Annotated in this window: 56 protein-coding genes, 3 tRNA genes and 1 pseudogene (1 of these 60 only partly in view); 8 read left to right on the forward strand and 52 right to left on the reverse strand. The window is 38.4% G+C overall.

The annotated features are described in order from the left end of the window. Positions 1-174: 174 nt before the first annotated feature. From PHY73_01675 to PHY73_01755, 17 genes are all read right to left on the reverse strand, one after another. On the reverse strand, positions 175-372 hold the full coding sequence (locus PHY73_01675; GenBank protein ID MDD3374418.1) for a lipopolysaccharide assembly protein LapA domain-containing protein: 198 nt from the start codon (positions 370-372) through the stop codon (positions 175-177). 33 nt (positions 373-405) lie between these two features. Beyond that, positions 406-1,425, reverse strand: coding sequence for a DUF21 domain-containing protein (locus tag PHY73_01680; protein MDD3374419.1), 1,020 nt, complete (start codon positions 1,423-1,425; stop codon positions 406-408). Positions 1,426-1,439: 14 nt separating this feature from the next. Continuing rightward, positions 1,440-2,456 (reverse strand): DUF21 domain-containing protein, encoded by a 1,017-nt coding sequence (locus PHY73_01685; GenBank protein ID MDD3374420.1) that lies wholly within the window; start codon positions 2,454-2,456, stop codon positions 1,440-1,442. A gap of 118 nt (positions 2,457-2,574) precedes the next feature. Beyond that, positions 2,575-2,931: a DUF3416 domain-containing protein gene (locus tag PHY73_01690; protein MDD3374421.1), complete on the reverse strand. Its 357-nt coding sequence runs from the start codon at positions 2,929-2,931 to the stop codon at positions 2,575-2,577. A gap of 84 nt (positions 2,932-3,015) precedes the next feature. After that, the gene (locus tag PHY73_01695) at positions 3,016-3,624 is read right to left on the reverse strand and encodes a TetR/AcrR family transcriptional regulator (GenBank protein MDD3374422.1); all 609 of its coding nucleotides are present in this window, start codon (positions 3,622-3,624) and stop codon (positions 3,016-3,018) included. A gap of 601 nt (positions 3,625-4,225) precedes the next feature. Further along, the gene (locus PHY73_01700; protein ID MDD3374423.1) at positions 4,226-4,693 is read right to left on the reverse strand and encodes an SPOR domain-containing protein; all 468 of its coding nucleotides are present in this window, start codon (positions 4,691-4,693) and stop codon (positions 4,226-4,228) included. Between the two features lie 32 nt (positions 4,694-4,725). Beyond that, positions 4,726-4,887, reverse strand: coding sequence for a hypothetical protein (locus PHY73_01705; protein ID MDD3374424.1), 162 nt, complete (start codon positions 4,885-4,887; stop codon positions 4,726-4,728). A 273-nt stretch (positions 4,888-5,160) separates the two neighbouring features. Next, entirely contained in the window at positions 5,161-5,922 is a 762-nt protein-coding gene (locus tag PHY73_01710; protein ID MDD3374425.1) for a class I SAM-dependent methyltransferase, read from the reverse strand. A gap of 136 nt (positions 5,923-6,058) precedes the next feature. After that, the gene (locus PHY73_01715; GenBank protein ID MDD3374426.1) at positions 6,059-6,631 is read right to left on the reverse strand and encodes a helix-turn-helix transcriptional regulator; all 573 of its coding nucleotides are present in this window, start codon (positions 6,629-6,631) and stop codon (positions 6,059-6,061) included. Then, positions 6,624-6,992, reverse strand: coding sequence for a hypothetical protein (locus PHY73_01720; GenBank protein MDD3374427.1), 369 nt, complete (start codon positions 6,990-6,992; stop codon positions 6,624-6,626). The genes PHY73_01715 and PHY73_01720 overlap by 8 nt, the downstream gene beginning before the upstream one ends. 74 nt (positions 6,993-7,066) lie before the next feature. Beyond that, positions 7,067-9,397: a penicillin-binding protein 1C gene (gene pbpC, locus PHY73_01725; protein ID MDD3374428.1), complete on the reverse strand. Its 2,331-nt coding sequence runs from the start codon at positions 9,395-9,397 to the stop codon at positions 7,067-7,069. A gap of 1 nt (position 9,398) precedes the next feature. Next, the gene (locus PHY73_01730; GenBank protein MDD3374429.1) at positions 9,399-14,267 is read right to left on the reverse strand and encodes an alpha-2-macroglobulin; all 4,869 of its coding nucleotides are present in this window, start codon (positions 14,265-14,267) and stop codon (positions 9,399-9,401) included. Positions 14,268-14,453: 186 nt separating this feature from the next. Then, positions 14,454-14,927, reverse strand: coding sequence for a hypothetical protein (locus tag PHY73_01735; GenBank protein MDD3374430.1), 474 nt, complete (start codon positions 14,925-14,927; stop codon positions 14,454-14,456). 20 nt (positions 14,928-14,947) lie between these two features. Next, positions 14,948-15,373, reverse strand: a complete 426-nt coding sequence (locus PHY73_01740; GenBank protein MDD3374431.1) for a hypothetical protein — start codon at positions 15,371-15,373, stop codon at positions 14,948-14,950. A 4-nt stretch (positions 15,374-15,377) separates the two neighbouring features. After that, positions 15,378-15,827, reverse strand: coding sequence for a hypothetical protein (locus tag PHY73_01745; GenBank protein MDD3374432.1), 450 nt, complete (start codon positions 15,825-15,827; stop codon positions 15,378-15,380). A gap of 246 nt (positions 15,828-16,073) precedes the next feature. Next, a complete protein-coding gene (locus tag PHY73_01750) occupies positions 16,074-17,987 on the reverse strand; it encodes an N-6 DNA methylase (protein MDD3374433.1) in 1,914 nt (637 codons plus the stop codon). Positions 17,988-17,995: 8 nt separating this feature from the next. Continuing rightward, positions 17,996-20,524: a DEAD/DEAH box helicase family protein gene (locus PHY73_01755; protein MDD3374434.1), complete on the reverse strand. Its 2,529-nt coding sequence runs from the start codon at positions 20,522-20,524 to the stop codon at positions 17,996-17,998. 116 nt (positions 20,525-20,640) lie between these two features. Between PHY73_01755 and PHY73_01760 the strand changes: the two genes are divergently transcribed. The 7 genes from PHY73_01760 to PHY73_01790 all read left to right on the forward strand — a co-directional run bounded on the left by PHY73_01760 (position 20,641) and on the right by PHY73_01790 (position 26,118). Beyond that, positions 20,641-21,777 (forward strand): hypothetical protein, encoded by a 1,137-nt coding sequence (locus PHY73_01760; protein ID MDD3374435.1) that lies wholly within the window; start codon positions 20,641-20,643, stop codon positions 21,775-21,777. Positions 21,778-21,938: 161 nt separating this feature from the next. Further along, positions 21,939-22,130, forward strand: a complete 192-nt coding sequence (locus PHY73_01765) for a hypothetical protein (GenBank protein MDD3374436.1) — start codon at positions 21,939-21,941, stop codon at positions 22,128-22,130. Continuing rightward, positions 22,093-24,033 carry a bifunctional DNA primase/polymerase gene (locus PHY73_01770; GenBank protein MDD3374437.1) on the forward strand — a complete coding sequence of 647 codons (1,941 nt, stop codon included), beginning with the start codon at positions 22,093-22,095 and terminating at the stop codon, positions 24,031-24,033. Before PHY73_01765 ends, PHY73_01770 begins: the two co-directional genes overlap by 38 nt. Beyond that, the gene (locus tag PHY73_01775) at positions 24,024-24,557 is read left to right on the forward strand and encodes a hypothetical protein (protein ID MDD3374438.1); all 534 of its coding nucleotides are present in this window, start codon (positions 24,024-24,026) and stop codon (positions 24,555-24,557) included. The genes PHY73_01770 and PHY73_01775 overlap by 10 nt, the downstream gene beginning before the upstream one ends. A gap of 33 nt (positions 24,558-24,590) precedes the next feature. Further along, positions 24,591-25,094 carry a hypothetical protein gene (locus PHY73_01780; GenBank protein ID MDD3374439.1) on the forward strand — a complete coding sequence of 168 codons (504 nt, stop codon included), beginning with the start codon at positions 24,591-24,593 and terminating at the stop codon, positions 25,092-25,094. 1 nt (position 25,095) lies between these two features. Continuing rightward, positions 25,096-25,713 carry a hypothetical protein gene (locus PHY73_01785; GenBank protein ID MDD3374440.1) on the forward strand — a complete coding sequence of 206 codons (618 nt, stop codon included), beginning with the start codon at positions 25,096-25,098 and terminating at the stop codon, positions 25,711-25,713. A gap of 228 nt (positions 25,714-25,941) precedes the next feature. Beyond that, positions 25,942-26,118, forward strand: coding sequence for a MerR family transcriptional regulator (locus PHY73_01790; protein MDD3374441.1), 177 nt, complete (start codon positions 25,942-25,944; stop codon positions 26,116-26,118). Between the two features lie 1,556 nt (positions 26,119-27,674). Here PHY73_01790 and PHY73_01795 read toward each other — a convergent pair. From PHY73_01795 to PHY73_01825, 7 genes are all read right to left on the reverse strand, one after another. Next, a tRNA-His gene (locus tag PHY73_01795) sits at positions 27,675-27,751 on the reverse strand. A 116-nt stretch (positions 27,752-27,867) separates the two neighbouring features. Next, complete coding sequence (locus PHY73_01800; protein ID MDD3374442.1) at positions 27,868-28,809, reverse strand: AsmA family protein; 942 nt, start codon at positions 28,807-28,809, stop codon at positions 27,868-27,870. 14 nt (positions 28,810-28,823) lie between these two features. Next, positions 28,824-28,897 (reverse strand) — tRNA-Arg (locus PHY73_01805). 126 nt (positions 28,898-29,023) lie between these two features. Beyond that, positions 29,024-29,488 carry a tetratricopeptide repeat protein gene (locus PHY73_01810; GenBank protein ID MDD3374443.1) on the reverse strand — a complete coding sequence of 155 codons (465 nt, stop codon included), beginning with the start codon at positions 29,486-29,488 and terminating at the stop codon, positions 29,024-29,026. Between the two features lie 92 nt (positions 29,489-29,580). Then, positions 29,581-30,654, reverse strand: a complete 1,074-nt coding sequence (locus PHY73_01815; protein MDD3374444.1) for a tetratricopeptide repeat protein — start codon at positions 30,652-30,654, stop codon at positions 29,581-29,583. Positions 30,655-30,677: 23 nt separating this feature from the next. Continuing rightward, complete coding sequence (locus PHY73_01820) at positions 30,678-31,250, reverse strand: hypothetical protein (protein ID MDD3374445.1); 573 nt, start codon at positions 31,248-31,250, stop codon at positions 30,678-30,680. A gap of 12 nt (positions 31,251-31,262) precedes the next feature. Continuing rightward, positions 31,263-31,340: transfer RNA gene (locus PHY73_01825), tRNA-Pro, on the reverse strand. 79 nt (positions 31,341-31,419) lie between these two features. On the opposite strand from PHY73_01825, the gene PHY73_01830 reads away from it, so the two are divergent. Further along, on the forward strand, positions 31,420-34,305 hold the full coding sequence (locus PHY73_01830) for an AsmA-like C-terminal region-containing protein (GenBank protein ID MDD3374446.1): 2,886 nt from the start codon (positions 31,420-31,422) through the stop codon (positions 34,303-34,305). Here PHY73_01830 and rdgB read toward each other — a convergent pair. The 28 genes and pseudogenes from rdgB to PHY73_01970 all read right to left on the reverse strand — a co-directional run. Further along, a complete protein-coding gene (rdgB, locus tag PHY73_01835; protein ID MDD3374447.1) occupies positions 34,274-34,882 on the reverse strand; it encodes an RdgB/HAM1 family non-canonical purine NTP pyrophosphatase in 609 nt (202 codons plus the stop codon). The two genes, PHY73_01830 and rdgB, sit on opposite strands and share 32 nt — an antisense overlap. Positions 34,883-34,886: 4 nt before the next feature. Beyond that, positions 34,887-35,594, reverse strand: a complete 708-nt coding sequence (rph, locus tag PHY73_01840) for a ribonuclease PH (GenBank protein ID MDD3374448.1) — start codon at positions 35,592-35,594, stop codon at positions 34,887-34,889. A 16-nt stretch (positions 35,595-35,610) separates the two neighbouring features. Further along, a complete protein-coding gene (gene queF / locus PHY73_01845; GenBank protein MDD3374449.1) occupies positions 35,611-36,003 on the reverse strand; it encodes a preQ(1) synthase in 393 nt (130 codons plus the stop codon). Positions 36,004-36,006: 3 nt separating this feature from the next. Continuing rightward, positions 36,007-36,699, reverse strand: coding sequence for a 7-carboxy-7-deazaguanine synthase QueE (locus PHY73_01850; protein MDD3374450.1), 693 nt, complete (start codon positions 36,697-36,699; stop codon positions 36,007-36,009). Beyond that, entirely contained in the window at positions 36,696-37,376 is a 681-nt protein-coding gene (queC, locus tag PHY73_01855) for a 7-cyano-7-deazaguanine synthase QueC (protein MDD3374451.1), read from the reverse strand. Before queC ends, PHY73_01850 begins: the two co-directional genes overlap by 4 nt. After that, positions 37,369-37,731, reverse strand: coding sequence for a 6-carboxytetrahydropterin synthase QueD (queD, locus tag PHY73_01860; protein MDD3374452.1), 363 nt, complete (start codon positions 37,729-37,731; stop codon positions 37,369-37,371). The genes queC and queD overlap by 8 nt, the downstream gene beginning before the upstream one ends. Before the next feature lie 5 nt (positions 37,732-37,736). Next, positions 37,737-38,543 (reverse strand): glutamate racemase, encoded by an 807-nt coding sequence (murI, locus tag PHY73_01865; GenBank protein ID MDD3374453.1) that lies wholly within the window; start codon positions 38,541-38,543, stop codon positions 37,737-37,739. Beyond that, positions 38,540-39,547: an N-acetylmuramoyl-L-alanine amidase gene (locus tag PHY73_01870; protein ID MDD3374454.1), complete on the reverse strand. Its 1,008-nt coding sequence runs from the start codon at positions 39,545-39,547 to the stop codon at positions 38,540-38,542. Before PHY73_01870 ends, murI begins: the two co-directional genes overlap by 4 nt. Before the next feature lie 3 nt (positions 39,548-39,550). Further along, entirely contained in the window at positions 39,551-41,176 is a 1,626-nt protein-coding gene (locus PHY73_01875; protein MDD3374455.1) for a secretin N-terminal domain-containing protein, read from the reverse strand. Between the two features lie 29 nt (positions 41,177-41,205). Then, the gene (locus tag PHY73_01880; GenBank protein ID MDD3374456.1) at positions 41,206-41,790 is read right to left on the reverse strand and encodes a hypothetical protein; all 585 of its coding nucleotides are present in this window, start codon (positions 41,788-41,790) and stop codon (positions 41,206-41,208) included. Then, positions 41,783-42,616, reverse strand: coding sequence for an AAA family ATPase (locus PHY73_01885; GenBank protein MDD3374457.1), 834 nt, complete (start codon positions 42,614-42,616; stop codon positions 41,783-41,785). Before PHY73_01885 ends, PHY73_01880 begins: the two co-directional genes overlap by 8 nt. Then, positions 42,613-42,843: a MerR family transcriptional regulator gene (locus tag PHY73_01890; protein ID MDD3374458.1), complete on the reverse strand. Its 231-nt coding sequence runs from the start codon at positions 42,841-42,843 to the stop codon at positions 42,613-42,615. Before PHY73_01890 ends, PHY73_01885 begins: the two co-directional genes overlap by 4 nt. A 99-nt stretch (positions 42,844-42,942) precedes the next feature. Beyond that, positions 42,943-43,485: a type 4a pilus biogenesis protein PilO gene (pilO, locus tag PHY73_01895; GenBank protein MDD3374459.1), complete on the reverse strand. Its 543-nt coding sequence runs from the start codon at positions 43,483-43,485 to the stop codon at positions 42,943-42,945. Then, the gene (locus PHY73_01900) at positions 43,482-44,930 is read right to left on the reverse strand and encodes a PilN domain-containing protein (GenBank protein ID MDD3374460.1); all 1,449 of its coding nucleotides are present in this window, start codon (positions 44,928-44,930) and stop codon (positions 43,482-43,484) included. The genes pilO and PHY73_01900 overlap by 4 nt, the downstream gene beginning before the upstream one ends. Positions 44,931-44,932: 2 nt before the next feature. Next, positions 44,933-46,042, reverse strand: a complete 1,110-nt coding sequence (locus PHY73_01905; GenBank protein ID MDD3374461.1) for a type II secretion system protein GspK — start codon at positions 46,040-46,042, stop codon at positions 44,933-44,935. Further along, positions 46,039-46,821, reverse strand: coding sequence for a prepilin-type N-terminal cleavage/methylation domain-containing protein (locus PHY73_01910; GenBank protein ID MDD3374462.1), 783 nt, complete (start codon positions 46,819-46,821; stop codon positions 46,039-46,041). Before PHY73_01910 ends, PHY73_01905 begins: the two co-directional genes overlap by 4 nt. Next, positions 46,766-47,155 carry a hypothetical protein gene (locus PHY73_01915; GenBank protein ID MDD3374463.1) on the reverse strand — a complete coding sequence of 130 codons (390 nt, stop codon included), beginning with the start codon at positions 47,153-47,155 and terminating at the stop codon, positions 46,766-46,768. The genes PHY73_01910 and PHY73_01915 overlap by 56 nt, the downstream gene beginning before the upstream one ends. Next, complete coding sequence (locus tag PHY73_01920; GenBank protein ID MDD3374464.1) at positions 47,139-47,624, reverse strand: prepilin-type N-terminal cleavage/methylation domain-containing protein; 486 nt, start codon at positions 47,622-47,624, stop codon at positions 47,139-47,141. Before PHY73_01920 ends, PHY73_01915 begins: the two co-directional genes overlap by 17 nt. A gap of 16 nt (positions 47,625-47,640) precedes the next feature. Then, positions 47,641-48,078, reverse strand: coding sequence for a type II secretion system major pseudopilin GspG (gene gspG, locus PHY73_01925; GenBank protein MDD3374465.1), 438 nt, complete (start codon positions 48,076-48,078; stop codon positions 47,641-47,643). Positions 48,079-48,095: 17 nt separating this feature from the next. Then, positions 48,096-49,316: a type II secretion system F family protein gene (locus PHY73_01930; GenBank protein ID MDD3374466.1), complete on the reverse strand. Its 1,221-nt coding sequence runs from the start codon at positions 49,314-49,316 to the stop codon at positions 48,096-48,098. A gap of 189 nt (positions 49,317-49,505) precedes the next feature. After that, a complete protein-coding gene (locus PHY73_01935; GenBank protein ID MDD3374467.1) occupies positions 49,506-51,197 on the reverse strand; it encodes an ATPase, T2SS/T4P/T4SS family in 1,692 nt (563 codons plus the stop codon). 130 nt (positions 51,198-51,327) lie between these two features. Beyond that, positions 51,328-51,861, reverse strand: a complete 534-nt coding sequence (locus tag PHY73_01940; protein MDD3374468.1) for a hypothetical protein — start codon at positions 51,859-51,861, stop codon at positions 51,328-51,330. A 235-nt stretch (positions 51,862-52,096) separates the two neighbouring features. After that, positions 52,097-53,371, reverse strand: a complete 1,275-nt coding sequence (locus tag PHY73_01945; GenBank protein ID MDD3374469.1) for a glucose-6-phosphate isomerase — start codon at positions 53,369-53,371, stop codon at positions 52,097-52,099. Between the two features lie 13 nt (positions 53,372-53,384). Beyond that, positions 53,385-54,482 carry a tRNA 2-thiouridine(34) synthase MnmA gene (gene mnmA / locus PHY73_01950; protein ID MDD3374470.1) on the reverse strand — a complete coding sequence of 366 codons (1,098 nt, stop codon included), beginning with the start codon at positions 54,480-54,482 and terminating at the stop codon, positions 53,385-53,387. Continuing rightward, entirely contained in the window at positions 54,469-55,857 is a 1,389-nt protein-coding gene (gene bioA, locus PHY73_01955) for an adenosylmethionine--8-amino-7-oxononanoate transaminase (protein ID MDD3374471.1), read from the reverse strand. Before bioA ends, mnmA begins: the two co-directional genes overlap by 14 nt. A 51-nt stretch (positions 55,858-55,908) precedes the next feature. Continuing rightward, positions 55,909-56,514 (reverse strand): annotated as a pseudogene (gene bioD, locus PHY73_01960) (dethiobiotin synthase). Next, on the reverse strand, positions 56,511-57,290 hold the full coding sequence (locus PHY73_01965; GenBank protein MDD3374472.1) for a methyltransferase domain-containing protein: 780 nt from the start codon (positions 57,288-57,290) through the stop codon (positions 56,511-56,513). The pseudogene bioD and the gene PHY73_01965 overlap by 4 nt, the downstream one beginning before the upstream one ends. A gap of 2 nt (positions 57,291-57,292) precedes the next feature. Beyond that, a protein-coding gene (locus tag PHY73_01970) for an alpha/beta hydrolase (GenBank protein MDD3374473.1) crosses the window boundary here: on the reverse strand, positions 57,293-57,671 show its end. Its footprint extends 422 nt past the window's final position; the window shows 379 of its 801 coding nt (coding positions 423-801); its start codon lies beyond the right edge, outside the window — the gene reads right to left on this strand; it ends in the stop codon at positions 57,293-57,295.

A 57,671-nucleotide genomic window follows, 5' to 3' on the forward strand; every position in this document is an offset into this window, starting at 1 on the left:
CTTGTTGTGAATCCAGTACCTGTAAAACAAGGCTTGAAATTTTGCAAAAGACCATTCTAACCCTATTAATTCAAAAGCAATGGCACCAATTCTTACCACAATAAAAGAAATGACCAATATAAATACAAACAACAATAAATTTATATTTTCTCCTTTAATTCAATTTTATATTTTTTATTGCCAATCCCGTGATTTTCTTCCAACAAAAAAACCAATAACAAAACCAAAAAACATAACAAGTGGTAAAAGGATGATCCTTGACATACTTATTTGCCAAAACAAAAATCGCATAGAAACAACTTGGGTATTTTGCAATAAAACAACAAGTAAGATTATTCCAAAAATTAATAACAAAATATTTTTAAATTTCACCAGCCCTCCCTAAGCAAAACTTCTCACTTTTCCCTAATTAGCGATTCGTTGAACAATGCCCCTCAAAAGCCTCCCTAAAATATCTGCTCCAGTAATAATCCGCTTCTCATTATTCCAATACAAAACAATGTCGTTATCCACAACATCATCATCTTTATGTTTCGAAGATACCTTAAATTTAAGAATAACTTCCTCTAATTTTGTCCCCGATTCGGTAACCACAATAGGCCTGTGGCAATAAGTATAAATGCTTCTAACTTGTTTGGAATATATCGCATCACGCAAGAATTGGTCTGCGTTGAGAACAAAAACCGGATCATTCTCTTCGTTCGTTATGATAACCCATTTTTCCCTCGAAGCATTAATCTTTTTCAAGAAAGGATCATCAAAACTCTGCTCGTAAGGAGGAAAGCGTGGCAACCCCTTTGGGGAAAGAGGCAATTGCAAAATACTATTCGAATTAATAATTTCTCCCTCTTTTTCAACATCAATATCATCAAGAGATAAAAAATTAGAGGCTCCTAAACTTTCCAAAAATCCAACATCCGTGCTTCCCGATTGAGCATGCCGATGAAGAAAAACCTTAACTTCATCTTCTTTAAAGAAAATCGTTTCTTCTTTTCCTAATAAAACATCCATAAATAGACCCGATGGTTTAGCAATAGGAAACAAAAGAAACTGATAAAATCTAATAATCGGAACAAGGAACCTGCTTGATTTCAATGCGTGACGAGCAAAATATGCCTGAGGAATAATTTCGCCAAAGAAAGTAATCCAAAAAGTCGAAAAAATAAATGCATAAAAAACAGGAAAGAAAGAATCTATCAAAAGTGTTAACAAAACATTCACTCCGACATTTCCCCATAATATCGTGGCTAATAACCAATGAGCATCTTTTCTTAAATTCAGGATTCTTGCCGCATCAACATTGTTTGTCTTAGCCTGCACCTCAAGCCTTAGTCGACTTAGACCAAATAATCCTAGATTAAGGCCAGAAAACATCGCCGAATGCAAAATACAAATCAAAATTCCAATTGATTTAAATATGATCATAAATTCGAAAATTATTACTTCCGAGGAACTATCCCTCTCAAAAGCCTCCCCAAAAAATCCGCCCCTGTTATAATTCTTTTTTCTTCCTGACGCCAATAAAGAATAATATCATTATCAATAACATCATCTTCAGGGCTTTTTGCTCTAACTTTAAGTCTCAATAAAACTTCACCCAATTTCATCTTGCTTTCTTTAATAACAATCGGTCGATGACAATATGTATATATGCTTTTGGCACATTCTTGATCCAGCGCATCCCTTAAAAATTGATCCGCATTCAGAACATACAAAGGGTCTCCATTTTTATTCGTAAAAACTATCCACTTTTCTCCTGAAGCATGAACTTTTTGAAGAAATTTATCATTAGCATTTCTTTTATATTTTGGAAAAATTGGAACTCCCTCTATGTTCAAAGATAAAGCAATAATGCTTTTCGGATCTAAGATTTCTCCTTCATCTTTGGCGAGAATGTCATCAAGAGCTAGAAAATTGGAAGCCCCCATCCCCTCGAAATGACTAACATCTGTATTGCCCGACTGAACATGATGACGCAATAAAACAGATATTTCATTCTCATCAAAATAGCTTGTTTCTTCTTTGCCAAGCCATTTATCCAAAAAAAGAGCCGTTGGCTTAGCAAAAGGATACAAAAGAGTTTGATAAAAATGAATAATGGGAACAAGAATACCGCTTGCCTTCAACGCATGCTTAGCCAAATATGCTTGTGGAATAATCTCCCCGAAAAACGTAACAGCAATTGTTGCAAAGAAAAACGCCCCTATTCCGTTCATGACTGAATCAGTAAATAACGTCAAAAGAACAACGCTGCCCACATTTCCCCACAGCAAAGTTGCCAACAGAAAATGTAGATCTTTCCTTAACGAAAGAACCCTCTTCGCATCAGGATCATTCATCTCTGCCAACACTTCCAGCCGTAAACGGCTAGACCCAAAAAAACCCAAGTTTAATCCAGAAAACAAACCACAGTGAATTAAACTAATAACAACGCCTATCCAGGTAAATACTTTCATTAGCATTTTTCTTTAAATTAAATATTTCTTAAATATAAAAATAATCCAAAACAAAAAAAGTCACTTATTAACATAATCTCTATTTTTTCCTTCTTTTTTACAAAAATGTGAAGCCGAATCAACTTTTTAAATCGATAGAGATATCCTGCTGAGCGTCAATTCTTTTCTGAAGACTCTTACGCCATGTATCAAACTCATCAATAAAGCCGCGAATACTATAAAAATAATCTTCTTGTTTTTTTATAGAAAAAGACCCAATCCACCGGTCATTGGCTAAAGATTTCATAGGAATTTCGTTCCACTTGTCTTCTTTCGCTGTCCGATAAAGGAGCACAGCAGCAATCTCATCATAACCCTTAACAAAAATATTGGCCTCCGCAACAACATTTTCTCCAATAACCCTTTTAACAGGAAAAGCTCCTGCATCGATCTCAGGAAAAACTTTTTCAATCATAATACGCGAAGCATGATTCATTTTTTCTTAACTGGAAGGAGCGTTGCTTTTCTCGAACATCCTAATCCTTCTTATTCTTTAATAAACAAATACAATTGTTTAATATTATTTATTAAAACTTTTTGTTTTTTCAATACCGTGGAAATAAATATTCCATAATGTATAAAACTTACTAATTGGTGGATTCTTATAATTGGTTAAAGCAAAATGTGCACTAGCTGATCGAATAAGCCCAAAAAAAGCAAAACTAGCCGTATCAATATCAATATCATCACGTAAAAAATCTTCTTCTTTTGCTTTTATAAGTATCTTTTTTATTCGTAATCGATACTTATCCGTTATGCCTAATATTTTCTTTCTTAAAAAATCATCCTTAAGATGAATCGCAGTTGAAGTAACGGCAAACAGCAAACTTTTCTTTTTTTGCGCGAACACAATATGCGCTCTCATAATTTCTTTTAATTGCTCAATAGGATTTTGGTGATTCTTTATAGGTTGATCGATAACAAAAAGAAGGTCATTCTCAAACTGGTCAATCAACCCAATAAGAATCGACTGCTTGTCTTTAAAATGACGATAAATAGCGCTTTCCGAAATCTTGTTTCGTTGTGCTAAATTTTTTATGGTTAAATCTTGTAAGCCTTTTAAAATAAGTATTTCGGCAGCTGAGCTAATAATCTCGATTTTCCTTTGCGACGACGCTTTTCTTTTCATTACAATTTCCATTCTAGCATAATAAAAATAGTCAAATATACTTTAACACTCATATGTTAATGAATAATCACTAACATAATATCACTACGAATTATTTTAGTCAAGATAAATACTCACTTAACTCCTCAGTTTTCCCCATGATCGGTTTCCCCTCGTTTATGTGCCACACTACGAAAGAGCTCAAAAATATCTTCTAAAACTTATGTTCCAGTAAAAATAAAAAAACGCAAAATAAATTAACTCAAAATTATTTTATCTTGCATTAAAAATAACTTTTATAACCAATAAAGATTTTAATAGAATAAAAAACTTTAATTTCTGCTATTCAAAACATATAAAACATCCTCAACGCAATTACTTTTTAAAATGCCATCATTGATCAACCAGTGCCCTCTCGCTAATAAAGATAAGATCGATAACTCACGCAAATTAGAATCTGTCTTATGAAAAACCTTAATTAAAATACAATAAATACACAATAAATTAAAATTTTAAAAATTTAAAATGCTATACCTTAAAACAACATAAAAAATACTAAAAACAAAAAACCCTTAAAGGCACTGCCTCTAAGGGTTTTAAAAAGAACGTTAAGCTTGCAAGGCTACATCTTCCGAATGAAAGACCCTGGATAATCTTTTTTAACCATATCCAAAAAGCTCTGGGCTTGGTCTTTGGTTTCAAATCCATCAGCATAAACGCGATACCAAATCCCTTTTTCGTTTAAATCTTTTGTCTCAACAAAAGGCGCATAACCTTTCTTTTTTAACTCTTCAATAGCTGTATCAGATCTTTTTTTATCCTGAAATGACGCAACCTGAACAAGAAATTTCTTTTCTATCAAAGGTTGCAAAAAAACTTCATCCTCTTGCTGCACCTCAACGATTTTTTGATCTATCTCCTCGGGAAAAAAATCTTCTTGTTCGCTGATCTCCTCAGGAACCGAAGGCTCCTCTGGCTTCCATGATTCAAGCAATTGGGCTACAAAAAAGATTAAAATCATAAAAAGAACAACAAACCCAATATTGGTCCATGAAAAAATTTTTTTTAAAAGACTTTCTTTATATTCCATTTCTTCTCCTATTGTTTAGCTAGCTTTAACCGCTAGAATATCTGAGGGTCCCAAACTTGACGCCAGGCGAGTTTCAGAATCCCAATCAATTCAGGTGCTTGTGAAATTTCATAAAAGCTTGAAAGTCGCAAATCAGTAAAAATTGAACGATCCATTGCCAAAAGAACGCAAACCCGACCCTCAATTAATATCATTCAACAAACATTATATGTCAAAGCCTACCTGAAAATCAACCCTAACGAATACGCTATCGTAACCGCTGAAAAGCTGGGGATCCACCGAAAACATATACCGAAGCTCATAACCATCCCTGAAAACCTCCCGGCTGAATTTCAACAAAAAAACTACACAACTGCCAAGAAAACCGAATCCACCGCATCTTCAGCCTCAACAAACTTCACTCCATCGCACAACTAAACTCAAAAGAACAAATGGTCAAACGGCTCAATTCTCTTATTCCTGAATAATTATTTCTCAGCAACAACAAGCATCTCAAAATCTTCTGTGGTTAATTTATGCTCCCTCGAAAATTCCCCCAGCTTTGCTCCAAATATATCAATTTTCTTATACCCCAACGATTTCAAAAGCCACGTAATCTCACTCGGCACATAATAGCGCTCGTTGCATTTGAGTTCTTTCTTATTTCCGCAATCGTCTTCAAAAACAGCGGTATTGTGATCGCGAAACGTCATCAGATCAAAAGTGCAGTCCTTACATTGAGCGTTTCCTTCTTTAGCTTGCGATTCATAAAATTCTTTAACCGAATGGAACAGCGGGAATAAACCGTTTAGCGTAGTAAAGATCAACTTGCCGTTATCTTTTAATGCCTTCGTAGCATTCTTAAGAATCTCAAAATTCATCTCGTCCGTTTCCATAAGAGAAAAACCTGCTTCACACAGCATAATCGCAAGATCAAAATCACCTTCAAAAAGAAGCTTCCTTGCATCTTGCTGTTGAAAATTAATCTCCAAGGATTGTTCTTGTGCTTTTTCCCTCGCCCTTTGAAGTAGCGAATCAGACAGATCTACCCCTGTCACATTATACCCTCTTTTTGTGAGCTCAATCGTATGACGACCAGTACCGCAACCAATATCAATAATCTTTAATGATTTATTCCCATTAATCTCTTTCTCAATAAAGTCGCACTCGCCAAACGTTCCCTTCACAAAACACTCGCTGTCGTATTTATTTCCATAATTTACATATAATTCTTCATACCATTGCTTCATAAAAAATTTCTCCTATTAAATCACAACCTCACCCGAATGAGTGAGGTTGCGGCTCCAGACAGCTTTATTTCGCCTGGGCGTCAAGTAAGGGTGGCTGGGTGAAGAAGGTTCGCACCACTCTTATGACCAGCACCTGTTATTTATGAGCAAGCTCTTTCTGATCCTGCTCCTCAAAATCGCCGCTAATCTCGGAAACCGTGAACATTTCCTTCTTAAACTTGTTTGATTTTGCCTGCGCCGCGATCAAATCCTTCAAATTAGATAATAAATTGTCCGCGAAAGTGTCTGTCGTGTTTCTCATGGCCTTGAGAACCCCCAGACCCATCTGATCATCGTCACCTGAAAGCTTCACCAGCCGTTTGATCAACTGATGAATGGCGTGCAAATGAAAACGAATCAAATCAACGATCTTCAGATTCCGTGGCGCAAAGTTAAAATTGATGTTCATATCCAAAACCCTGCCGTAATCCAACAAATCTTTAACCGTCAAATCCATATCCTCAGCATGCTCGATCTTGGAAATCCGGCTTTGTGTGCATCCGAGCTTTTGAGCCATTTGTTTTTGTGTCATCCCCTTTTGATTACGCAAAACGAACAAAAACCGGGACAACCGGCGCTTGTTGACTTGTTCATCAAACTGCTGGTCAAATTCTTTATCCTCAGACAAAGATTTCACCATGTCCTGAACACTTTTAAATTTTTTAGCCATCTTCGCTCTCCCTTATTGCTTTGACAAATTCTTTTGCCAACTGAATATCTGTTTTCTGCGTGTTTTTATCGCCAATCGTAATAAGCCAAATCTCACGCTTTTCTTTATCCGGATACAAATACAACCGCGTCTGCTTCAATTTCTTCCTAACTCCGCCTCGCTTCTGATCGATCGCCACAACGCCCATGGGTTCCGGATGAATGAATCCCGCCTGAACACGCAACGGATCAATGCCTGAATCCACCGCAGTCTTATAATCAAGCAAATTCGCCAAAACCGCCTGCAGTTCATCCTTATGTTTCTTTTGATACTGTTTAAAAGAACGATCGTACTTATCCGTGTTGCATAAATTCCAAGACATAAACATTCTCCATAAGAATATATACCATATTAAAAGATAAAAAACAACCTAAAATATTCCTGACAGGAATTTCTCTATCTCACCACAATTTTAACAAATGCGCTTCTGCCGTTGGCATCAACAACCGCGATCTTATGATCACCATCCATCATATTCCAAAACACCTTCTGCCCCGCACTGCTTTTCTGATAAAACTTGTCATCCACAAACCAAAAAAGCGCGCCGCTATCAAACCCCGCGTCCGCAAGCAAAGCCAACTGATCATTCATCTGATTATTCAATTTAAAATATTCCGTCCCATGAGACGGAGAAATAATTTTCGGACGATTCTTATCTAAATTCACCAATCTGCTGTCTTGCTCTAAATACCGTGGAGGCTCGTGATAATTAGCTCGATTCTGCTTAGCCCATGTCTGCAACTTCTGCGGCCAAATCTCAAAAACTTCTTCTGTATACTCTCGCTCCTGCTTCAACTGATCATCAAGCGCCAAACCTGTTTCTTTATCAATGGCGATCTTTTTATGCATATCCGACGGCAGGCTCACACTCACGCCCTTAATAAAATAATCCTTCACAACAACCGGCGATAATGCCGTCGCAGGCTTTCCGCTTAAAGCGCAAACGTCTCGTTCTCCAATAGAATCAGGCTTGTCATACCATGGCGCCTGCTTCTTCGCGTATACATGATCAAACACCCTCGCCACAACTGGAGCCGCGGTTGGCAGACCAACAAGAGCCTTGGAGGACTTGCCTGAAAAATTTCCAAGCCAAACACCGACGGTATATTCCGGATTAAAGCCTATTGTCCAAGCGTCTCGATGCCCGTATGATGTGCCTGTCTTAAAGGCAAATTTCGGATGCGTTTTATCGTGATGATATTGCGTATCCTTAAACCGATTTGAATCTGACAAAATATCCGCGACCAAGAATGAAGCGCCTTGCGAGAAAACCCGCTTTCCCTCAACAGCATCTCCACCCTCAAGAAAACTATACGGCTTAAAGACGCCAAGACGCGCGAATGACGTATACGCATTGGTCAGTTCAAGCAGATTCACGTCCCCCGACCCCAATGTCAACGCCAACCCATAATGTGAAGGCGGTTTAGATAGCGTAGTCACCCCGGTTTTCTTAAGCGTAGAATAAAGATTCTGATACCCCACCTTATCAAGCACCTCGACAGCTGGAATATTTAGCGAATCCACCAGCGCCTCACGGACAGATACCGGCCCGCGGTATTTCTTGTCATAATCAAGCGGACGATAGCCGTTATATTGAACAGGTACATCCGCCAAAATCATTCGAGGCGTATACAATCCCTTGTCAAAACCGATCGCGTATGTAAACGGCTTGAGTGCCGAGCCGGGACAGCGCAGACTTAATGCCCCATTGATTTGCCCGGAATTCTCATCAGAGAAAAAATCAACAGAACCTGCCATCGCACGTATTTTCCCCGTTTTATTTTCAATGATCACCACCGCGCCATTGGACACACCGCTTGATTCCAAACGGACAACCATGTCTTTAATCGCGGTCTCGGCAAAATGCTGAAGATCGGAATCAAGGCTTGTCACAACCGTTTGTTCTTTAGAATTGACTCTGACAAAACGCGTAAAATGCGGAGCCTTAAATGGAAACGCGTAATTACCCGCGACAACAGGATCAGATTTGGCGATCCTGTATTCCTCGTCTGTAATAAACTTATTCTCCAACATGCTCGAAAGAACACGATCACGTCGCTGTTTAGCCCGATCAGGATAACGATCCGGTCTTAGATAAGTGGGGGATTGCGGAAGCCCTGCCAAAAGCGCGCATTCAGACAAACTCAAATCTTGAGGCAATTTCTGAAAATACCGCAAGGACGCGGCTTTGACCCCGTGGATATTCCCGCCATAAGGCGCAAGCTCAAAATAAAACCTTAAGATCTCATCCTTCGTATACAGTCTCTCAAGATGTATCGCGTGAACCGTCTCAATGATCTTATTGAGGAAACTCCGTTTCCTTCCTTCCAAAATTCTGATCACCTGCATGCTTAACGTCGATGCCCCGGAAATCACCCGCTGATTCGCCACATTCAGCTTAACCGCCCGCAAGACCGCCTGAACATCCACACCAAAATGCTCGTAAAACCGCTTATCCTCAATGGCGATCGTGGCATTGACAAAATTCGGGTTTACCTCATCAAGATCTACCGGCAAAAGCCATCTATCTCCTTCACCGAGAAAAGCCCTTAACAAATTCCCTTCCCTGTCGAGAATCGTGCGCGAATAGCCAATCTTCTCGATTGCGGTATACGGAAACGGCACAAACTTTAAAATAGCAACATATCCCGCCACAGACAGCACACACGCCGTCACTGTCAAGACACACAAACCATTGAATAATTTTTTAAGGTTGATTCTTTTCATCTTAATGAATAATCACACGCCCTTGCCCGCTGACGCTTTTAATACTCGGGTCATACATACACTCAGCGCTGACAGGCGGTAAAATAAAATTGCCTTGTGTCACGGCGCGGGCAACATACCTATAAGTAAACTTATTCTCTGAAGGCATGTCCGTAAAAATAAGGAACCTGTCATCCCGGATATCAATGTGATCCGGCAAGAAGTCTTTCTCCGACGATAAACCTGAACCGTCTCGTGTTTCAATCCTCGGATTTTCAATCTCAAAACCCGCCGGAAGCATATCAGTAATCACAACATTTTCATAATTCAAATCAGTCTCAACGGACAATTCAACAACAACTGTCTCGCCCTGCGTAATGTCATTCTTGTTGATTTGATTCCCGTTTCTGTCTAAAAACTTTCTTCTTACGCGCAATCCTGAATCAGCTTCTTCAACTTTCTGTTCAAGTGAAACACCAGACGAATTCCAGTAATAATAAACATTCCCTCGACCCTGGACGGATAAAAAGACATCCTGACCGCCCAAATCCTTATCCTTGATCAACGCCGGGCTGGAATTGTCAAAGCCCGCGATCATTTGATCCCCCAACATCACACTGCCTGAATATTCTTTATCCTGTGACTCGATATATCGGGCATATTTGCCCAACGCCAAAAGAGCAACCGCGTTATCCTGCGTTGTACCCCAGCGCCCTTCGTCCATCGATGATTCCACCCGTTTGACCAATATCGGCACCATTTCATTATCAGGATCAACATCCATATACGCTGATAAGGCAATCGCGTTTTGTTTTGTGTAGGAATTAAGCGAACCGCCCGTTTCTCTTTGAACTTTTTCCTCCGGATAACTCTTGCCCAGCATTTGAGAAACGCTCTTGTCATCTCCCAAATAAGCCAAGGCTATCGCCAGATGATACCGCGCGTAAACCGGCAGGCTTTCTTCTTTCTCCTGCAAACGTCTGATCCATGACGATTTCACCCGACCGGCTTTCGCCAAAACAGCCGCGGCATAGGCTTTTAAATCCAGCGAATAATCTTCTTCTTTGCCTGAAAGAACCTTTTCCAAATAATCTAACGCCACATCTTTCTCAAACTTCGGCACAACATAGCCCGCCTTGTCCGCCTCAACAAGAAAATCGGTCGCGTAAACACTGCCGTATGGATACGCGTCTTTATACCCAGGCCAGTAAGAGAACCCACCGGAATACGTCTGCATGGACAATATTCTCTTAATCCCTGCCTGAATATAATTGTCCGCGCCGCGCCCGCTCCATGACTTGGATTCCACAAACTTGGCAACATCTTTTAAATACAATAACGGAAATACGGTTGATGTCGTCTGCTCGATACAGCCATAAGGATATTCCATCAAAAATGTCAATCCCCCTGCAAGCTTGATGCCCGGCAAAGGCACAACTGATAACGCGTAACCCGCAGTACCTTTAAGCCACCCATCAGGCATCCTTAGCGTCTCATCAGCCGGAGCCTTGATCATGCCCGCCCCGCTTATGCTGGTAAACGGCGCCATGGGCCTAACCGGAATTTCAACCTCTTGAAAAGTATCATGCCCGTTTAATGAGGCACTGATTTTGATGTGTGCTTTTCCGGGGAGCAAAGGCGCCTTTAACTCAAATCGCGCAAATCCTTCCGTCTTATCTTTAACATCAATATCAAACGCCTTTTGGCTTATAACCTCAAACCCATCAGATACTTCGATCGTAATACTCGCCTTTCCGTCACTTCCTGACGTGTTAAAGACCGGCACAGGAATCATGAACGTGTCCCCTGAAGAAAGAAACCTCGGCAAAGTCGGCTTGATCATCACCGGCTCAGCAACTTTAATATCCGCATCAGCGCTTCCAAAATCATTATCACCCGCTGAAACCACCATCACTTTCAAATTCCCTGAAAATTGAGGGACATCAAACGTTACCGTTGCCTTACCCTGCGCGTCTGTCACAATGCCACTTTTCCATAACGCAACCGGCTTAACTCTTTTCGCGCTCACAGGATTCATATGTTTTCTGGGATCAAAATCAACGCCCTTACCAGCCGACGGGCTGGAATCCGCGCCGATCTTCTTTTGATCGATCTCAGGCATCAAAAGCGAATAAAGATCCATGGTCTGAATATCCTGCCTTCTCTTACCAAAGAAAAATTCATACGGATCCGGCGTTTTAAAACCGGTCAAACGCAATACCCCTTCATCCACAAGCGCGACAGACACCTCGGACGATTGCGGCATTCCGTCTTTATTCTTAACCTCAAGGGCGATATCCACACTCTTTCTTGGCAACATGCTTTGGGGAGCCTTAACCTGAACATCTAATTGATGCGCTGAATTATCCATCATCAAAGGAATAATTCCATACGCCCTGTGCGCCGACCATTTCTCTCCCGGAATAACAGGTTTGATCACGGTCACAGAAACGTACGCGTTTGGCGCAAGCTCATCTGTAACAGCAATCGGAATTTCCTGCGTTTCATTTTCAAGCGCAACAACTTGTGTTGAAAGCACTTCATCCTTTGAAATCGTAATCAACGCCTTTCCTTTAAACGGCGACTTGATCATCAACCGTGCTTCCTCACCAGACGTGTACGATTTCTTATCCAGCTCCAAATCAATCCGATCCGGCCGCTCCATCGCCCATGGCTGATACCCCCATCCCGAGACATGAAATTTTAAGCTCGCCGTATGCGCGTTATCACCTTTTCCTTTGAGCCTGACGATATAACTGCCGTAAGAATCCGCTTTATAACTGAATGTTCCTTGCGAGGTCTCGGTCTTAATCACCTCATCGTAAACACATTCCTCTTTTTCATCAGAAACATAACGATACCGCCCGTCCTGATCTTTCTTCAAAACCGTATTCCAAATGATCTTGCAAACCTCAACCTCAAGCTCATCAACAACCATTGCCGCGCCATCCGAAGAAAGCACAACATAATCAAACCCGACATCCTCACCTTCTTGAGCATATCCTTCGTTGGTCTTGCGGATACCGACATAATAGGGATACGCGTCAACATCAACCTTGGAATAAGATGTGACAGCCCGCCCGCCAAGCTCTTTGACGGTGGTGACAAAAACCGCGTTCAATGCCGATGGCGGACGAATATCTTCAGCGATCTTGACATCAAATTCAGCCTCACCCGCTTCATTGGTATCTTTAAACCCGTGCGAAACCGTCTTTTTCATAAACTCAACTGTCTCATCAGAGAATCTAAAGTCAGAAAACTTCTTCACCTCAAAATCAACAGGCTTTAAGACATATTTAAGCTCAACTAACCGTCCAGCGGCCGGTGCCCCGAAAAGATGTTCAGCCTTTACTTTGACAGGAATCATCTCGCCCGTTTTGACCCGCGCTTGTGGCACAACAGCCTCAACCTTCATCCGGTCAGGAACAAATTCCTCCACATTAAACGAATAATTACCTATTGCCTTTTCAGACCCGGGCAGTTTAACGCTCACCTGATACCCACCTGTAAGCGCGTAATCAGGAAGCGAAATATCCACATCAGCCGCGCCGAACGATGACAGCATGGCGGTTACCTTGTCAAAGCGCATACCGTCAGGCTTTTTAATATCAAACACAACCGGAAAAGACCCCGGCACCTCAACGCCAATACCTCTTATGATCGCGCGCAGACGCGCAACCTCACCGGGCCTGTAAACGCCCCTGTCCGAATAAACAAACCCTTCGTAACCCGCGCTTAAATATGGACGTCCTTCAATATCAAAGACCGTTTCAGACAGCGCGCATTTCTCCGCCTCAATAAAGGAGAGATCAAAATCTGTTGAGGCAGTGATAACAAACGGCTTCCTGTCTCCTGCCCAATCCACATCTTTGAAATAAACAAACCCCTGTTCGTCACTCGTCCCTTCCAAAATCTGCTGATTCGTTTGAGAAAAAACTTTCACGATCGCGCCAGCAACAGGCTCTGTGGAAGAAAGCGTATTAAGCCAGACAACAAGCCCGGATTCAGACTTCTTGGCCAATATCCCGATATCTGTTGTTAAAAGCAGTTTGGTGTCGCTTTTGTAAGATGATTCATCGGCATCGGATACCTTCATAAAAAACAAACCGTGGGAATCATTGGAGAGAATTTCTTTCAGATCAACAAGAACCTGCTTTTGTGTGTTTAACTCAGTCCCTGTTTTAATCTCTTTTTTAAAAACATCAACACCCAAATCGTCGGGAATGGAATAAGAGCTCATATTATTGAGAAGATAGACAATATTGTTGTCATACACCCTGTGTATTTTCACGTCGAGCGCGTCAACATTCATGACATTAACAGGAACAAGCTGATTTCCCTCAAGAGATAAATACATCCCCGCGGATTCAAAATCCACATCCGCGCTGTAATCCGGCATAACAACCTCAGCCTTAAAAGTTTCTTCAAGCGCCTTGCCTTCTGCTGAAGGCATTCCCTTTAATACTTCAACCTGATAAACCTCGCCCGGCTTAAAATCACCCTTCACCTCAACGCCATAATATGTTGTTTCAATATAAGAATTCACTTCAGGTGTGATCGCGATATAGCCTTTGATATCATCTAAATTGACATCATCGGAAAGCCTGATGCCGATTTCTCCGTTAGATCCACTCATGTATGGCTTAACAGATTTGACTTCAAAGCCTCTTTCCTCATATACCCTTCGGGGGCCGGTCACCGAGGGCTTGGAATCCTTGGCCTGCCAGAGAAAGCCTCTGACCGTTTTGTTGATGGTGTGCCAAATGCCGGGCTTTTCTTGAAGCCCCTGCTTCCCGTCTATTAGCGATATGATCTTCAGCAATCCCGCAATGTTGATGATTAAAAAGACTGCCGTAATCCAAAACCATTTTTTCTTGAATATCGCTAACATTTATTCCCCCTTATGTTCTGTAAAAAATTCTCCATAAAATAAAAAATCCCTCGCAGGCTACGCCCACGAAGGTTTTACTTTTTTAACGTCCGGGTTCCCCCTTCAACTCGGGACAAAATTATGATGTGTATTTATTATACACCCGTTGTCAAGTATGCCTTAATGTGAGAAGTTTTCCTGCCATTCCTATTTTAAAATTTCCCATTGATCACGATATTGATCCATCCAGTCCGATGGTATTGACGGCGAATCTGAATAAACCGGCTTAATACGCCGCATCTTCGTATCATTGCGCTTTTGCCCTCTCCGCCCGGGACTGGTTTTCCAATCCTTATGTGATTGCTTCAGAATATTAGCCACCTTTTTTGAAGGAAGAATATATGTTGTCGGCTGATTCTCATCATTCCACACTTCCGGCAAGGTCACAAAAATATAATACAAATTATCATTTATCAGAGACTCATGCTTTTCATTCATCATCCAGCCTTTATCGGCAGAACGACCTTCCGTACGGGTCTTAACCTGTATCTGAAGGTTTCTTTTGCCATCCTCACTCATCGCAATAATATCAACGGCCCTGGTATTCTCTGGCGCCAGACCGACAATAAACCCTAAAGCTGTAAGCCGTGCGACAACATAATGCTCACCGACTGATCTCACTTGTGCTTGAAGTAATTTACTCATTTCAACAAATCCCAATTATCCTTGAAACCAATCCCTTTGGTGAGTATCCCCCATTCTCCGCCACGATTAATCATCTTTCTATTGCCCTTTGGATTCTTATACAACAACTCTGTAACTTCAGTCGATGGAACAATCCAACACTCCGGTAAAATATCATGAGCAGTGATATTATTTAAAAATGAAACTAAGACAACAAAATGCGATTCTTTCACTTTAGAAAAGTTATCCATGGGCCAAGCTATTTTTCCAGCAAGCCCCTTCACATCTATTGTCAGAAGCGTTCCATCTTCTTTTTCAAGAACAATATCAACCGACTTCTTATTGCCCAATGTTAAATGCGCGTCAAAACCCTTGCGATAAAGCATAGACAAAACATAATATTCAGCTGCTAAATTGGTATTATATGGTTTATGTTTCATCATTATACTAACTGTAGCTCCAGACGATTGAACACACAAGAATAGCTGTCCCCAAACAATACATTGTCCGATAAATCCACTGATTTACCCGCTCTGTCAGCGTTACGCCTTTGTATGTTTGTATTTCCCAGCCACGAACAAATAATGTTCCCCAAAGCAATAGACAAGCCCCTATAATTTGTTGTGTAATAATCGTGATACTTCCCGCTTGTCCATATTTACAAAATAATAATTTTCCTGTCAGGGCACCCGATAATCCAAAAACTAAAATTAAACCAAATGAATTCCAAAAAGCGCGATTAACGATATACGCATTCGACTCTCGATCTTCATCGGTTGACACGTCATTACGTCTTGCATTATCTTCCTTTTCTTTCTCAACCAGTTTTTTAGGCCAAAAGATCGCTAATAAACATAAATACATAGCAAAAAAGAAATTTACTTTGGTCGGCTTCATTTCCTCCGCTCCTATTTGCAGCACCCCAAAACACGCTTTAAATCCCAGCGATCTTGACTGTCTTTAGTCAAAATCCGTTTAATCCCCTGCCCCTCATATACTTCTTTATCTTATTGATTCTAGTCAATATCGTACAATCATCCTTGGCAATATTACGGAGATGTCACAATCAATCACTCAGGCAATTTCGCATTGATCTCTCTCAAAAATATTTTTAAAGAAAGTTTTCATGTCTTAGTAATTTACTTATCCCTCTAACATTAATTTTCTTATATTATTTTCCATATTGAATATAGACGCTTCATGTTTGCGTATTAACTCTTTTTCTTTGGCGATTTCCGAAGCAAGAGATTCAATGCTAGAAACAATCTCCTTTTGTTTTTCATATGGTAAATAAGGAATTTTGTACGCCTGGAAATTTCGTTTGTTTATTGCTTTCTTCGCTGCTCCTCGTGCCAAATCTGCAACTATTCGATCTCTTTCTAACACAAAAAAATGATAATAAAATCGCAAATCTATTTTCTCTAAACTATTCTTTTTAGGGATAAGAATAAAACAAAGATCGCTGGTTATAAATTTACCCTTCACATAATGAGTTCTACCCAAAGAGCCCGAGGCGCCCATCGCAAATATTAAAGCCTCACAATCGTGAGTATACGTCTCGTGCGTTTTCCAATCTTCTGACGCAGTAATAAAATTATATTTGCCAGCCTTATTTTTTGAACTTTGCAACTTACCCTTTTCAATATCAAATAATTGCCCAATGATTTTCAAATCCTTCAAAAACTTTGACTCTGACAAGTTGTATGTTTTTAAATTAAGTGAAAATGTCTTATTCTTTAATACCTCAATCTTATTAAAAAATGTTACATTTGACGAACAAGTCGTCAAAGGTTCTCCACTAAATAATGTCGCATGAAAAGCCTTTATAATGCGACCTGCTTCAGGAAAATCATTTAGATCAATGGAACTCCTATTCTTACCTAAATCAAAACCATCATGATTAACCTGAAAATGTAAAATCTGATCATTCTTTTCTGCGATATTTTTATCAATGAAAAGTATGCTTGTTTTTATAGTGCCGCTATATGGGTTAAAAGTACCTATCGGCAAAGACACAACGGCATAAAGGCCACTATCGATTAACAATTTTCTTAACCTTGAAAAATCTCTCCCATCATTCTCTAAAATTCCTTCAGGGACAACAATTCCCGCTTTGCCCCTAGGATTGAGGTGTTGCAAAATATAATCCACAAACAGAGCTTCAGCTTTCTTTGATTGAATACTAAACCGCTTATGCGTACTCACTCCGCCCTTAGGGGTCATAAATGGCGGATTGGCAAGAATAACATTAAATTTGTCTCCCCAGCGTTCTTCCTGAGCAAGTGTATTGTAATTATATATTCTAGGATTTTTGAAGTTGTGAAGATATGTGTTTACCTGGGAAATTCTCACCATTCCTGGGTCAACATCGTATCCTTCAAAGTTATTCATAAGTGCCCGTCGTTCATCAGGCGTTAATGGCTTTTCATTATTTTTGTTACCCTTTTCATCGACACCATCATGCTGCTCTAAAATATGTTTATACGCACTTACTAAAAATCCAGCCGTGCCGCAAGCCGGATCAAGGACTTTGTCGTCTTTAGTAGGATTAACGACTCTAACAATAAAATCAATAATATGGCGAGGCGTTCTAAACTGCCCGGCATCGCCCTGACTACTCATAATTGAAAGAAGATATTCATACGCATTACCCAATTCTTCGGAGTGAGAATAGTCGAAATAGTCGATTTCTTTTAAAAATAGGCCCAATACTTCAGGTGATCGATAAGGCAAAAGCGCAGATTTGAAAATTCCTCGGAAAAGAGCTGGCAATTGTTTAGCTTCGGAAAATTTAACCAACGCTTCAGAGTAAAGGTTCATTCTTTCCTGATTCCCTAAACGTGAATTCATCAGCTTTGTCCACGAATATTGTTCAAGATCACCAACAAAAAATGACGGATCTCCACCTGCCCGAATCGCCAACTGATCCATGTCATCCATAAATTTATAAATTAAAGCATTCGTTATCTGGTCAATTTGTGATGTAGGGTTTGGTACAACTCCAACCAGCACTTGGCGAGCCGCGTCAATATGTCGCTTAGTTTCTTGTGTGAGCATTTTTCTCCTTATCGCATAAATGTGTTTAAAGATACGTAATCTTTTATATAAGATGGAACAATAATTTTAAAGCCATTGAGCTTTTCATACTCGTCAAAACGGAATGATGAGCGATAGAAGAATTCTGCCACCTTATTTGTCTCAACGATCTCGCGGACTTCTTCATCAACAATATACGCTTTGAAAAAACTTTTTACTGCATCGAAGTGTTGCATATCCACATTGTTAACAACTTGAAACTTAATCCATTCGGATTCCAACAAATCATCTTTCATTTCAAATCCGTCTTTTTGCCCAAAAACAACCATTAAAAATTCTTTGACTGATATCCTGCGATCAACATTAAAGGCTTTGCGAATCTTATCCAAATTCAAAAAGTGCTTGGGCTTTTCAAAAATGTGTGTTTTTGTGTATTCCACAGCTTCAGATGTATCGCCATTTTCCCAAAGATTTTTAAGAATCTCATCCTCCAGGACATCTTCTTCAACGGCTCTTTTAAATCCTTCGCGGTCAATCCGCATACCTTTGGAGCCAACTTCTGTATGGTCAATGGTTGCAACTTCATCATCCTGTTTAATATCAATCGTACCTTTTTCAGGACCCGGACCAGGACCAGTCCCACCGACACTACCTTCACGAGGTAATTTTAATTTTTCATGATACGGATACTCATTTTCAAAATATTCACAGACCGCAAAGAAATCAAAAAACTTAAACCGCTCTTTTTGATTTTCATATTTTTCATTCTGATCATAATCTTTATACTCAAATCTATATTTACGAGTTCCGCGCCCTTTGATTTGCACAAAATCTGACGGACTGAATACAGGTCGCATTAAGGCAAGATTCAAAATGTCCTGACAATCATATCCGGTGGTCATCATTCCAACAGTAACGCAAACGCGCGTCTTGCTGGAGTCATAACCGTCTGGCTGCCTTACTTTACCACCTAACAGATTATTAGCGAAATTGATGGTCATTTGCTGTGCGCCCTGCACCCAAGAAGTGACCTGTACCGCGAAATCAGATTGTCCATAGACGCTTGGCCAGCGCTCCAAAGCCATCTTATTTAAAATATTGGTTATTCTTGCGGCATGAGCTTGTGAAACACAAAAAACAATGGTTTTTCCGAACAGATCAATTCCGAATTGTTTGGCAATTGGATCATGAAATCCGTTTTCCAACAAAGCCTTACACATTGCAATATTTGTTTCTTCATTGAAAAACTTTCTTTCAAAGTCTTTATGCGTATAAACTTGATCGCTCTCCTCCCCCTCGTCATCCACAACATGCACCGCATATCCTTGATCAGATAAAAGCTGATTCGTAATCTCTGTGCGTACATCAACAAGAGTTGGATTAATAAGATATCCATCGTTAACGCCAGCAAGAAGATCATAGCTAAACGTTGGCTCGCCAGGTTCGCATCCAAAAGTTTTATATGTATCGTGCAACTGACGGCGCTCAAAATCTCTTTGGGTACTAGGACCGGTATGTTCATATCCTCTTAAATAATTTTTAGGCGTGGCTGTTAAGCCTAATTTATAACCAACAAAATATTCAAACACCGCCCTGCTGTTTCCATTGATAGAACGGTGGGCTTCATCTGAAAGAATAAACTCAAAATCTGTGGGGGAAAACTCTTTCTTATACCGATCGCCAGCCAGAAATGATTGAATCGTTGAGACAACAATATTTGCCTTCCGCCAGTCATCGCGATTTTTTTTATAAATTACAGCTGTGTAATCTTTGCCAAGGTAATTCTGAAACGCCTTATGCGCCTGATCTTCCAATTCCAGACGATCAACTAAAAACAAAATACGCTTGGCATTGCCAGACCTGAGAAACAATTTGATAACTGCCGCTGAGACAAGAGTCTTTCCCGTTCCTGTGGCCATTTCAAACAAAAACCTCATATTCCCCTTTTGAGCGGACTGTTGTAGGCTTTTTATCGCTTTGACTTGATATGGGCGTAATTGTTTCAAGTTGTGGCGATGCAGGAAATCAGGACGCTTGGTCTCATCCTGAAAATCAGGATCATTGGCAAAAGCAGGCATCTGAGTCGCAATCACATAATTTTCATCAACCGGCGTTTCTGCTAGCACATCGGGTTGAGGAACATATGTTTCATATTGCGTAATGGAATCCTGTGAGGGGAACCGAACAATAGGGCTAGGCGTACCGTGTTTGGTATCCCAAAGATAATGAATGTTTCCGTTTGAAAGAATAATAAATCGGGCACCAACATTGCGAGCGTAATTACGAGCCTGCTCTTTGGCAGACAATGGCTCAATAGATTCTTTTTTAGCCTCCACAACAACTAATGGACGACCATCCTTATCAAGTAATAGAAAATCGATTGCTCCGCGTCTCTTGTCGTGAGTTTGAGCGTTCTCAAAGTCATCTCCCAAATCCTCAAACCTAACGCCAGCTTCAAGCTGAATGTTTGCCGAACCTTTTTCACTGGAGTCGAACCGCCAACCGGATTCTTCCAACAGTTTATTAATTTTAATTCTTGCTTTAGCTTCTTTAGACATATCCTATCTTCCTGATTCCCATTAGCTTCAGAGCTCTATTAATGGCACCACCCGCAAGGTCATTCTTGTTTACAAAAAGATTATAAAACATTATAATACAAAAATCGCCAATATCCATGAAAATTCTGGATGGCTTAACCAAACAAATAACTATCGATATGGCCGAAACAAAAAAAACTGACAATTTTATCTACATTCACGACGATTATGAGGAGTGCAATTTCTGTTCCCAGAAATATAAGGACTACGGGATCTTCGAGTATTCGGGAGGTCAAAGCATTGATATTGAGTTCTTTCCCAAGAAGATGGACGCATTAGGCATCGTAGTTGATGCAAAATATTGGCTAACATATTTTGAAGCCAAGCACCCCAAACTACTCAAAGACCAAGGCATTCCTTACGACACCTCATCCTACGCTGATTATCTTAAAGCAGAAAATTCAATGTATAAAAAAAACAAAAGAGATGTCCTCGCGATTATCAACAAAAAAGTTGCCAGCAAGAAGCGCGGGATCTTCAAGCTCGATACAATCCCTTTCGATAAAGAGTATTTGGATAATTGTATTGCCAATAAACAAGAGCGGATTTTCTTGGGGCTAAGAATACACCTCAATGAAATAAGCGTAGCCAAAATAAATAAAGACGCTCCTTATGGCACCGGAATTGACTCGTATAAAAATATTTCAGAAGTTGCCCCTGAAATAAGAGATATCATATCCGGCCTCAAGCCGGAACGCATCCACCACATTCTTACCGCTTATCATACGCAAGAAAGTTTCGACGAAGGCGACGTCGAGAACTTCCTCACAGGAGCAAAAGATTTCATTGAGGAAATTGACGAGGTTATCCACTATAAAGACTCTGATTTTATAAAGCTATTAAAAAACATAGCACGCCTTTGTTTTCTGTGGCGAGACAAACAAAAAATATCTTCAAAATTTATAAAAGAGGCGAATAATTTTATTCTGCTTAGACGCGAAATAAGATACAATCCGGTAATCGAGTTTATTGGTCTTTTCTTTGATGATTTGATCAATGATGCCAAAGAAAATAATCAGCTCATCGAATGCGCCCACTGCCACTTGCTTGCCAAATATTACCGCAATAAAAAGTTTTGCAGTAAAACTACCGACGGAAAGAATTGCTTTGCTCAATACCATAGCAAAAAAGATTACGCACGCCACAAAGCCAAAAGACTCAACACCAAAAAAGCATGGATCAATAAAACGCGCAAAGAAATCCCCGGATATTAAGCCTTACCATACAGAAACACCCTGCCTTTTCTGATTTTTCTTTATATATAGAAAACCTTAAAAATCCTTCCGTTTATCAATCTACAACAATTCTGAGATTCGCCTAAACTTAACTCTGTGAGCAAAAGCCACAGAGTTTTTTTATTAACCCAAAACGAATCATGCTAAACGAACAGGCGATCAAAGAATTTCAGGACATTTATTTCAGCGAATATGGCGAGGTGATCTCTTTTGATGAGGCAAGCGCCAAAGCTGAGAGTCTGCTTCGTTTATACCGGGCTGTATTTAAACCATCAAATAATAAAGGCGATCATAATGGATCAAAAGCAAATACCTCATCAACTGCACAATAAACAATTCGGCTTTGTGAAACTGCTACCGAAAACAAAGAAGCCGTTTGAAAAAGACTGGCCCAACCGTCCCTATTCGCTGACAGACATTCAACCGTGGTTTGATCAGGGCAACAATTACGGCGTTTTAGGCGGTCAGGGTGATCTGGTTATTCTTGACGCGGATTCTGCGGAAATGGTCGCTTTGGCACGCAAACACCTTCCTCAGACCTTCACAGTCAAAACACCGAAAAAAGGCGTTCACTATTATCTTCTCTGTCCGGGCATCCCTCAAAAGATCAAGCTCAAGAAAAACGGCAAAGATCATGGCGAAATTATCTCTTACGGTTCTCAGGTAGTGGGCCCGGGCTCCATTCACCCAGACACTGGCACGGCCTACATTGTGGAACATAATGAGCCCATCGCCCCCATCACAACCGGCGAGCTTCTTTATATTCTAAAAGACTACATCCCGATGAATAATAACGAATCTGAAACCATTCATGATCCATCATTCAGCGCGTTGGTCGATCAATACGGCGATCCGTATTATTTCAACAACAAGGACAGGCTGGCCTCGATCAATCAAAGTTTCTGGGCGGGACTGCACAACACCGAACACATTCAAATCTATGAGCCGGATGAGCGGGCGTTCTACCGGTATGATGAGAAAACAGGCGTTTACAGTGACATTACCGAGAACCTCATCAAGAATGAAATCTCTGAGCGAATGCTGGATGTCTCGCGCGAAAATACCGTCCCTGCCTTGGAAGCCAAACGCACCGCGACCACATTGAATCACGTTGTGGCACATTTGAAAGGTGTCTGCGAAAAGCGCCACGCCTTTGTTAAGGCGTCCAACTTCGTACATTTGGCAAACGGCATTATCACGTTTAAGGATAACAACGAGGCTGACCTTCTGCCTTTTTCACCGGAGATGTTCTCACGCAATTTCTGCCCTATTGCCTTTGATGAAAACGCCGAGTGTGATCAATTCTTAAATAATCTTCTTCTGCCTGCGGTTACACCTGAGAACGCGCTTATCATTCAGAAATACGTCGGCTTGTGTTTGCTGGGGAACAACCTCATTCAGCGGTTTCTTATTTTAGAGGGACTCCCGGGACGGGGAAAATCCACTCTCGCCTTGATCATTCAAAAACTTATCGGGCAGATGAATGTGACTGAGCTTCGCACCAAACATTTAAGTGAACGCTTTGAGCTTTACCGCTATTTGAAAAAGACTTTGCTCATTGGGGTTGATGTGCCGGGCAAATTCCTCTCTGAAAAAGGCGCTTATGTGATTAAAGGTTTGGTCGGCGGGGACTGGTTTGATGCTGAGCAAAAAGGCGGAACCGGATGCTTTCAGATACAGGGCAATTTCTGCATTGTGATCACTGCCAATTCACGATTGCAGGTCAAGCTGGACGGCGACATCGGGGCATGGAAACGCCGTTTATTGATCTGCCGTTTTGAGGGCCCGCCCCCGGTCAAAAAGATCCCTAACTTTGCGGATGTTTTGATCGAGCAAGAAGGCTCTGGCATTCTTAACTGGGCGCTTCAGGGATTGGCACTCCTTCTTGAAGATATTCAACACCACGGTGACATCGGCATGCCCGCGTCCCAAGATGGTGTGATTGATGCTCTGCTCGCTGAAAGCGACAGTCTGCGGCATTTTCTTGAGGATACCATTGACCGTGATGATCACATGGATTTATCAGTCTCAGAAATCGTCGAGGCTTACGCTGAATATTGTCCTTCCAAGGGCTGGAATCCCAAGCCCATCACCGTGGTGCATCGTGAGCTGGAAGGTTTAATGTTGGAGCTGTTTGGGACGTCAAAAGCGCACTCGATCAAGCGGGACGGAAAGTCTGTCAAAGGATTTCGCCGCGTCAAATTTCAAGGTCAGGAGTCTCAAGAATGGGATTAGACTTGGCACAACTGGAATGCGTAAAGCATCAGGGTAAAAAGATCATTGCCCGATGCCCTGCCTGCGCTGAAACCGGTAATGACCGCAAGGGCGAGCATTTGTTTATTGAACCGGGCGGACGGTTTGGATGCGTTGTTTATCCGGGTGCCGAGGGGCATCAGCACCGCCAGCGCATTTTTGAACTGATCGGGATTAAGTCATCCGGAGATAAAGGATTTACGATCAGAAAGCCTTCCGATTGTAATTCAAAGGATAAAATAATTCAAAAAAATATTTTGGGACGTTTGGGACGCATGCCGATGACTCACGCCCGAAAAGAAAAACAAACTAATGAACAAGAAATCATTATTCCTAAAGAGACGAAAACAAGTGTCCCAGCCGTCCCAGAGGAAAGCCTGCATCTCTACTCCCCCGCTGAGCTTGAAATGCTGGACGGGATTGATATGGAGTCGCTTAAACAGATTGATGAGGTCAAGCGCATGTTTAACGGAACCGTGGTCAGTGTTACAGACACACAACCCTAATGATTTAGGAAAAATTTAAGGAGGAAAACAATCATGGGACGATGGTCATATTCAAGTAGATGGACGGTTGAAGAAAGCAAATCCCTCTCCGTACATTTTCTCAACAAACACCGGTATTTTAACGGCGGTATCCGATCAGGCGGATGCAACTGGAGCCGTAACGGTGAACCGAACGGAAGCATTGGCTTTACGGTTTCAACGCTTGAGGGTGATAAATATATCCGCTTTCAATACACACAAACCGACAAGCACACGAATGAAAAAACTGAACTGGATTATAAAGCGCGCCTCACATGGACACCGTGTCATTTTGGAGGACGTCGATGGTGGTTCATCTGTCCTTTGGTCGTCAATGGTGTTGCGTGCAATCGTCGTGTGGGCGTTTTGTATCTGGCAGGCGGGAAATACTTCGGATGCCGTCACTGCTACAACCTGACGTATGAAAGCTGTAAAGAAAGCCATAAATTTGATGCGATGTTTAAAAGCATGGGCGTTGATCCAAAGGTCGGCAAACAACTATTTAAGGAGGAATTTTAACATGACAACAGATAAACAAATCGAAGCGAACAAACAAAACGCGCTGGTGTCCACCGGGCCCAAGAGCATCGAAGGCAAAAACCTTGTTTCTCAAAACGCCATCAAGCACGGCATCTTTGCCAAAGATTTGATCATTTCAGACGGTGACGGGCAGGAAAACAAGCAGGAATACCGGGAGCTTTTAGACGGCCTTATTGCCAGTCTGAATCCCGCAGGACAAATGGAATGCCTGTTGGTTGAGAAGATCGCTGTGGATTTCTGGCGCCTGCGCCGTGTCCTGCGATTTGAAACAGGAAGCATCCGTAAGTTTCTGGATATGGCCGTTCATGACTATTACAATAAAAAGGACTGCTTCGGAGGAAAGATCAACAAAACCAATGAGGATATTGACGAGGAACTTGCTGAATATCGAGAATCGAACGACAAGCGCTCACAGAAAAAGATCGATGAACTGGAGAAGGCAAAGCTCAAGAACCAATACGCTGAAGATGTGATGGTCAAGACCAACAGCCTCCCCGCCGGGGATACTTATGAAAAGGTCATCAAATACGAAAAGGCGGTGCAACGATCTATCCTTCAAAACATTGCTTTACTCAAACGCATTCAGTCGATGAGATAAGATGGCTTTGTTTTGGAAAAATAAACGCGGGTCCTTCCGGGGCGGGGTTGGTCGAGGGTCGGGCGAGGCGCAGTCTGTCAGTGATTTAAAATTTCAAATGTCGTGTCATACGAATTTTCAAAAAAGGATTCTTTTTGGGACAAATGATTTAGGAACACATGCGACAAATAACTTGAACTCCATCAAAGAAAGATTATAATGTTTTATAAGGTTAAGGAGAAAAACACCATGAGCGAATATATGACGATCAAAGAAGCCGCGGAGTATCTCAAGGTCACCGGGCAGACACTCCGCAACTGGGACAAGCTGGGTAAGCTCAAACCTTACCGTCATCCGATGAACAATTACCGTCTTTATAAAAAAGCTGATTTGGACAAAATCCTTAAATCGATCAAAAAAAAATGAACACTTCCACTATCCGATATTTTCTTTACGCGCGCAAATCTTCCGAGAGTGAAGATAAGCAAGTGGCCTCTATCCCCTCGCAGATCGACGAACTTAAACGTCTGGCTGAGGACAGAAATTTAACGGTTGTTGATATTTTCACGGAAGAAAAATCTGCCAAGGCACCGGGACGTCCGGTATTCAGTCAAATGATTGAGGCAATTCATAAAGGTGACGCAAACGGCATCATCTGCTGGAAGCTCGATCGATTGGCGCGCAATCCTATTGACGGCGGGACGATCAACTGGCTTCTGCAACAGGGCATCATTCAACACATTCAAACCTTTCAGCGGGGATATTTCCCGACCGATAATGTCTTGATGATGAATCTTGAGTTCGGCATGGCCAATCAGTTTGTGCTGGATTTATCCGTCAACACCAAGCGAGGCATGAGAAAAAAAGTTGAGGACGGCTGGTTTCCTCACAAACCGCCGATCGGTTATTTATCTAATAAACATAAACTTCCTGACCTTCCCCCTATTTTCAAAGACAAAGACAGGTTCGCTATCGTCAAACAACTTTGGGAAACGATCCTTGCCAAACGATGCACGGTCAAATCCATTCACGAGCTTGCTAATGATTTAGGATTAAAAACACATTCCGGGCGCAGGATCACCGAAGGGCAATGCCATTTGATGTTTCGCAATCCGTTTTATTATGGATTTTTCAACTGGAAGGGAAATATTTACAAAGGCAATCACGAGCCGATGGTGAGCAAACAGCAATTTGATGAGGTGCAAGCGATTCTTGATGGACGGTCATTTACTTGCGCTCAAAAGCATGTGTTCGCCTTTACCGGGCTGATCCGTTGCGGGGAATGCGGAGCCGCGATCACGGCTGAGAATAAAACCAAGCATCAGAAAAACGGAAACGTCCATCATTACACATATTACCGTTGCACCAAGCGCATCAAAAAGTGTTCGCAGAAACCGCTTCGGGTTGAGGAGCTGGAAGAACAAATCGCTAATGTTTTAGGAAAAATCGAGATCCCCTCCACCTTCCATCAATGGGCGATCAGTCAATTACGCGTGGAACAGGAAGTTGAAAAAGATGATCAAAAAGAGATCACGGCCGGTTATCGTAAATCATTGGACACGTGTGTGCGGAAATTAAACGCCTTGTTTGACCTTCGCTTAACAGGTGAGGTCAACCCGGAGGAATTTAAGACGCACAAGGCTAACCTGCTTAAAGAAAAGCACAAATATGAGGAACTCATCAATGACACAAACAGTCGGGTTGAGACATGGCTGGATCGGGCGGAGAAAATGCTGGAATTTGCTGAAACCGCTAATGGTCGGTTCGAACTCGGAGATTTAAATGAAAAGCGCGAAATATTGGCGGGATTAGGCTCAAACCTCTCGCTATTCGATAAGAAACTGTCAATTCAGCTCGCCACACCGCTTGAACTGGTCTTGGAGGTCGCACCCGAAGTTCAGGCGCTTCACAAACGGTTAGAACCTCATTATCCCATTGAAAACAAAAGGGCATACGAAGAATCGTATGCCCAAATTGAAAAATGGGGTGGGCAACCGGATTTGAACCGGCGACCTTCTGAACCACAATCAGATGCTCTAACCAACTGAGCTATGCCCACCATAAATAAAAATTTAAATTATTTGGCCTTCAAGCGACATAACTTAGATATTTGAAATTTTAAGAAAATCTATCAAAATTAAGTAAACGTTATTTTACAAGATTATTACAAATTGTCTATTTTTCTTTTTTAAACATTCCGGACAAAGACACTTCTCCAATCTGAAAATCATCCATCTTTGTCTTAAAATCAAACTTCATATCAATATGAGCTCCACTTGATTGCAATGTCTCAACAAAGAAATCCTCAAATGTTTTAGAATCTTTTTTTATTTCTTTTGAAGTAAAAGCCAAATTCATCTTTCCCTTTACAGTCAAATCATTCTTTTCAGAAAGAAGATCCGCTAAAAGCCCTACCTGTCCACCCATTCCACTAATTTGAAGCTTGGCTTTCATATCTTTTTCAAGAAAATCTACCCATCCATAGCATTTAAGATCATCTTCATTAAAACGACCATCAAACCCAGTTAATTTTGCAGTAATATCAAAATTTGTTTCTAACGACTTTTTTTGCGAAAAAATAACCTGGTGAATCATTGCATCAATTTTACCGAGCGAGAACAATTCTTTTTCTTCATCCTCAGATTCGTTAAAAAATAAAAAACTTCCATTTCTTACAACAAAGCGGTCCATAACTATAATAAAATCGTTATTCTTAGAATCTTGCTCTTGAGAAGCTCCTTTTTCGCCCAAAACTTTTTTGTTTTCACCAAAAGAAGGCAAAGAAAAAGAATTCTTTGCCTTTGAATGAATTTCAATATTTGGATTAACAATTTCAACAAAAGGAAAATAAACTTGCTTTAACAAAAAATATACTGGATTAAGAGAACACGTGATCTTCTCAAACGATCCGATATCTTCAACTTTAAGATTTTTAATCTCCAATGTCAAAGGAAAAGAAACTTTGATTTCATCAAAAACAATTTTTTTATTTAATTGTTGCTCGACCTTCTGAATAACAATATCTTTGCCATTCGCACTTAAATAAAAATACCCTCCTAAAAGAAGGCCAAAAAGAATAATAAATAAAATAAAGAATATTAGTATAAGACGTTTCATAAATAATAAGAATGCGTCCCTGGCACGACTCGAACGTGCTACCCTTTGCTTAGAAGGCAAATGCTCTATCCAGATGAGCTACAGGGACATATCGTTAGATTTTATATCAAGCAAGCTAATAGATTACCTTGTGCCAAAATAGGCAATGCTAAAAATAAATAAAACTTTATAAGAACTTTATGTAAGAATAAAGAAATACCACAAATACAGTCAACTATTCTTCTTCAAGAAGTTTTTTCAAAATTCCGGCAGCATCCTGAAAGCCTTGAACATTATTCTGCTCTTGAAATAAAGCCATGCTTACCTTTACAAGCTCAACAGCTTTTTCAGGCTCTCCCTTAAGATCATAGCACCCAGCCATCAACAAATAAACATGCGGGTTTTTCTGCTCTTTTTGGAGAATTTTCTGACAAGTAATAATGGCATTATCATATGATTCTAATCTCATGTAAAGCTGAGCTAAAGCAAAATAAGCATTAACTGATTCCGGGGAAGCTTCAGCCGATTGTTCTAAAGATTGAATAGCCTCTGGAATCTTGTTTTGGGCTAAAAACGTCATCGCTTCTTGAAAAAGCTGCTCTGAAGTCTTCGGAACAACAGGTGCAGATGCCTGCTTCTCAGCTGTACATCCAAACAAAAACATTACACTCAAAATTAAAGCACATACTTTTGTCCTCATTCCAAACCCCTTTCATGTTAAATATTTACACCATTCTAGTATAATACCGAAAAACCTGCAAGCAAAAAGCAAAATTACATGATTTCTTAAATTTAAGGAGTTATTGTAAGAGAAAAATCAATATCTTTACCTCTTTTCCGCACTTCTTTTAAATATTGATTTGACTTTTCAAAATCTCCTTGGCTATGCGCAGAGATACTTAACATTCGATACGCGTCAACATAATCAGGATTATATTTAATTGACTCTAAAAAAGCACCTTCTGCTTCTTTTTGAAACCCTTGATTATAATAAAGTATTCCTAAGTTATAAAATGCTAAGCTACTGTTTGGACGAATAGATAATTCTTGCAAAAACTCCTTCTCAGCTTCTACAGGCTTTCCTTGATTCATATAAATAAGACCTAAATTATTATGTACACCCACTTCATGAGGATTTAAAAAAAGAGCTCTTTTATGTTCTTTTTCTGACAAATCCAACATTCCTGCCAAATAATATATTCCTCCTAAATTTCTGCGAGCAAGAGGCGAACTGGGTGAATCCTTAGAAGCGCTAACCCAAAAACTCAAACGATCTTTATACTTCTCACCATGATTAAACTGTATGCCAACAAATAAAAGAAAAAAAACAACTGCTGAAAACATACCCATAGCATTGCGATGTCTCCACTGCTGAGGTGGTTTTAGCGCAGCCAAAGCAATAACAAATCCGACCATAGGCAAATATATTCTATGCTCTTGAAAATCATGCGCCATAGACCAATATGACTTTAAAAATGCCATCATTAAAAAAACAAAAAACCAAAAAAGACCAAAAATAACGTATTTCCAATTCTCCTTTGAACAAAAAAACAAAAAAACACTAAAGCCAATCATACAAAAAAAACCATACAATAAGTTTGAATCAGGCAATATTGGTAAAATGGAAAGATTAAAAGGCAAGAAGATCTTACCAAAATAAAGAAATGTCATCGGAAGATTGGCAATTGATGTGTTCATCAAGGCTATCGTTGAAAACGACATCACGCTTCCGATCGCTAACTTTCTTGCAACAAACCAAGAAACGACCACAATGCTCCATCCTAAAACTTGCCACCCTATAATATTTCTCTTTATTTCTTTATTGACTAAAAAAAGATACGATAAACAAACCACCGGAAATACCACAGCAGATTCTTTGACAAAAAGCGCTAAAGCAAAAAATAAAATTTGGATAAAATAATACTTTTTATTCCCTGTCCTGATAAAACGAACAAAAAAGAAAAAGCAATCAAAATCAGCAATGTCAGCAAAGAATCATTGCGCCCAGGAATCCAATAAACAGCCTGACCTAAAACCGGATGAACAACAAACAATGTTGACAAAATAAAAGTTTTTGCTTTAGAAAAACCTAAGTCTAATAATAAAGAAAACAAAAAACATGTCGCTGCAAGATGGATGATAACATTTGTCAGATGATAAATAGTAGGATTCGTGCCAAAAAGAGAGGCTTCTAACATAAAAACAGCAGCCAAGATCGGCCGATAATACGGAGCATCAGGCTGATTGCCAAAAAAGATATCTTGACTAAACAATTTTGGAAAATTCATTGGATTCTTCATGAAATTAATATGATCAAGAATTAAAACATTGTCATCAAGATATGAAAATCCAAAAAATAAAGATTGCGCATAAATAGAAAGGCCAATAAGAGCAAGCCATGCAAAAGGATGCCAAGAATCTAAAAAAATATAATAAAAATAGGAGCGAAGCGATTGTTTCATGTTGGATAAAAATGGTCGGGGAGGAGAGATTTGAACTCTCGACCTTCTGTTCCCAAAACAGACGCGCTAACCGAGCTGCGCTACTCCCCGATTTGAATCCACCTTTTGTGTGAATTGAGAAAACAGTATATCATAACGATTAAAATCTTGCAACTATTGAAGAGTTAGGATGTTTTGCTATAATGATGCAATGCTTAAAAAGACTATCTTGCTTCTTATCCTAATATTTGCCATATTAACAACTGGGCTAGCCTACCTCAACGAAGTCCTCTTGCCAAAAAAACTCAAAAATATTCTTATTGAGAAAATTACGCAAAAAATTGGGCGCGATGTTTTAATCAGCGATCTTCATTATGTTCCGCTAAAAGGACTTGTCCTAACAAAACTTAAAATATTTGAGAAAAATCAAAAAAAAGAACCCTTTTTATCTGTTGAGGAAGCCTCAATAAGCATTTTTTATATCCCAGCCTTAATGCAAAAAAAGGCTATCATCCCTTCTCTTGTTATTACAAATCCTGTCATACGCATCACAAAAGAACGAACTCAAGAATGGAATTTTAGCGATCTTTTATCTCAAAATCAAAAAAAAAGAAATCAAACCAAGAATGAAATCACAGCTTATATTGGAGCACTTAATATCACCAACGGCATTGTTATTTTCTCAGACAAAAACTTATCCAAAGATCCTATCGAAATAATTAAAAACATCAATCTTTCGGCTCACCTTGCCCTGCCTAAAGGGTTTACTGCAAACATCAGAATCATGCCTTCTAACAAAAATTCTCTCAAACTCATTTCAAGCATTAATTACCAAATCGATTCTGGTGACTTCCTATCAACATTCAACATCGAGAATTTCTCGCTCGAAGAATTTGCACCCTACATTAAAACGTCGACCCTCAATCTAGAAAACAGTTTTATCAACATCGCTGCTTTTGATATCTCTCAAAGAAACAAAAAAATAACAGCTAAAGGTGAAATCTCTCTTAGAGAAACAAAACTATCAACAAATAACGGAATATACTTTACTTCAACGCCTACTGTCTCCATTAAGGAACTAACGATCAAAAGTGGAATATGGTCCGTATTAGGGAAACTTTATCTAAATCAAAGCATTTTAATTGCTAATAAGCAAAGTAGAGCTGAAGGAAATATTTTCTACGATTTCTTTTTAGAAGAAAAGAATGAAACAGTTCATTCTTCTGGAAACTTAAAGATTGAAAATTTTAAAGGAAATATTGAAAACAAAGCAAATTTCTCAGGATATGTTGAGGGCGCAGCTGACTTTGAACGCACAGCCGAAATTTTAACATCCAATTTAACTCTTAAATTACAAGATGCCATCCTTTCTTTTTCAGACAAAAAACATTTTTCTGGAAACCCAACACTAAAAATAAAAACTGTCTTCACCCCAAAAGAAGAAAAAGAACGCCTACAACATTCTGGATCCATCACAATGTCTCTGGCCACACTAACAAACATTCCTCATCTTGAAACAATAGAAAATATTAAAGGAACAGTCGATTTTAAAAACAACCAAATATCATCCCCTAAGCTAACTGGCCTTATCTTTAATACTCCATTTCAAATCTCAGGCCAATTAATGAATTTTCAAAAGCCAACTCTTGATATTCAAGGCACGCTATCGAATATCAATTTAAATAATTTTAAAAATATATTTAAAGAAATCTTAACCGATCCCAGTGCCGATATCAAAGGTCAATCTTCTCTTAACTTTAAATACACAGGAACAACAAAATCTATCAAAAATTCCTCTGTTGAAATCTCTGCCTCCCTAAAAGATGTCGCCATCAAGACAAAAAAGCTACCTTCTGAAATAACAGATATATCCGGGGAGGTCTCTTACGCAGTCAATAGCTTGTCTACGTTTCATTTCTTACCAGACAATGCCATCTGGAAAAACTTAAAAGGCGTATTTAAAGAACAAAAATATATACTTGATGGGTCGCTTGCCTTCAACACTCTTTTAACAAAAATTACTATCGATGGGCTTAAGGCCGATGCGCACATAAAATTGATGCCAGATCGTTTTACAATTAGCTCTCTAAAAATAAATTATAAAAACACCGACTTGCTTGTCCAAGGAGAAGCCTTTTACCCTCAAGACTCCAAATGGAATATTAATGTTGATATTAACGGAAATCTTCAGCTAGAACATCTGTCCGAATTAATTCCACCTTTTAAAGAAAAATTTAAAAAACTTGATCCAAGAGGATTATGCTCAATCAAAAGCTCTTTTGAAGGAAACCCCAAAGAATGGCTCAACTGGACATTGCTCTTAAAATTAACAAGCAACAAAGTCTTTCTTGAAAATTATGAGCTAACTTCTGTCTCGCTTAAATTTGATCAACGTGATCAATTCATCAATCAATGCCTTATCTCTGCTCTTTTTTACGAAGGTGCCCTAAAAGCTGAAGCCTCCGCAGATTTGTCGATTCATGAGATGCCTTACAAAATCGAATCAAGCATTCAAGACCTAAACCTAGAAAAACTTAAAAATGCAACACCTCTTAAAGACAAAGAAATCTCCGGAATATTACAAGCAACCTACCAAGGAAACGGACCTCTTTCCGATATCCATTTTAGCAAAGGCGAAGGTTCAATCTCTGTTGATCAAGGAGAGCTCTGGCAACTTGACCTTGTCCAAGGACTCGGAAAATTACTTTTTATTCCAGAGTACAAAAATATTGCTTTTGACAATGCGCAAAGTAATTTTGTTATTAAGAATGAAAAAGTTTTTATTCAGGACGGAATTTTAAAAGGAAATCAAATGAAACTTAATTGCAATGGAGATATTTCTTTTAACGGAGACCTCGATCTAGATGTCGTTTCAAAATTTGAACAAAACGCCATAAAGAACTCTCAATCGTTTAAGAAAACAATAGCCGCTATTCTAACTCAAGCCAACACTTTTTTAACCGTTAAAATCACAGGAACATTGAGAGACCCTAAATACTACATTGTTCCTTCTCCAAGCGGAATAATCAAAAAAACCAAAGATCTTATTCTGGATGGGATTCCAAATATTTTTTAATAATAAATTTGAATTTTTTCAGTGCACGCGCACGATGACTGATTTTTGATTTGATGCAAGGATCTAGCTCTCCAAAAGTTTTACGATATCGAGAAATCAAAAAAAGAGGATCATACCCAAAACCATTTCTTCCTTTTGATCGCAAAGAAATAATCCCGCTACAACTTCCAGAGACAACACCAACAATACCATTTTGATCTGTCAAAGCAACGCAACAGCGATATCGCGCTTGCCTTTCTTTCAAAGGAACTTTGTTTAAAGATCTTAGCAGCTTTAGATTGTTCTTTTTATCTGTAGCATTCGCTCCCGAAAAACGAGCAGAAAAAACACCAGGGCAATTATTTAACGCCTTTACCTCTAGCCCAGAGTCTTCTCCCATCACAAGCTTCTTTGTATAAATAGATATCGTAGATGCTTTCTTTAAAGCGTTTTGAGAAAATGTTTTGCCGTCTTCCTCAATTTTAGGCATATTTTTATAATCTTTTAATGAAGTAATTCTTAAAGGAAGATCAGATAAAAGTTCTTTTAATTCTTTTAGTTTCTTTTGATTATTTGTTGCAATTAAAAGCTCTCTCATCTTTTTAGCTATCTAACACATTCTTTTGAATATCAAACAATTCTTCGATCCCTTTTTTGGCTAAAACAATCGCTTGATCCATCTGTTCTTTTGAAAAAGGCAATCCTTCCGCAGTCCCTTGCACTTCGATAAAGTCGCCACATCCGCGCATAACAACATTCATGTCCATATCAGCTTTTGAATCTTCTAAAAAATCCAAATCTAGCAAAAGCTCACCGCTAAAAACGCCAACACTTACAGCCGCGACATAATCTTTTATAGGAAGCTCCACTAATTTAATATCTTTTTTAAATTTCTTTAAGACATCCACAAGCGCAACATATGCACCGGTAATCGAGGCAGTCCTTGTTCCGCCATCAGCCTGGATAACATCGCAATCAATTTTAATAGTTCGCTCACCTAAACGAACAAAATCAACAACGCTTCTTAAAGACCTCCCAATCAACCTCTGAATTTCATGTGTTCGCCCAGATATCTTATTGCGCACAATACGAGAGGAGCAAGAACATGGTAACATGCCATATTCTGCCGTAAGCCATCCTGTTCCTGAATTTCTTAAGAAAATCGGCACATTGTCTTCAATGGTCGCCGTACAAATAACATGCGTATCGCCAAACTTTATCAAACAAGAACTTTGTGCATTCTTTAAATAATTTCGCGTGATTTCAATCTCTCTTAATTGATCCAATTTTCTACCATCTTTTCTTGGCATGACTAAATCCTTTCTGTTAGCTTTGCGGGTATTCTGTTGTAACCGTCGTTTGAATGCCTCCGCGTGTACCCATCACAACTTCAACTTTAATCCAGCGTGGCTGACATGCCTTAACAATATCATCAAGAATTTTATTTGCTAAATGTTCATGAAAAATACCGACATTGCGATAAAAAATAAGATAATATTTAAACGACTTAAGCTCAACACATGTTTTATCCGGTTTATAATAAATATTAATTGTCGCAAAATCTGGAAGCCCTGTCTTAGGACAAATGCAGGTAAACTCGCTTGTCGAAAGATCAACAGTATAATCTCGATCTTGATACTTATTTTTCCAAACATCTATCTTCGGAACCTTCAGGTCCCGAATATGCTCTTGGAGCCCTTTGTATGTCTTTTTTACCATTTTTCACCGTACCCCTATTATTTTATGCACTTGAGGAATAACGCGAACATCCCTCAAATATTTTAAACACAATCTTTGAAATTTCTGGCATTGATCAACAACGCCGGCTTCCATCTCGAATGTATTCGGCTGCAGAATAAATACTATATCACGATTCACTTTAGATGCAAGTTTTGCAGCAAAACACACGTCATCTTCTGTTGTATCAAGCGAAATAACGCATTTGACAAAAACATCTTTCTTTGTAGCAATGTTTAAAAATGACTCATGCTCTTTCCAGAATGCTTTTTGTCCTGTTGAGCTTGGAAGCTTAAAATCCATAGAAACAATATCGATATAATCAATCACTTCCTCTAAAGATGAAAACAAAATACCGTTCGTTTCGAGGTAAGTGGAAAACCCGTTCTGCCTCAAAAGAGGTAGAAATTCTTTTAAGAAATCTTTTTGAAGCAAAGGCTCTCCACCTGTCAAGCTAACAGAGTGAACGCCTTGAGCTTCTTTCAAAACAGCCCTTATAAGGTCCTGACTCAAATACTCTTTAAAAGCGCTTTTTCCCTCTTGCTCCAGACTCGTTTGAGTATCACACCAACAACATTTTATATTACATCCATAAAAACGAATAAATACTTGAGGTATTCCTAAGTATTTACCTTCTCCTTGAATCGATCGAAAAATTTCTGAAATTTTGGATTTCATTTAAGGGCTGGATCTTTATACTTAATCATATCAAAACCTTTTTGCCGAAGCAAACAACTATCACATGCGCCGCAAGGCTTAAGCCCACCCTTATAACAAGACCACGTTAAATGATACGGTACTTTTAGATTAAGTCCTATTTTAATAATTTGGGATTTTGTTTTAGAAATAAGCGGAGCATAAATTCTGATTTTCTTTTTACTCACTCCTGCTTTAGTTCCTACGTCTAAAGCTTTCTGAAAACTAGAAATAAAGCTTGGTCGACAATCCGGATACCCAGAATAATCAATCGCGTTAACGCCTATAAAAATTGCACAAGCACCAATGCTTTCAGCAAACGATGAAGCAAAACTCAAAAAGATGATATTGCGAGAAGGAACATACGTTGACGGGATGCTACTCTCCATTTGTACGAAAGAACGTTTTTTAGGAATTTCTTTCTTTTCATCTAAAAGCGCAGAGCCTTTCCAGGGAAAAGAAATCTTAATAACCTTATAAGAACACTGAGCAGCTTTTGCAATCTTTTTTGCTTGCAGAATTTCTTTTGCATGTTTTTGGCCGTAATCAAAAATAAGGCCATAAGGCGCAAACCCCTTACTCTTGGTGATATAAAGGGCCGTTGCCGAATCAAGGCCGCCAGACAATAAAACAACTGCCTTTTTCTTTTCTTTACTCATAATAAGTCGCGCTTGCGTTCTCAGACTCCCAAACAGTAACGCACTTAATTTTTACAGAAGGAAGTTTTTTAAGTATTTGTTGAAAAATATATTTTGAAATATTTTCAGAAGTTGGATTGAGCTCCTTAAAGTCTGCCAGATCGTTAAGATGCGTATGATCAAGAGCATCAACAACTTCTTTTAATCCTTTCTTAATTTCTGTAAAATCGATGAGCATCCCGGTCTTGTTTAATTGTTCTCCAATAAAAACAACCTCAACCTTCCATGTGTGCCCATGCAAGTTCTTACATTTTCCTTGATAATCTCTCAGAGAATGAGAAGAAGCAAAATCTGACTTAACAGTTAGCTCATACATAAAAATTAAACCTTTCTAATGTTTTTGATATCATATCCTAAAAATCGCTTTGCAAGACTTCTAAAATGCTGTGGCTTGTCACTGACAAAAAAACGATGGTTCCCCTTGATCAACGAGCGATTCGCTAGATTCATTTTTTCTAAAGCCTCTGCAACTTCTTCAGCGACTTCTTTTGCTGAATCAACAAGAAAAACTTTTTTTCCCATAATAGAACCAATAATTTCTTTAAGCAAAGGATAATGTGTGCATCCCAAAATAAGCGTATCGATTTTTGATTGAATCATAGTGGAAAGATATTTCTTGGCAATGTCCCGTGTGATCCTGTCCGAAAACCATCCCTCTTCAACTAAAGGGACAAAAAGAGGGCAAGCCTGCGAACTAACGATTGCTTTTTTAAGAATCTTTTTTATCATTCGGACATATTTCTGACTCTGAATTGTGGCAGATGTTGCAATAACGCCAATTCTTCTATTTTTTGTAGTTTCGCATGCTTTTTTTGCTCCAGGCTCAATAACGCCGATAATCGGTAAAGAAAATTCCTTTCTCAATGTCGGTAACGCAAGGCTGGAAGAAGAGTTGCAAGCAACAACAATCATTTTAACCTTATGCTTTAGGAGAAAGTGAACATTTTCTTTAGAAAAACGAATAATCGCTTCGAGCGATTTTGTTCCATACGGAACACGAGCTGTATCTCCGAAATAAACAATGTGCTCATTAGGAAGCTGCTTGATAAGCTCTTTGACAACGGTGAGACCTCCAAGCCCTGAATCAAACACTCCAATCGCATATTTTCTTTTATTTATAATTTTCATTGTTTATACTGCATCAAGCCGTCAGCTAAACTTTCAGCAATCTGCTGACGATAGGAACTATTTTTTAATTTTTGTTCTTCTTTCTGATTCGATAAAAATCCAACCTCAACTAAAATAGCAGGAATCAAAGTGTTCTTTAAAACATAAAAATTAGCTGTTTTGCCCCCGCGGTCTCTTGTCGTAATCCTTTCAGCAGTGTATCGCGACAAATGCCTTGCAATATCACCCGATGATTGCTGCTTATATGCATACAACATGTCCAATAAAACCTTCTTTACATTGTCATCACTTTGCTCCATTTTATATTTCTGAAACATTTTTTTATGTTTCTCAACACAACATATTTCTTTCTTATCTTCTTGCCCTAAAAATCCTAAATAATACGTCTCTAAACCCTCTACTCCAGAATTACTGGCAATATTAGCATGGATACTCATAAATAAATCTGCGTTCTCTGAACGCGCAACTTCGACTCTCTGCTCTAAAGACAAAAATTCATCTGTGTCTCTTGTTTGAAGAACGATTGCTCCTCTTTTTTTCAAAGCATCTGAAAGCCGATTAGCAATATCAAGAACAATATCTTTTTCTTGGGTTCCTGTTAGAGTAATCGCACCCGGATCCTTACCTCCATGGCCAGCATCAATAATAATTTTCTGAAATGCTTTGGCCGAAGGTCCTGCTTTTTTAGAAAGCAAAATCATAACTTGTTGCTCAAAATCAAAAGGGACATAAACAATTCCTTTCGAAATATTGATTGGCCTGCTTAAATAAACATCCTTCCCGTCAACAACGACGGTGCTACTTCCAATTAAGCCTCGAGCCTCAAATCCTTTTCTCTTTAACTTAATAAGCTGAGTAACGCTGTCCATCGTACAGCTAAACCCGTAACGCGCGCAAAGATCCTTTAAAACAAGATCTTTTTTTTCCAATCTTTGAAATGGCGTTGCTGCACAACCTGAAAGAAAAATCAAACAAATTGCTGTTAAGAATAATCGAATCACCATAATTTACTTTCCAAAAATATCCTCTTCAGACAAAACATCTCCAGTAATAATTCTCGGCGTCAAAAAGATAACGATCTCTGTTTTTTCTATTTCCTTGCTTTCATTTCGGAAAATAGGCCCCAAGAAAGGGATGTCCCCTAAAAGAGGTACCTTGTTAACTGTTCGAATATCTTGCTCCTTAATTAACCCACCAATAATAATAGTAACACCATCTTTGACCATGACAGTTGTTTCTGCCTCAGACGTTTCAACAGTTGGTATTTTATTATTTGTACTTGTTGTCACATATCCTGTCAGAGAACTGACCTCAGGCTTGATTTTCATCGTAACATAACCATCGCCGTGAATCGTTGGTGTTACAAAAAGCTTAACGCCAACTTCAATAAAATTAACAGTTTCTGATGTTGTTGTCGGTCCAGAAGCGGTTGTTACAGTTTCGCTTGTTACATAAGGCTCACTCGCGCCAACCAAGATTTTAGCTTCTTCATTATTTATAACTGCAATTCTCGGACTCGAAAGAATATTGGTCTTCCCAATCGTTTCAAGCGCCTCAATCAAAACACTATAATCATCATTGGCAATTGTACCTATGCTGAGTCTTCCCCCTTTATCTGCGCTTGTCAAGCTACTAAACGTACTCTTGAAATCCAAAGTATGAAAATCTGAAACAACAGCCTCCCAATCAATCCCCATCTTATAATCATTGCTTAAAGTAATTTGAAGGATCTTCGCTTCAATTAAAACTTCAGGGTGTTTTTCGTCAAACGCTTTAATCATTGATATAATCTCATCGATTTTTTCTTTCGTTTCCGTAACAAAAATTTTATTCGATCGCTCATCAAATTCAAGCTTACCAACATTTTTTGTTAGCAAATTCTGAATTTTACCAGCCACTTCATCGGCCTTGGAATAACGCAATGAAAAAACTCTCGTTGACAAAGGAATATCTGCGCGCTGAATAACCTCTCTCATCAAAGAAATCTTTTCAGGCCTATCTGTAATAATCAACGTATTTGATTTGCTATCAAATGTGACCAAGCCAATCTGGCTTTTCATTTGAGTTAAAACAGGTACGATCTCCTCTGCCTTAACGTACTCAAGTTGAATTAATTTTGTTTCAGTCTCCTGGCCAAACTTATATCCGTATATTTGCTGGAAATCCTGTGCCGTTAAAACTTTAACAATCCCATCTTCCTCAACATAAGCCAGATCATTCGAATCAAGAATAATCTGAAGCGCATCTCGAACGTTCACATCTTTTAAATAAATCGTCACTTTGCCTCGAACATTCTTTCCGGCAACAATATTAAGTCCACTTTTCTTGGAAATCAATTTTAAAACATCCACAATATCCATATCTTTTAGCTCAAGAGCATCTAGCATAACGCTTTCAGAAGCGCGCCTATTCGACCTAGATACTTGATTAATCTCATTAACATTTCGCGCCGAAAAAACTTCTCCAGAATACGCTCTCGGTTTAGGATCTTCTATCTGAACCTGCTCAAAAAAATCAAGAGCATCGTCAATTGTCGATCTGGATCCGCTCTTTTGCGCATAGCCCATGGAGCCTGCAATAAAAAAAACAAAAATAACTAAATAAAATATTATAAAACTTCTTTTTATGTTCATTTTATCTCCTTTAAAAAAATAAAAATATTTTACTGAAACAACTCTGTTTGAGATCCCTTATAATTTAAAATAACTTTGCCTTCTTTTATAGACTCAACTCGTCCTTCTAAGATTTCGTCTCCTTGATGAAGAAAAAATATTTGATTAGATTTTATATCTTCTATAATAACCTCTGGAATATCCCCTAAAACAATACCAACCAAACGAAGACTTTTCGATAAATCAATATTTTCAATAACTTTGTTCTCCACTTCTTCTTCTGGTTCTGGCCTAGAAAAGACATCGCGTGCTTCTATTTGCTTTGCATAATATTCATATGGCTTACTTTTCTTCTCTTTTAAATCAATGACTTCATTAATTTCTGTAGGATCTTCGCTAATGACAAAATCGTCTGCTTTATTTTGCGAAGAAACAAAAGTATACAATAAATATCCTGCCAAAACTAAAATAATCAAAATCATCAGCTGATTCAATATTCGAAAAACCCGATCAAACCCACTAGAAACAGCCTTCTCTCGAACATCCTCAACTTCAGGATTCTTTGAAGATACTGGCTTATCTTTTTTCCTAATAATACTTAAAAGCTTTTCTTCTGGCGAACCATCTCTATTCATCTGTACCCCAGCGACTTTCCTCTTCAGCTAAAGAATCAATTAGCTCTCCGGTGACAACTTCTCTCCCATCCATGACAAGCCTCTCTAAAGCATTGTGACAATACAAAGTAATTTTTCTTGGATATCCTTGACTCAACGCATAAATCTTTTTAATAGCCTCATAACTAAAAATATCTCGATGACCACTAAAACCAGCTTTTTTAAGTCTAAAATAAATCATCTGTGCAGTCTCATTCTCATCCAAAGGATTGATAATATAACGCAAGCTTACACGATCCATAAAATTATTAATCTTCTTAATTCTCGGCAAAAGCTCCATCTGCCCTAAAATAACCAGCTGAAGCAACTTAAACTCATTTGTCTCATAATTTAAAAGCGTTCGTAATATCTCAATAAAAGGTAGTGATAATTTCTGACCTTCATCAATTAAAAGAATAATTATTTTTCCTTCTTCAACGCCTTTCTGAAATAAATACTTCTCAATCGCCTCCCGATGGTCCATCGCAGAACGCAAAAAAGGACTCACTCCAAACATTTTTGTCAAATGAGCCAAAAACTGATATTCACTTTTAAAATCTGGATCAAGAATCATATGAAAAATAAAATTATTTTCTTCTCCAGCGAACGATTGTAACAACGCTCTAGACAAGGTTGTCTTTCCTGCACCAACATCACCTAAAATAAGACTCAAACCCCTTCGAAGACGAATAGCGATTTCCAAGCGTTTTAACGCAGTTGTATGCTCTCTTGAATGATAAAAAAAGTCCGGATCAGGACTTGTTGAAAAAGGTTCATTGCGGATATCTAAAACTTCATAATAGCTCATAGTTGTTTCTTCAACCTTATTTTAATTTCTTTTAAAGACAACCCTTGGCTCCGCATAACACGAATTTTCTTAAGATGCGTAACAGATTTATCATCAAAATATCTAAAATGTGTACTTGGGCTACGACCAATTTCTTCTAAAAGCCCAATGCCCAAATAATATTTCAATGTATGCGTTGAATAACCTGTTGAAACAGCCAAATCTTTCAATAAATATATATTTTTCATATACTTAAGTATTACTCCCTACTCGGATAGTCATACTCTCAAAATAACAAAACCTATGTATTTTGTCAATAATAAAGCGGATTTTCTTACGAAGTGCTCCTATTTGGAAGGATCCAGCAAAATACGACTAGCAACAATTTCGCATCGGATATCTTGCGAGCGAATAGAACGTTTTTCTAAGCGCACCTCTTCAATCTGAAAATGATGCGGCTTTTGTTCAAGAAAATACAAAAATTTCATAATTAAATTCATCGTTCCTTCGGTCTGAACAGTCAGCGAGAAATTCTTAAAGAAACTTTCCTCTCGAATCCTCTGAGGCTTCATATCTATAATCTTAATGTCTGCTTCTTTAGCAACTGCTTCAATTTCAGAAGAAATTCGGCTCATCTCTTGCTGATCAGAAAGCTTCTGTGCAAAAGCCTCTAAATACTGATCATACGCTATCTTAACAACTCCCTCTTCTTTCAAAATATTTAAATTCTTTTTAATCTTTTTCTTTATCACGCTAATCTTTTTTTCAAAAAGGTCTTCTTGTGACTTAATCGGCTTGTAAACAAACTGAAAACCAATGTAAATTAAGAAAACTAAAATACATAAAATAAAAATCTGGCTTTCTCGTTTTGATAAACGTTTGACTATCATTGTTTTTCCTGTAAGAAGTCTTGATCAATCTTGCACGTTATTTTAAAATCAGTAATTTCCCCTTCAAAAACTCTTCGCTGAGTCGCATATTGCAAATTGACATCTTTAAAAGAAGGCGCACCAATTAAATTCTTTTGGAATTCATTAACATCCGCTCTTTCTTCAGAAATCCCTTGGATTATCAAATTGTCGCTATCGTCAACATTCAAACTACGATATGAAATATTTTCTGGCGTTAGTCGATAAAGTTCGTGAACAACATCAACCATCGAGGGAACAGAAACAAGATAATTTTCAATATCCACAATGCGACTCTTTTTTATTTGAACATCTTCAACGCGGGGCTTAAGCTTAAGATTTTGCTCCTCTAGTTTTTTAAGAATACTCTTTTCTTGACTCAAATTAAAATAAAAAGTAGCTGCAGCTAAACACCCGGCTACAAAAACAAGCCCTATAAGCTGTATCCACATAACCTGCTGCGCTTTCATTTCTCTTATCGCATTTACATTCTTAGGCAAAAGATCAAATGGTTTTTGCGGTCCACGAAAAACAGCCCCTAAGCTACTAGAAGAAGAGAAATAATCTCCTTCTGAAAGAATTGGAATAAGGCAATCTTTGGTTTTCGGGAAAACACGATAAAGATCAATAATCTCAACCGGGATTCTTATCTCTTCAAAAACTTTTTCTTTTAAAAAAACGCTCTCATGAAGGGATGAAATCAAAACAATACGGTTTGGTAACAAACCCAGGTTTTCTTTTCGATAAGATTCAAGTGTCAGCGAAACTTCTCTAACAAAATCATCTTGATAGTCGCCCCCTAGATCTCGAGCCCCAAATCGGACATTCCGTGAAAGCAAAAGCTTTCCCTCTGAACAAAAACAAATTTCGCTATCTGAGGTATCCACATTGACAACCATCGAAGAAGAGAGGTCTTCTTTTCTAATAGCTTTTTGCCAATGATAAAATCCATTAACAATGCTACTAGAACTTAGTGTCAAACTATTTAATGTTATCTGACATTTCTTAAAAATATCTAAATATTTTTGTGCCACTTCTTTATGGACAATTGCTACCAAAACTTTACTATACCCGTTAGATTCTTTCGCTATTGAAGAATAATCAAAAACAATATCCTCTTTTGCATACGGCGTCTTATTCCCAATTTGCAAAGAAACCATCTTGCCCAACTCTTGTTCGGAATGAGAAGGCAGAGAAAAATATCGAATCATCGCCTGACTTCTGGGAATAACACCAATAATATGGCTTTCCTTTACCTTATCATCAACCATCGAGGACAGAAGGCCAGCGATGCCGTCAAAAGAAGGATCAGTAATTTTTTTTGCTTGATGACGAACAAGCCGTATCCGTCCTCTTTTTCTTAGAACCTGCAATAACTTTACATGTGATTCACTAATTTCAATAGTTGTAATTACTGATTTTGTCATATTTAGTTCTTGCTCCAAGATACGATTGCAAGACTTTCACTGTCAACAACCGCCTCAATTTCAGAAACAACATCTAAAAAAGAACTCTTCCCTCTTGCCTTAATGCGATAATAAGAGCTTTCTTCCTTTATTTTGCCTTGCGCACTTGCACTTTGAAAAATACCAGACTCAGGACCAGTAAACGGAATGGCAGCTATGTCATTTCTCTCTATCACCCGATCATCTGGAGTGCACGGCCTTCCATCTGGACCTCGTCTATATTCAAGAATCGTATAAACAAGAGAATCAACATCCGCCGGAGATGCCGTTCCTTGATTTTCATCCAAAAACGTATAAAAAAAAGATTTCAAAACAATCTCCGATGCCGTATTCACATTGATAGAAAAATCTGCCTCTTGGGCTGGAAACACGGTTATATATTCTTTTAATTTCTTAAATATCTCATCATCCATTGACCTAATCAAAAGCATCTCTTCGATATTATTAAAAATAGAATTCTTACAATGATACGACTTTTCCTGCGACATATAAAAATCATCTTCTGCCCCAAAAGGCGCGTTAAAAACATCGCTGTCGACATCTATCCAATCAACAACCGACGAAGCAATTTCATCAGCTGTAGCGCTTTGGACACCTAAAAGAACAAGCAAATAACTTAAAACTTCATAATTACCACTATTAAGAGAATTGAGATTAATCCGCCTTCCTTCGTCCTGAATTCCATAGCAAACATCTATCCGACTATTTAGCATATCATAAATATTATACCGAATATCAAAAGTTCCTTCTTTTAATGGAATTTCTTTAAAAATATCTTGCGCTTCTTGTCCATCGTTAAAATAAACCCCACATCGATAAAGTGTATCAATTCTATTTTCCGTGCCTTCTGTCGTTAAGTTATCCATCTGCTTTGAGGTATAATTAATTCCTGCCCAAGCTAGGTAATCAGACTTTGTTTTTGCAATAGTATACTTAGCTAACGCTAAATTAATTCTAGTTCTTCGTCCCAGACCAATAGCCAAAATCGAAAGAACGACAAGAATCCATAACCCAATAATCATGATGACACCAGAATCATTCTTAAAGAAAAGAATTTGTCGTTTTACCCTCAAAGCGATTCTTCCTCTCCCCAGCGGCCAGCAGGAATATAAATACTGCGCCTAACAATAAGCACGTCACGCTCTTTTTGACCAACAAGCTTAAGATTCACTTTTATCCCTGCAGGAATATAATTATTCTTCCAGTTATCCTGCCAGTCAAGCTTTGAATCGTCTTCTGACGCTTCAAGATAAGCATATAAAAATTCTAAGCCTTGCTCTTCAACATTAAAACAAACCGCCTCTTTTAAAGAGTCAGCCTTTGTTCCATTAATAAAATCAACTAAACTGCATTCTTCTCGAACTAAAATTTCTTGAACCGAAGCGTCTTGCCGGCTTTCTGTAACAGAAACATTTTTCTTAGACCGTTTTCCTATGATCACTTTATGCACAAAAACTTCTTCGGGTTGCTCTAAATAATATTGAATAACCTTCAACCCTTGGTCTGTTGGCAACAAAAAAGAAGCCCTGTCTTTTTCTCCAGAGAATTCATTGATATCAGGATACGAATTCGAAAAATCATATTTCACTGCATTTTCAAATTCTTTGGCCATCTCTTCAAGAGCCCAGCTCGCCTGACGGTATGTTTTATCCTCTAGCCTTTGATCAATCTTAATTCCACTCCAAAATGTACTATAAAGAGTGACAACAATAGCGGAAAAAATTGCAAGGGCAATCAAAACTTCTATTAAAGAAAATCCTTTTTTTTCTGTCCTTAACAAAATTCTTTTTATTCCTTTAAAATGTATTGAAAACATATGTTGTCGCTGACGCTGAATTTGTTCTTTGGCCATTTCTCCAAGATACCGTTAAAACAACCTCGCTTAATCCTTCACACTGTTCTTCACACTCTGGCTCTTGCGCCTTAAGATCATAATGAAAATTCTCATAGGGAGGTGAAAAAGAATCCTTTTCGCTTAAGTCAGGGTCCACAACAGACTGCTCTAAAACCTCATTCATTTTATTTCGCAACAAAAAAGATGCCTTAAAAAAATCATCACTATAAATACCCGCGCGTAAACTTGCAATATGGGACTGAACAATCAAAACAATTCCAACAGACAAAATAGCAACTGTAAAAAGAACCTCTAGAAGAAGAAACCCCTCTTTTCTATTCTTCAGCTTCATAAACATAAACACTGCCTCTTTGTTCTTTTGTCGATACAACAATCTTGTTCTTCTGATCTGTAAGATTAATTTGAACCTTTTCAACTAATCCATTTGGATAAAAATGAATCGTTTCTTTCTCGGCTTGAACCTCAATCTTTTCTGGAATAGTTAAAACTTTTCCCATTCTCCCAGGTATCTTTTCAAACTCTTTTTCAATCATAATCACATCATCACTTAAAACTTCAGCCATTAACCAATATCGATTCTCTGAAGAATCAATTTGCATCTGATACTCTCTATTATCAATAACAGAACGCTGTTGTGCATATTGCATCACACGAGCCATGTCTTTAGCAGTTTGTTTTAGCTCTATATATGTTCGTCCCTTAAGAAGATTTGGAAGAGCGAGCCCTGCAATAAGAGCAACAAGAACCAAAACCATTAAAAGCTCAATCAAGGTAAACGCTTTTTTAAAATAAAAAGAAATGATGCTATTCTCCTAATTAATCATAAGACTCTTGTGTCCAATTCGTAATATCGTCTTCACTCTCGACACCATCAGAACCAAGAGAAGACAAGTCATATTCTTCTGGATTTTGAATGCCAGGTGAAACGTATAAATATTCTGCACCCCAAGGATCCTTTGGAATTTTTTTCTTTTTTAAATATGGACCATTCCAATGCATCGGAACAGGGGACGTTGTCGGCTCCTGCAAAAGCGCTTTTAGTCCTTGCTCAGTCGTAGGATATCTTCCATTATCAAGCTCATACAAATCTAAAGCCGTTGACAAATTAGCCTCAATGTCAGAATAAGCAGCCGTTTCACGCGCCTGCTCACCTCGTCCAACCATATTCGGCACAACCATTGCACCTAAAATACCTAAAATAATAACCACCATCATAATCTCGATTAAAGTAAAACCTTGTTCTTTGTTTCTCATTTCATTATCCTTTCTATTTAACGAACCATTGAATTCATTTCAAATATTGGAAGTAACATCGCAACAACCACAAATCCAATAACAGACCCAATTACAACAATCAAAATCGGTTCCACCAAAGCAGTAATTGTTTTCATCATTTGATCTGATTGCTTTTCATAAACGTTAGCAAGCTTGTAAAGAGAGGCTTCAACACGACCCGCTTGCTCTCCGGTCGATATCATATCAATCGCTGCCTGAGAAAAAAATCGGCTATGCTGAAAACTTTCTGTCAAGCCTGATCCTGCAGAAACTTGTTTAGCCGCTTTTTTAATATCTGTTTTTAAAGCTTCGTTCTCTAAAATATCAGAAACAGAATTTAATGCCGAGACAATGATAACACCCGAATCAAGCAAGGTTGCCAGCGTCCTTGCAAAACGTGCAATCTCGATACTTTCGATAAATTTTCCAATAACAGGAATTTTTAATTTCATTCGATCAAATAAAAATTTTCCTTCTCCGGAACGAGAAAATTCTTTTAAATAAAAAATACCTGCTCCCAACACCAAAACAATTACCCACCAAAACCGAGCTAAAAAGTCACTAACATTAATCAAAAACAACGTTGGCCAAGGAAGACTTGCTGATAAATCCTCAAACATTTCTGTTAAACGCGGGATAACAAAAGTTAATAAAATAAAAATTGTCATAATCCCAACGCTTAAGATCAACAGCGGATAAATAAGACTCGTCCTCGCTCTTGAAACCATTTCTTGATCTTTTTCTAAAGACTCTGTCAAGCGCCCCAATACAACATTAAGCTTTCCACTGATTTCGCCAGACTTAACCATATTGATATACAGTGGCGGAAAAATATAAGGATATGCCTCAAGACTCACGGACAAAGAATTTCCCTCTTCCACAGAAGCACGAATGTTTTCAACAACGGTCTTGAAATAAACATTTTTAACTTGGCGGGAGGAAGTTTCAAGCGCACGTAAAATCGGAACACCCGAATCAATCAAGTCATAAAGATGTCGCGTTAAAGAAACAATATCTGATGATTTTACTCTTATTCTTGGTGATTTCGTTTCTTTTTTGGATCTAGCAGCACTGCTTGCTTTGTAGGGAACAACATCGACTGGCGAGAGTCCCAGCTGAATAATTTTATCAACGGCCTGATCAAAATTCTCAGCCTCGATAATATCTTCAACCATCTGGGAAGGCCCTTTTTTAGCCTTATAAGAAAACTTTGCCATAACAAAGTCATTCTAACATATCAAAAATATCATTGCAAGATGAACAATATAGAATATATGTATATATAGATTTATATACTATAAAAATTTATAATTTTATAATTATTAATTAAATAAAACATTTTTTTATATATAAAATGCCGGCTATCAAAAAATAATGGCCGGCATCTATTAAAAATCTTCTAAAATCTAAATATTTTCTTCTTGTGTAACGCGAATAACCTCGCTTGGACTTGTCAATCCGCTTTTAACCTTTTCCCAGCCACTTTGGCGCAAAGTTCTCATACCGCATTCAATAGCCTTATTTTTTATTTGTGTAGCCGAGACTCTCCTTAAGATTAAGTCTCTGATCTCTTCATTTAAAAGCAAAAACTCATAAATGCCTTGCCTGCCCTTGTACCCCGTCATCCCACAAAACTCACACCCTTTTCCCTCGTAAACAGTAACACCTTGCAAATCTTCTGCTTTCAAGCCAAGATTCTGAATCATAGAAGGAGTCATTTCGACAGGTTGCTTACATTTCGGACAAATCAAGCGAACAAGCCTTTGAGCAATAAAACACAATACCGAACTAGCAATAAGATACGCCTCTATGCCCATATCTAAAAGACGTGCCACAGCTGATGCGGCATCATTTGTATGAAGCGTCGAAAAAACAAGATGCCCAGTTAGCGCAACTTGAATGGTAATTTCAGCAGTTTCTGAATCACGAACCTCACCAACCATCATAATATCTGGATCATGACGCAACATGGATCGAAGACCAGCTGCAAATGTAAGGCCAACTTGTGAGTTAATTTGAATCTGGGTAACACCTTTAAGCTGATACTCGACAGGATCTTCTATGGTTATAATCTTTTTATCAATACTGTTGATCCTTGAAAGACAAGAATACAATGTTGTTGTCTTTCCGCTTCCTGTTGGTCCCGTTAAAAATATAATGCCGTGTGGTTTTTGGATTAAATTCGCCAAGAGAACTTCATCTTGCCCGCCTAATCCTAAATCTAATAAACTATACAATTTTGTCGAGCTTAAAAGACGAATAACAACACTTTCCCCGTAAGGTGTCGGCAAAAACGAAACACGCAAATCCAAGTCAGCATCTTTAGTGCGAATTTTAAAACGTCCGTCCTGAGGAAGTCGTTTTTCTGCAATATTTAAATTCGACATAATTTTAATACGTGAGTTGATCGAATCTTTAAAATGCTTAATATTCGCAGGAACCTTTGCATCATGTAGAAGACCATCCACGCGATAACGAATACTAAGCTCATCTTCAAAAGGCTCGATATGAATATCAGTTGCCCCATTTCGATATGCTTCTAAAAGAATCTGATTAATAAATTTTCCTATTGAAGCTTCTGAATCCAGCTCTTCAACATCACTCTGATCATCCTCTTCGTCAATGACAGAAACACCATCCATCATCTTTTCAATGGTTTGCGCCCCTAATCCATAATATTTTCGAATCGCTTCTTCAATATCCTTGTGACTTGCCAAAACAGCCTCCACCTTGGCCTTCGCTGCAAGAGACACATCATCTAAAACATGAATATCTAAAGGATTTGTTAGGGCAATTGTTAAAACATTGTTTTTATAATCAACAGGCATAATTTTATAATAATCAACAATTTTGGCAGGAACGCACTTAATCACATCAGGAGAAATCGAGAAATCTTTTAAATTAATAAACTTAACGCCTAGCTGCTCAGAAAGAATTGGGAGATAAATTTTTTCCTCATCGACAAAACCAAGCCGAACCAATGTGACGCCAAGCATTTCTTTGGTCTTCTTCTGCTCGACCAATGCTTGATTCAATTGATCAGCACTGATAATGTTTTTTTCAACAAGAAGCTGTCCTATAGGAGATTTTGATTTCATGATTACTGACCTCTTTTAAACTAAAAATAATAACAATGAAAATATTCTGGTCTTTTCTCAATATAAAAAGGTCTCGATATTAGCTTCTATGATATCTTTGATTCAGAAAAGACCAATAAAGAAAATGATATTAAAGGGGATTTTTTACAGTTACTCGATAATAATCTCGAGAAAAATCATCTAAAGATTTTTTCACAGGGCTAACATATGAAATAATGTCATACGCTTTATCCACCATCACATCTGCGATCTTTTCATTAACAATAACCCCGTCATCACGTTTTTTTTCATCATAAACACCTAAATACGATCCAGAGACAAGACCGTTAACAACTCCAAGAGTAACCATACATCGCAAGGACTTGCGATCAACCCACAAGACCCCATCCTTACGACTAAGTTCTTGATCACCATAAATAATTTCGGCTTTCGCTAAAATATCTTCAATCTTAATCGGGTCTCGTTTAACTTTCTCCTGATCAGATTCAGAAAGGAAATTCTGACTTTTTTCGGATATCAAATTGGCAAGCTGTACTTGAAGGGCATCTGTTTCTTGAATGCTTTCTTTGTTTCTTTGATCAATAGAATAAGAAACAGCTATAACACAAACAAAAGCAACAATAATTAACAAAAGACCTATAAAAATTTTAGTTTTATTATTCATATTGATATAAATAGGCTTTTCGCCTATCCTATTTTTAGCATGGCATACTGCGGTTGTCAACTTATGACAAAAGAATATTAAAAAATCTTAAAAACAAAAATTCCCACTCTGCCTTGAATCTAAAGAAAAAATATGGCATACTTAAATTAGAAATAGGAGGTAGTAGATAGCGAAAGCGATCAAGGTCTATCACCTTATAAAAGAGGCTCCCAAATAAATGGGAGCCTTTTTATTTCTATTTACGTCCTAGAAGTGCAAACATCTTTTTCTTGTAAGCCTCAACTCCGGGCTGATTAAATGGATTAACTTTCATCAAATAGCCCGTTGTTGCCACAGCTTTTTGAAAGAAATAATAAAGCTGTCCCAGCGTATGTGCACTAAAAGATGGCAACGTAATCGTCATGTTAGGCACACCCCCTTCATAATGCGCTTCAGCTGTAGCCTTATAGGCTTGCTTGTTAACAAAATCCAAATCTTTTCCTGCAACACAATTAAAATTATCTAAATTTTGAGCATCCTCAGGAATAATCATTTTATAACCAGAATCTTCAACCATCAAAAATGTTTCATAAATATTTCGCTCGCCTTCCTGCATCATCTGCCCCATCGAATGAAGGTCAGCAGTTAAATTCAAAGAAGCAGGAAATGTTCCTTTGCCATCTTTTCCTTCGCTCTCACCAAAAAGCTGTTTCCACCATTCTGCAACATAAGGGAGCCTCTGATAAAATGAAGATAAAACCTCAATCTTTTTTCCTTTTTGATGCAGCAAAAAACGAGCCGCAGCGTATTGATGTGCAATATTTTGATCAATACTTGGTGTCATAAACTTCTTTTCGGCAACTCTTGCTCCCTCAACAAGCTGTCTAATGTCAATACCGGCAAGAGCCAAAGAAACAAGACCCGCCGGACACAAAACCGAAAAACGTCCGCCCACATCGTCATAAATCGGATATGTTTTATAGCCTTCTTGATCTGCAATTTTCTTTAAAGCCCCTCGGTTTGCATCTGTCGCGCAAATAATACGTTTCTTAAGTTCTTCTGCGCTGTACTTTTTTTGCATGAATTGCTTAATAATACGAAATGCCAATGCACACTCTGTTGTTGTGCCAGATTTTGATATAACCACAACCGTAACATTTTTATCCTTTACCCTTTCAAGCAAATGAAACAAATAACCAGCGCTCAAATTGTTGCCGGCATAATAAACTGGCATCTTTTGATCTGCGACAAGAAACTCCATTGTTGCCCGTACGCCAAGGTACGAGCCACCAATACCGATACTAATCAAACAATCCGAATGAGCCCGGACCTCTTCTCCTAAACTCTCAAGCTCGTCAATTAAGGAATCACTCATTTTGGATGGAAGATCTACCCATCCGGTAAAATCGCTTCCTTGTCCTGTTTTATTAATCAAATCTTGATGTGCCTTTTCAACCGCAGGCTCAATCGCCTTCCATTCATTTTTATCAATAAATCCATCTAAATTCTTAATGTCAAATTTAATATCCATAAAACTCCCCCATTTAAAAGACCTCGTTAATAATGCCTCCACCTAAAACAACATTGTTTCGATAAAAAACTGCAGACTGACCAGGCGTAACTGAACTCTGAGCACGCTTCAAATAAAGCTTTACCTCCCCGGATTTCTGACAAACCAATCGCGCCTTAACTTCTGGATGATTATATCGAATTTTTACCTTTACCTCTATCTCTTTCTTTGGAATATCACAACTTATAAAATTAACATCCTTTACAGAAAACTCTTTAGATAACAAAAGATTTTTGTCACCAACATAAATCGCATTTTCTTCTTTATCAATTTTATAAATATACATCGGCTTTCCGACAGCAATGCCGAGCCCTTCTCTTTGGCCAATCGTATAAAATGCAACTCCTTGATGCTCGCCTAGAATTTTTCCATTTTTATCTTTAATAGGGCCAATAGATGTTACCTCTTCTCCAGCCCGATCTCGAATAAACTTCTGATATCCTGAATCAGGAACAAAACAAATATCCTGGCTTTCTTTTTTCTGAGCATTCTTCAAGTTATAACGTTTAGCTAATTTTCGAACCTTGCTTTTTACTAACGATCCGAGCGGAAATAAAATAAAAGGCAAGTCTTCTTTTCTAATCTGATACAAGAAATAAGATTGATCTTTGGATCCCTGCACTCCTTTTTTTAGTTTAAAACTTTTATTCCATATTCCACGACTCACTTGAGCGTAATGACCCGTTGCCAGATAATCTGCGCCTAGCGCTTTTGCTTTTTTAAGCAACGTTCCGAACTTAACGTATTGATTACAACGCACACATGGATTTGGTGTTCTTCCGCTTAAATATTCATCAACAAAAGGATCAATAACATGATCACTTAATTCTTTTCCAAAATTTAAAACATAATGCGGAATGTTCAATGTTTGCGCAACGCGTTTAGCGTCTTCAATCGCATCAGCGCCACAGCACGACGGCCTTTTGCCTGGCGCAAGAGAAATATTAAAACACATTGTTATCCCAGCAACACGATAACCTTTGCTTTTCAAGAGTGCGGCTGCCACAGATGAATCAACGCCACCGCTCATAGCCACAAAAACTGTCTTTTTCTTTTTTTTATGTACAATCATTTTCTGTCACAGCCTTAATTGCTTGGTATGTTACTGAACAAAGTTTTTCCAACTCTTTTTTGGTTATCGAAAGGGGAGGCATGAAAACAATCACATTGCCAAGAGGTCTCAAAATGACACCTTTCTCTCGAGCTTTTTGACAAACCTGAATTCCCTTTTGCTCTTCCCATCTATATTCTTTTTTCTTCTTTTTATCTGCCACCAATTCAACGCCTACCATAAATCCTTTTTGGCGCACAGCCCCAACATGTTCTAAATTTCTAAACTTATTAAGCTGTTTTTCCAAGAATACTATTTTCGTTCTTAATTTCTCGAGAGTTTTTTCCTTCTTAAAAATATCTAAATTTGCAATAGCTGCCACACATGCCAAAGGATTGCCCGTATATGTATGGCCATGAAAAAAAGTTTTTTGATCTTTATACTCAAATAAAAATCCATCATAAATTCTTTTTGTCGTTAATGTTGCGGCCAAAGGAAGATATCCTGCGGTCATTCCTTTAGCCAAACATAAAATATCTGGTACTACTTTTTCTTGCTCACATGCAAACATTGTTCCTGTGCGACCAAATCCTGTTGCGACTTCATCCGCAATCAGGAAAATATCATATTTTTTACATATTTCTGACAAACGCTTTAAAATTCCACTAGGCCAAACAATCATGCCCGCTGCCCCTTGTACAAGCGGCTCAACAACTAAAGCTGCAACTTTATGATGCGATCTTTTTAAAAATATTTCGAGCTTATTAACAGAAAGCAAAAAGTCTTTTTTAAATTTCTCAGAATTGTCAAACGGACTCGCACTTGGCGTTGGCCACTTAATTGTTTTAAAGATCAAGTCACGATACACCTTATGAAACAAATCAATGCCACCAATACTCACACTGCCTAAAGTATCTCCGTGATACGAATGCGCTAAATGGATAATATTTGCTTTTTTTGTTTTTCCAATATTTTGCCAATATTGATACGCCATCTTAATGGCAATCTCGACGGCAGTTGATCCGCTGTCGGAATAAAAAACTTTTTTTAATCCCTTAGGTGCAATCGAAATCAAACGTTTGGCGAGGTTTACCGCTGGCACATTAGAAAGCCCCAAAAGCGTTGAATGACTTACTTTTTTTAATTGTTTTTCAATAGCCTGATCAACTTCTTTTTTTTGATGCCCATGCACATTGACCCAAAGACTTGAAACCCCGTCTAAATACCTCTTGCCTTTAATATCTTTTAAATAGCACCCCTTTGCGGATTCAACAATCAAAGGATTAGCTTTAAGCCAATCTTGCATTTGCGTAAACGGATGCCAAATATATTCTTTATCATCAGATTCAAATTTCTCAACAGAAACTGTCGATCTTTTCTTTAAAATAAATGACAAATCTATTTTCTTCGAGCATTGATTAATAACTTCACTTCTAGTAATTCGTTTGAAATGCGGAATAAAACCTAAAACAGAAACATCCCCAATTTTCTTGATTGCATCTGGATTTGTTTTTTCAACCATACCTTTTTTTAATCTTAAAGATTCATTAAAAATAACACCTTTAACGTCGAGGCCTTGCGCGCGCGCCTCACTAATAGTCAAAAGCGTATGATTGATTGTTCCAAGATTCAAAGAAGAAACCACAACAACATCTAAATCCAAATCTTTAGCTAAATCACTCATCAAATAATTATCTTTAATTGGAACAGATAATCCCCCTGCTCCTTCGACTAAAACAACGTCATATTTCTCCATCAAAGATTGGTAATTTTTTTTTATCTTTAAAATATTAATTTTATTTTTTGATCGCTTAAAAGCTAAATGCGGAGAAAAAGGATCCTTGGCAAAAAAAGGATTAATCTCTTCTATTCGATCATCTAAGCTTAGAGATGTTTTTAAAAATAAAGCGTCTTGGCCCGAGCACTGGATAGGCTTCATCACGCCAACATTAATTTTTCTTTCTTGCAACAATGTTGCCAAAACAAATGTCGCAATTGTTTTCCCTATATTCGTATCAGTAGATGTAACAAAGATGCCTTGTTTGCGTCTCATTTTCTTGCCTTTGCTTTTATAACCTCAAAGCTTGCACAAATACGCTTGCCGTCAGAATAATGATCCTGATAAAACTTATTTGCCTGATTTAAAATATCTCGACCGACAAATGCACTTCGCTTAACTTGATTAGCCCCAATTGTTTTAAGCCAACGGATTAGATCAAACATATCATCAAACTTTATTTCTTCTATTTCGCGGCAAACATCAATATCTTTAAATCCACTTGAAGCAAGCGTATTAAAAACATAGTTCTGATCAAGACTGTCCCAGCGTTCGTCGCGCAAAATAGAATCTCTCGAAACATTTTTAAAAGATGCCCATAATTCTTTTAAAGTTTGTTTTCCAAAACATGAAAAATAAAAATCTCCTTCTTGCCTTAAAACTCTTCGGCTTGAAGCAAATGCTTTTTCTAAATCATTGACCCACTGATAGGCACAATTTGAAACAACAAGATCAAAAGATGAATCTTCAAACGGTAGGCTTTGGGCGTCAGCCTGCAAAACAACATCAATGTTTTTGTCCTTAGCAGCTAAAACCATTCCTGGTGCCAAATCAACACCAAACAAACGTGCATCAGGAAATTTTATCCCAATTCGTTCTGTGAGCCATCCTGTTCCCATCCCAACATCTAAAATAGAAAGATATGTTTTCTTACCTGGAATCCGCGAAAGAAGATCGATGCCAATTCTTTTTTGCAAATCCGAAGATTCTTCATAGCGCTCGGACGCCTTGGAAAAAGATAATTGAGGCCTATCGGCTTTAAGAATATTCATAATTAAGATATTAAAAACTTTTCAACTTTTTTGTTAAACTCTTCAGACTTTATTAAGAATGGAAAATGCCCACAATCTTCCATAAACTCAATGGTTGCCTTTGGAACAATATTTCCAATAAATTTCAGAGAACTTTGCGAACAAATATAATCTTTTCGACCAGCTAAAAAAAGAATGGGAATATTCACACTCTCTGCAAATTCTGTTAAATCCCCTTCTTTTAACATTTCCAAAAAACTTTCAAGCGCTTCTCTTTGTGGCACTTTTTCCTGTTTTCGAAATTGATGAATCCATTTAAATTTCTCACTCTCCCGCTCTTGAAGCGTAAACAAAGAACGAAAAAAAATATCAAGGATACCTGGGTATTTTGTCTGGATCTGC

This window comes from Candidatus Omnitrophota bacterium, assembly GCA_028693815.1.
Taxonomy (GTDB): Bacteria; Omnitrophota; Gorgyraeia; order Zapsychrales; family Aceulaceae; genus Aceula.

Coding starts and splice junctions, on each gene's coding strand:
- PHY73_01680 (MDD3374419.1), bottom strand. CDS start 1,425: ATGATCATATTTAAATCAATTGGAATTTTGATTTGTATTTTGCATTCG.
- PHY73_01685 (MDD3374420.1), bottom strand. CDS start 2,456: ATGAAAGTATTTACCTGGATAGGCGTTGTTATTAGTTTAATTCACTGT.
- PHY73_01690 (MDD3374421.1), bottom strand. CDS start 2,931: ATGAATCATGCTTCGCGTATTATGATTGAAAAAGTTTTTCCTGAGATC.
- PHY73_01695 (MDD3374422.1), bottom strand. CDS start 3,624: ATGAAAAGAAAAGCGTCGTCGCAAAGGAAAATCGAGATTATTAGCTCA.
- PHY73_01700 (MDD3374423.1), bottom strand. CDS start 4,693: ATGGAATATAAAGAAAGTCTTTTAAAAAAAATTTTTTCATGGACCAAT.
- PHY73_01705 (MDD3374424.1), bottom strand. CDS start 4,887: ATGATATTAATTGAGGGTCGGGTTTGCGTTCTTTTGGCAATGGATCGT.
- PHY73_01710 (MDD3374425.1), bottom strand. CDS start 5,922: ATGAAGCAATGGTATGAAGAATTATATGTAAATTATGGAAATAAATAC.
- PHY73_01715 (MDD3374426.1), bottom strand. CDS start 6,631: ATGGCTAAAAAATTTAAAAGTGTTCAGGACATGGTGAAATCTTTGTCT.
- PHY73_01720 (MDD3374427.1), bottom strand. CDS start 6,992: ATGTCTTGGAATTTATGCAACACGGATAAGTACGATCGTTCTTTTAAA.
- pbpC (MDD3374428.1), bottom strand. CDS start 9,397: ATGAAAAGAATCAACCTTAAAAAATTATTCAATGGTTTGTGTGTCTTG.
- PHY73_01730 (MDD3374429.1), bottom strand. CDS start 14,267: ATGTTAGCGATATTCAAGAAAAAATGGTTTTGGATTACGGCAGTCTTT.
- PHY73_01740 (MDD3374431.1), bottom strand. CDS start 15,373: ATGATGAAACATAAACCATATAATACCAATTTAGCAGCTGAATATTAT.
- PHY73_01745 (MDD3374432.1), bottom strand. CDS start 15,827: ATGAAGCCGACCAAAGTAAATTTCTTTTTTGCTATGTATTTATGTTTA.
- PHY73_01750 (MDD3374433.1), bottom strand. CDS start 17,987: ATGCTCACACAAGAAACTAAGCGACATATTGACGCGGCTCGCCAAGTG.
- PHY73_01755 (MDD3374434.1), bottom strand. CDS start 20,524: ATGTCTAAAGAAGCTAAAGCAAGAATTAAAATTAATAAACTGTTGGAA.
- PHY73_01760 (MDD3374435.1), top strand. CDS start 20,641: ATGAAAATTCTGGATGGCTTAACCAAACAAATAACTATCGATATGGCC.
- PHY73_01765 (MDD3374436.1), top strand. CDS start 21,939: ATGCTAAACGAACAGGCGATCAAAGAATTTCAGGACATTTATTTCAGC.
- PHY73_01770 (MDD3374437.1), top strand. CDS start 22,093: ATGGATCAAAAGCAAATACCTCATCAACTGCACAATAAACAATTCGGC.
- PHY73_01775 (MDD3374438.1), top strand. CDS start 24,024: ATGGGATTAGACTTGGCACAACTGGAATGCGTAAAGCATCAGGGTAAA.
- PHY73_01780 (MDD3374439.1), top strand. CDS start 24,591: ATGGGACGATGGTCATATTCAAGTAGATGGACGGTTGAAGAAAGCAAA.
- PHY73_01785 (MDD3374440.1), top strand. CDS start 25,096: ATGACAACAGATAAACAAATCGAAGCGAACAAACAAAACGCGCTGGTG.
- PHY73_01790 (MDD3374441.1), top strand. CDS start 25,942: ATGAGCGAATATATGACGATCAAAGAAGCCGCGGAGTATCTCAAGGTC.
- PHY73_01800 (MDD3374442.1), bottom strand. CDS start 28,809: ATGAAACGTCTTATACTAATATTCTTTATTTTATTTATTATTCTTTTT.
- PHY73_01810 (MDD3374443.1), bottom strand. CDS start 29,488: ATGAGGACAAAAGTATGTGCTTTAATTTTGAGTGTAATGTTTTTGTTT.
- PHY73_01820 (MDD3374445.1), bottom strand. CDS start 31,250: ATGAAACAATCGCTTCGCTCCTATTTTTATTATATTTTTTTAGATTCT.
- PHY73_01830 (MDD3374446.1), top strand. CDS start 31,420: ATGTTTTGCTATAATGATGCAATGCTTAAAAAGACTATCTTGCTTCTT.
- rdgB (MDD3374447.1), bottom strand. CDS start 34,882: ATGAGAGAGCTTTTAATTGCAACAAATAATCAAAAGAAACTAAAAGAA.
- rph (MDD3374448.1), bottom strand. CDS start 35,594: ATGCCAAGAAAAGATGGTAGAAAATTGGATCAATTAAGAGAGATTGAA.
- queF (MDD3374449.1), bottom strand. CDS start 36,003: ATGGTAAAAAAGACATACAAAGGGCTCCAAGAGCATATTCGGGACCTG.
- PHY73_01850 (MDD3374450.1), bottom strand. CDS start 36,699: ATGAAATCCAAAATTTCAGAAATTTTTCGATCGATTCAAGGAGAAGGT.
- queC (MDD3374451.1), bottom strand. CDS start 37,376: ATGAGTAAAGAAAAGAAAAAGGCAGTTGTTTTATTGTCTGGCGGCCTT.
- queD (MDD3374452.1), bottom strand. CDS start 37,731: ATGTATGAGCTAACTGTTAAGTCAGATTTTGCTTCTTCTCATTCTCTG.
- murI (MDD3374453.1), bottom strand. CDS start 38,543: ATGAAAATTATAAATAAAAGAAAATATGCGATTGGAGTGTTTGATTCA.
- PHY73_01870 (MDD3374454.1), bottom strand. CDS start 39,547: ATGGTGATTCGATTATTCTTAACAGCAATTTGTTTGATTTTTCTTTCA.
- PHY73_01875 (MDD3374455.1), bottom strand. CDS start 41,176: ATGAACATAAAAAGAAGTTTTATAATATTTTATTTAGTTATTTTTGTT.
- PHY73_01880 (MDD3374456.1), bottom strand. CDS start 41,790: ATGAATAGAGATGGTTCGCCAGAAGAAAAGCTTTTAAGTATTATTAGG.
- PHY73_01885 (MDD3374457.1), bottom strand. CDS start 42,616: ATGAGCTATTATGAAGTTTTAGATATCCGCAATGAACCTTTTTCAACA.
- PHY73_01890 (MDD3374458.1), bottom strand. CDS start 42,843: ATGAAAAATATATATTTATTGAAAGATTTGGCTGTTTCAACAGGTTAT.
- pilO (MDD3374459.1), bottom strand. CDS start 43,485: ATGATAGTCAAACGTTTATCAAAACGAGAAAGCCAGATTTTTATTTTA.
- PHY73_01900 (MDD3374460.1), bottom strand. CDS start 44,930: ATGACAAAATCAGTAATTACAACTATTGAAATTAGTGAATCACATGTA.
- PHY73_01910 (MDD3374462.1), bottom strand. CDS start 46,821: ATGGCCAAAGAACAAATTCAGCGTCAGCGACAACATATGTTTTCAATA.
- PHY73_01915 (MDD3374463.1), bottom strand. CDS start 47,155: ATGAAGCTGAAGAATAGAAAAGAGGGGTTTCTTCTTCTAGAGGTTCTT.
- gspG (MDD3374465.1), bottom strand. CDS start 48,078: ATGAGAAACAAAGAACAAGGTTTTACTTTAATCGAGATTATGATGGTG.
- PHY73_01930 (MDD3374466.1), bottom strand. CDS start 49,316: ATGGCAAAGTTTTCTTATAAGGCTAAAAAAGGGCCTTCCCAGATGGTT.
- PHY73_01935 (MDD3374467.1), bottom strand. CDS start 51,197: ATGAAATCAAAATCTCCTATAGGACAGCTTCTTGTTGAAAAAAACATT.
- PHY73_01940 (MDD3374468.1), bottom strand. CDS start 51,861: ATGAATAATAAAACTAAAATTTTTATAGGTCTTTTGTTAATTATTGTT.
- PHY73_01945 (MDD3374469.1), bottom strand. CDS start 53,371: ATGGATATTAAATTTGACATTAAGAATTTAGATGGATTTATTGATAAA.
- mnmA (MDD3374470.1), bottom strand. CDS start 54,482: ATGATTGTACATAAAAAAAAGAAAAAGACAGTTTTTGTGGCTATGAGC.
- PHY73_01965 (MDD3374472.1), bottom strand. CDS start 57,290: ATGAATATTCTTAAAGCCGATAGGCCTCAATTATCTTTTTCCAAGGCG.